31 protein-coding genes, 1 rRNA gene, 2 pseudogenes and 3 CRISPR repeat arrays are annotated in these 48,539 nt (G+C 38.6%); of the genes and pseudogenes, 8 read left to right on the forward strand and 26 right to left on the reverse strand.

All coding sequences use genetic code 11. The annotated features are described in order from the left end of the window. Positions 1 to 387: ribosomal RNA gene (locus PAEAM_RS19355) — 16S ribosomal RNA — on the reverse strand; the annotation flags it as partial. Positions 388 to 1,188: 801 nt separating this feature from the next. Here PAEAM_RS19355 and PAEAM_RS19360 point away from each other — a divergent pair. Next, on the forward strand, positions 1,189 to 2,925 hold the full coding sequence (locus PAEAM_RS19360) for an ATP-dependent nuclease (RefSeq protein WP_100528628.1): 1,737 nt from the start codon (positions 1,189 to 1,191) through the stop codon (positions 2,923 to 2,925). A gap of 33 nt (positions 2,926 to 2,958) precedes the next feature. Beyond that, positions 2,959 to 4,827 (forward strand): ATP-dependent helicase, encoded by a 1,869-nt coding sequence (locus PAEAM_RS19365; protein WP_223200062.1) that lies wholly within the window; start codon positions 2,959 to 2,961, stop codon positions 4,825 to 4,827. Positions 4,828 to 6,504: 1,677 nt separating this feature from the next. Further along, positions 6,505 to 7,825: a CRISPR direct-repeat array (repeat unit 33 nt; unit sequence ATTTCAATCCACGCACTCCATACAGAGTGCGAC). Positions 7,826 to 8,007: 182 nt separating this feature from the next. On the opposite strand, the pseudogene cas2 reads toward PAEAM_RS19365, so the two are convergent. The 5 genes and pseudogenes from cas2 to PAEAM_RS19380 form a co-directional block, all read right to left on the reverse strand. Next, a pseudogene (gene cas2 / locus PAEAM_RS19370) lies at positions 8,008 to 8,297 on the reverse strand (CRISPR-associated endonuclease Cas2). 731 nt (positions 8,298 to 9,028) lie between these two features. Continuing rightward, positions 9,029 to 9,850, reverse strand: a complete 822-nt coding sequence (locus PAEAM_RS19375; protein WP_100528630.1) for a hypothetical protein — start codon at positions 9,848 to 9,850, stop codon at positions 9,029 to 9,031. A gap of 1,065 nt (positions 9,851 to 10,915) precedes the next feature. Then, a complete protein-coding gene (locus PAEAM_RS31865; RefSeq protein ID WP_165789975.1) occupies positions 10,916 to 11,056 on the reverse strand; it encodes a hypothetical protein in 141 nt (46 codons plus the stop codon). 156 nt (positions 11,057 to 11,212) lie between these two features. Continuing rightward, entirely contained in the window at positions 11,213 to 11,344 is a 132-nt protein-coding gene (locus PAEAM_RS32545) for a hypothetical protein (RefSeq protein ID WP_279303097.1), read from the reverse strand. A 478-nt stretch (positions 11,345 to 11,822) separates the two neighbouring features. After that, entirely contained in the window at positions 11,823 to 12,251 is a 429-nt protein-coding gene (locus PAEAM_RS19380; protein ID WP_133120463.1) for a hypothetical protein, read from the reverse strand. Between the two features lie 1,391 nt (positions 12,252 to 13,642). On the opposite strand from PAEAM_RS19380, the gene PAEAM_RS19385 reads away from it, so the two are divergent. From PAEAM_RS19385 to PAEAM_RS31875, 4 genes are all read left to right on the forward strand, one after another. Next, positions 13,643 to 14,974 carry a PIN-like domain-containing protein gene (locus PAEAM_RS19385; RefSeq protein ID WP_100528632.1) on the forward strand — a complete coding sequence of 444 codons (1,332 nt, stop codon included), beginning with the start codon at positions 13,643 to 13,645 and terminating at the stop codon, positions 14,972 to 14,974. A gap of 1,764 nt (positions 14,975 to 16,738) precedes the next feature. Next, positions 16,739 to 17,008, forward strand: a complete 270-nt coding sequence (locus PAEAM_RS19390) for a ribonucleotide-diphosphate reductase subunit beta (protein ID WP_165789984.1) — start codon at positions 16,739 to 16,741, stop codon at positions 17,006 to 17,008. 538 nt (positions 17,009 to 17,546) lie between these two features. Further along, positions 17,547 to 17,708 (forward strand): hypothetical protein, encoded by a 162-nt coding sequence (locus tag PAEAM_RS31870; protein ID WP_165789976.1) that lies wholly within the window; start codon positions 17,547 to 17,549, stop codon positions 17,706 to 17,708. Positions 17,709 to 17,816: 108 nt separating this feature from the next. After that, positions 17,817 to 18,032 carry a hypothetical protein gene (locus PAEAM_RS31875; protein ID WP_165789977.1) on the forward strand — a complete coding sequence of 72 codons (216 nt, stop codon included), beginning with the start codon at positions 17,817 to 17,819 and terminating at the stop codon, positions 18,030 to 18,032. Between the two features lie 226 nt (positions 18,033 to 18,258). Further along, positions 18,259 to 19,311: a CRISPR direct-repeat array (repeat unit 33 nt; unit sequence ATTTCAATCCACGTACTCCATACGGAGTGCGAC). 546 nt (positions 19,312 to 19,857) lie between these two features. Here PAEAM_RS31875 and PAEAM_RS31880 read toward each other — a convergent pair. From PAEAM_RS31880 to PAEAM_RS19485, 19 genes and pseudogenes are all read right to left on the reverse strand, one after another. Further along, on the reverse strand, positions 19,858 to 20,007 hold the full coding sequence (locus PAEAM_RS31880) for a hypothetical protein (RefSeq protein WP_165789978.1): 150 nt from the start codon (positions 20,005 to 20,007) through the stop codon (positions 19,858 to 19,860). Positions 20,008 to 20,038: 31 nt separating this feature from the next. Further along, a complete protein-coding gene (locus PAEAM_RS19400; protein ID WP_243391408.1) occupies positions 20,039 to 20,839 on the reverse strand; it encodes a type II toxin-antitoxin system SpoIISA family toxin in 801 nt (266 codons plus the stop codon). 217 nt (positions 20,840 to 21,056) lie between these two features. Continuing rightward, positions 21,057 to 21,398, reverse strand: a complete 342-nt coding sequence (locus PAEAM_RS31885; protein ID WP_165789979.1) for a hypothetical protein — start codon at positions 21,396 to 21,398, stop codon at positions 21,057 to 21,059. Between the two features lie 1,427 nt (positions 21,399 to 22,825). Further along, the gene (locus PAEAM_RS19410; protein ID WP_243391409.1) at positions 22,826 to 23,311 is read right to left on the reverse strand and encodes a hypothetical protein; all 486 of its coding nucleotides are present in this window, start codon (positions 23,309 to 23,311) and stop codon (positions 22,826 to 22,828) included. A 44-nt stretch (positions 23,312 to 23,355) separates the two neighbouring features. Beyond that, the gene (locus PAEAM_RS19415) at positions 23,356 to 29,862 is read right to left on the reverse strand and encodes a polymorphic toxin-type HINT domain-containing protein (RefSeq protein WP_165789980.1); all 6,507 of its coding nucleotides are present in this window, start codon (positions 29,860 to 29,862) and stop codon (positions 23,356 to 23,358) included. 254 nt (positions 29,863 to 30,116) lie between these two features. After that, positions 30,117 to 31,625 carry an RCC1 domain-containing protein gene (locus PAEAM_RS19420; protein ID WP_165789981.1) on the reverse strand — a complete coding sequence of 503 codons (1,509 nt, stop codon included), beginning with the start codon at positions 31,623 to 31,625 and terminating at the stop codon, positions 30,117 to 30,119. A 454-nt stretch (positions 31,626 to 32,079) separates the two neighbouring features. Next, positions 32,080 to 33,591 (reverse strand): RCC1 domain-containing protein, encoded by a 1,512-nt coding sequence (locus PAEAM_RS19425; RefSeq protein WP_165789982.1) that lies wholly within the window; start codon positions 33,589 to 33,591, stop codon positions 32,080 to 32,082. A gap of 240 nt (positions 33,592 to 33,831) precedes the next feature. Further along, positions 33,832 to 34,290: pseudogene (locus PAEAM_RS19430) on the reverse strand (IS3 family transposase); the annotation flags it as partial. Positions 34,291 to 35,104: 814 nt separating this feature from the next. Further along, positions 35,105 to 35,679: a CRISPR direct-repeat array (repeat unit 33 nt; unit sequence ATTTCAATCCACGCACTCCATACGGAGTGCGAC). A 351-nt stretch (positions 35,680 to 36,030) separates the two neighbouring features. Continuing rightward, positions 36,031 to 36,852, reverse strand: coding sequence for a nuclease-related domain-containing protein (locus PAEAM_RS19435; protein WP_100528641.1), 822 nt, complete (start codon positions 36,850 to 36,852; stop codon positions 36,031 to 36,033). 344 nt (positions 36,853 to 37,196) lie between these two features. Then, positions 37,197 to 37,523, reverse strand: a complete 327-nt coding sequence (locus PAEAM_RS19440; RefSeq protein ID WP_100528642.1) for a hypothetical protein — start codon at positions 37,521 to 37,523, stop codon at positions 37,197 to 37,199. Between the two features lie 335 nt (positions 37,524 to 37,858). Further along, on the reverse strand, positions 37,859 to 38,242 hold the full coding sequence (locus tag PAEAM_RS19445) for a hypothetical protein (protein WP_100528643.1): 384 nt from the start codon (positions 38,240 to 38,242) through the stop codon (positions 37,859 to 37,861). Positions 38,243 to 38,313: 71 nt separating this feature from the next. Beyond that, on the reverse strand, positions 38,314 to 38,970 hold the full coding sequence (locus PAEAM_RS19450; protein ID WP_100528644.1) for a hypothetical protein: 657 nt from the start codon (positions 38,968 to 38,970) through the stop codon (positions 38,314 to 38,316). Between the two features lie 39 nt (positions 38,971 to 39,009). Then, positions 39,010 to 39,741, reverse strand: a complete 732-nt coding sequence (locus PAEAM_RS19455; protein ID WP_165789983.1) for a DNA polymerase beta superfamily protein — start codon at positions 39,739 to 39,741, stop codon at positions 39,010 to 39,012. A gap of 520 nt (positions 39,742 to 40,261) precedes the next feature. Further along, positions 40,262 to 40,558, reverse strand: coding sequence for a hypothetical protein (locus PAEAM_RS19465; RefSeq protein WP_100528647.1), 297 nt, complete (start codon positions 40,556 to 40,558; stop codon positions 40,262 to 40,264). Between the two features lie 560 nt (positions 40,559 to 41,118). Next, positions 41,119 to 41,280 carry an aspartyl-phosphate phosphatase Spo0E family protein gene (locus tag PAEAM_RS19470; protein WP_100528648.1) on the reverse strand — a complete coding sequence of 54 codons (162 nt, stop codon included), beginning with the start codon at positions 41,278 to 41,280 and terminating at the stop codon, positions 41,119 to 41,121. Between the two features lie 1,386 nt (positions 41,281 to 42,666). After that, positions 42,667 to 43,503, reverse strand: a complete 837-nt coding sequence (locus PAEAM_RS19475; protein ID WP_243391410.1) for a hypothetical protein — start codon at positions 43,501 to 43,503, stop codon at positions 42,667 to 42,669. Further along, positions 43,503 to 43,877, reverse strand: coding sequence for an S-layer homology domain-containing protein (locus PAEAM_RS32380; protein ID WP_243391411.1), 375 nt, complete (start codon positions 43,875 to 43,877; stop codon positions 43,503 to 43,505). The genes PAEAM_RS19475 and PAEAM_RS32380 overlap by 1 nt, the downstream gene beginning before the upstream one ends. Before the next feature lie 283 nt (positions 43,878 to 44,160). Next, a complete protein-coding gene (locus PAEAM_RS19480; RefSeq protein ID WP_100528649.1) occupies positions 44,161 to 44,466 on the reverse strand; it encodes a hypothetical protein in 306 nt (101 codons plus the stop codon). 172 nt (positions 44,467 to 44,638) lie between these two features. Then, the gene (locus PAEAM_RS19485; RefSeq protein ID WP_481856117.1) at positions 44,639 to 45,370 is read right to left on the reverse strand and encodes an AAA family ATPase; all 732 of its coding nucleotides are present in this window, start codon (positions 45,368 to 45,370) and stop codon (positions 44,639 to 44,641) included. Positions 45,371 to 45,846: 476 nt separating this feature from the next. Here PAEAM_RS19485 and PAEAM_RS19490 point away from each other — a divergent pair, with 476 nt between their 5' ends. Then, positions 45,847 to 47,034 (forward strand): M28 family metallopeptidase, encoded by a 1,188-nt coding sequence (locus PAEAM_RS19490; protein WP_100528651.1) that lies wholly within the window; start codon positions 45,847 to 45,849, stop codon positions 47,032 to 47,034. A gap of 190 nt (positions 47,035 to 47,224) precedes the next feature. Here the strand turns inward: PAEAM_RS19490 and PAEAM_RS19495 are convergent, their stop codons facing one another. Then, complete coding sequence (locus tag PAEAM_RS19495) at positions 47,225 to 47,707, reverse strand: hypothetical protein (protein WP_100528652.1); 483 nt, start codon at positions 47,705 to 47,707, stop codon at positions 47,225 to 47,227. A gap of 362 nt (positions 47,708 to 48,069) precedes the next feature. Here PAEAM_RS19495 and tnpA point away from each other — a divergent pair, with 362 nt between their 5' ends. Beyond that, positions 48,070 to 48,468 (forward strand): IS200/IS605 family transposase, encoded by a 399-nt coding sequence (gene tnpA / locus PAEAM_RS19500; RefSeq protein ID WP_100528653.1) that lies wholly within the window; start codon positions 48,070 to 48,072, stop codon positions 48,466 to 48,468. Positions 48,469 to 48,539 lie beyond the last annotated feature (71 nt).

Below are 48,539 nucleotides of genomic sequence, written 5' to 3' on the forward strand. Positions count from 1 at the left end.
CCATTGCGGAAGATTCCCTACTGCTGCCTCCCGTAGGAGTCTGGGCCGTGTCTCAGTCCCAGTGTGGCCGATCACCCTCTCAGGTCGGCTACGCATCGTCGCCTTGGTGAGCCGTTACCCCACCAACTAGCTAATGCGCCGCAGGCCCATCCTCAAGTGACAGATTACTCCGTCTTTCCAGTTTCCTTCAGGCGAAGAAAACAACTATTCGGTATTAGCTACCGTTTCCGGTAGTTGTCCCAAACTTGAGGGCAGGTTGCCTACGTGTTACTCACCCGTCCGCCGCTAACCATCCGAGAAGCAAGCTTCTCTTCAAGTCCGCTCGACTTGCATGTATTAGGCATGCCGCCAGCGTTCGTCCTGAGCCAGGATCAAACTCTCCAATAAAGTATTGAAAAGAGCGATAAGCTCATTTTGAATCTGACGAGATTAAAAATCTCATTTGTGCTCCAGTCGATCCAAGCCAAGGCTTGTCTCAAACTTTTGCGTTCATTCTGCAAGCAGAATGTTTACTCACTCGTTGTTCAGTTTTCAAAGATCAAACTTGTTTTGTCGACCATTTCTTGGCCGGATAAATAATATATCATGTTTAGGATTTGTTTGTAAAGTCTTTTTATTTTTTTATCAGCTCTTTACGGCAGAAGATTTAATGCACCAGGCTTAACCCTAATTTATATGATGTAAATTATCAGATTGCTTATTAACCATACTTCCGGCTCCAAGTATGTATATTCGTTTCTTTTAGCTCCCTTGTTGAGTTATAAAACTCATACGTACGAAATATCAAAATCCATTCCTCCAGGCAGCCCCTATGCGTGTAACGTGTATATCTATTTTTGTTAATGATAATCTACGAACATTGTTGAGATTACAATAAGTATTAGCTACTACTTAGTAAATCCTATTAAATCCTATTAAATCCCCTAGTTTCATTGTTGTATTTCTCTTGTTCCGTTCTTACCGATCCAGACATTAATTCCTTTCATCATCTCCAAGAGCTTCCATAACGATATAATCTATCTTAAACAAGAGTGAATGTTTAATACTAATACATAAATTAGTGCTGACTCTCTCAACAAGTAAAAATAGAATAATAGTAATATCACTTATCCATGCTTACAGGTGTATTTAAGAATGTGTCGAATATCATATGCTTATCTAGTTTAAACGATACTACTGGAGGGAACAATGAGTATAATCTTGCACGAAGTCAGAATAAAAGATTTTAGAGCGCTGAAAGATATAAAAGTTAAATTGTCCCCTCTCACGATACTAGTCGGGACGAATAATTCAGGTAAAACATCATTTTTAAAAGCATTAGAGCTTGTATTCGGGTTAGATCGCAAACTTATTCGTAAAGAAGACTTTCATGCCACTGTAGATAAACTGATAGCGACTGAACAGAGTTCTACTATAGATACTTTAATTACACCCACAGGGCAAGACTCAAAGAGAGTTCAATTTTTTGATGAAACATGGTCGAGTCACTGGGGAGCAAACGCGATACGAACGGATCAAAATGATTCAGAATACGTTGCTATTAGAACTACAATCAAATTTGATGAATTAAAAAGAGACTTCTCATTGGAACAACATTTTCTATCCGATTGGAACGAGAATCCTGACGAATGGTGGACATCAACTGTTTTAGATAAAATTCCTTTAAGTATCATGGAAAAACTACCTTTGTTGTATCTAGACGCACAGAGAGATATCCATAGAGAAATGCGAAATCCTCATTCCTTTTGGGGTAAACTAATTTCCGACATTAATCTAAATGAAGATCAATTGGAACGCATCGAAGCTGATCTTCTAAGATTAAACACAGAGATTGTTAGCAACAGTACCATTTTGGCACATTTACAGCAGAATCTAAAAGAGCTAAATCTGTTTTCATCGGGAGAACACAATGGCGTTGAAATAACACCTATAGTAAGAAAGATCAGAGATATATATCGAGGTATTGACGTTCTCTTTAGTGAGCCAGGTGATGATAGCTTTCCACTTGAATATCATGGCATGGGAACAAGGAGCTGGGCAACTTTACTCGCTTTTCGTAGTTATGCTTCATGGATTGAGGCAGTTAACCAAGAAAAGAACTTACCTTTTTGGAGTATCTTAGCACTGGAGGAGCCTGAATCACACTTACATCCTCAGGCACAGAGAAACATTTTAAAACAAATGGCATCATTTAATGGTCAGAAAATAATCAGTACTCATTCACCCTACATTGCTAGCTTTGCACCATTAGAATCAATTAGGCATTTTAGCAAGCATGATTCACAAACAGCGGTTTCTGAAATTAATATGACTTCTATGCGTAGGGATGATATTCGAAAAATAAATAGAGAAGTAATGAACAGTCGCGGTGAATTACTCTTCTCAAAATGTATTATTCTTTGTGAAGGAGAAACAGAAGAACAAGCATTACCTATTTTTTTTGAGGCTCATTTCGGTTGTAACCCATTTGAACTTGGAATTAATATTATTGGGGTGGGAGGAAAAGGAAGGAAGTACCTTCCTTTTCTCCATGTTGCACAAGGATTAAATATTGATTGGCTTATTTTCTCTGATGGTGAAAAAGACGTTTTAGATCAACTTAATGAGGCTCTCTTACTCGTTGATACTAACCTTCAAGATCCTAGAGTCATTTATTTTGCGAATCATCAAAACTATGAACAATATATATTAGCTCATTATCGTGAAGAAGCGATTAGTGCTATTATTGAGTACGACGCAGTAAATGAGCAGCATAAGGCAGTATTGCAAGAAAAGGAATACTCTGATGAAGATGTTTTGACAAAACTACAAAGTGGAAAAACTAAATATGCTTCTGTACTTGCTGAAACAATTGTCACGAGAGCAGACTCAGAGCTAAAAATTCCAGAGAAAATCAGACAATTATTTCTACAAATCAAAACATAATTATAAAATGGTAGGTGATTCATTTTGGATTATATGATCTCTGGGGATCATCAAAAGGTAATAGAACATATTCATGGTCCCATATTAGTTAATGCAGGACCTCAAACCGGAATACAAACAACCTCAATAAAGAGGCTCGAACATATACTTAAGAATGTTAAAGGAAATTACAAAATTCTTATTTTAACTTACAATCGTTTATTGGCTAAACAGTTCAAAGAGAGAATATTAAAAGAATTTCAAAGTGATGATAAAGATATTTTAGAAAGATTTTTTGTCGGAACTATACATCAATTTGCAAGAGATATTGTTGAAACTCGCGGGGATATTTTAGGTCTTAAAACTAAAGAAATCGTTTTGATAGATAGTTCAGAATCAGAGAATATTCTTAAAGAAATACTCGTCACCCGTTCAAATACAAATTCACCTTCTCAAAATTTAAGTCAAACAAATAGCGTAAATGTGGTAAGAGAGATCTTATATTATATCAGTCGTCAAAAAAGAGAGCTGAAACTTCCTCTCCCCTATGATGAACACATTGATGATGATACAAGATTTTACGACTCTATTTATTATGAATATGATCTGTATTTAAAGGCTCGGTCGTTAATGGACTTTGATGATCTCATTTTACTTGCATATAGAATCATTAATGAAAAGCCTTCTATAAATCAGATTTACCAAAGAATTTTTAAATTTGCTTATATATTTGAAGCACAGGACTTAACTTATGCATCTTACCAATTTTTGCAAACATTATATCCTAAACATAACAGTAATATTATGCTCGTTGGTGATAAAAACCAAGCCATATATTCTTTTACAGGTGCTAGTACCTCTTTTATGGAACAATTCGAAACCTATTATGACCCGACTGTTGTTATACTAAAAAATAATTTCCGTTCCTCATCCGAGATTGCATCTCTTGCAGATAAGTTAATTTCAAAATCAAGTTTTTCATCCAGCTCTTTAAAAAATGGCTCGGTGATTATTAAAGAACTAGAAAATGAGGAGAAAGAAGCAATATGGATTGCAGATAATATTTCAAAATTGGTGAGACAAGAACCTTCTGAAATAAATGAGAAGATACATTGGGACAAAATTGCTGTAATTGCAAGAAACCGTTCATCTCTTCGAAGAATCGAAAAGCAATTCTCAGAAGATAATATACCCTTTATCAACAAAACATTTGGTATATTAGAGAGCGAATCAACTATTATGCAAGTATTTGAATCTGGTTTTAGACTCTTGATTAATCACAATGATAGGTATTATCTTGACCTCTTTCAAAGTTTAATTGGGGTGGAAAATAAAAATACGATCAATTACAACAGCACTGAAAACGGAATTGCTTTACTTAAACATTTCGATTCATTAGTCGGCAAGGAATGGAAAAAGAACTATAAAGCATTATTAGATGCATGGTCATATTTATGGGGACCTGATATGAATTTTTCAGATGCAATACTCGTTTTAGAAAAGTACTTCATGTCTGAAAAACCTGTTGCAAGTGTAGAGGAAACAAACGTGTTTATGAGTGATCTAAAAATGTGGCGAGATAATTGGAATACGTATATTCGGGATACCAATGAATACAGTTTGATTTCGTTTAAGAACAAATTCACCTCCTTATCAAGAACAACCGGTTCCGGTGGTGTTAGGTTACTGACTGCGCACTCTTCACAAGGTCTAGAGTTTGATGTCGTGCATGTACTCGGAATAAATGAAGGAGTCTTCCCGATGAACGAACTTACAGTAGAAGAAGACAGACGAGTATTATATGTAGCCATAAGTCGTGCTAAAAAACTTTTGTATCTATCTTATATCAAGTCAAGTTCATTAAAAATGGGTGCTAGGTATAGACAACCTTCCCGTTTCCTTAAAGAGATGAAATTATTATAGATGGTAAATGTGCGTGTTTAAAAATTCAGGGATTTTGTTCTCAAAATGGTGCATTGAACACACCCTTTTGAACTAATATTATTTCCTTTAGGTTAAAACCAAGGTCCGTACCAACGCTAAAAGCGCCGGAGATTTTCCCCGACGCTTTTTTACGTTCGACATAGGAATCGTTAATGAGAAGCAGGTTCGAGTAAAATTCTGGAAAACCAATATCCATTCTTGATAACTAAGGGTGCCTACCAATCTTAAATGTTAGAAAGAATGGTTATGCCGGAATAAATTAAGGAACTACTATCTCAAAGACCATTACATAACTTAGGAAATCATATCGGAGTGTTGACTCCTTAAAGAAAGCAACTGAAATAAGCGAAAAAGGTAAGCCAATCCCTTGTGGTAGGCGTTGTTAAATATCATTTTTTATAATCGTGTAATTCGTATTAATTAAAATCGTAATTAAACCCTTAGTTTTCATGGCCACAGACAGCCATTCATTGGCTTGCCTTGTTTCACCTACACATTCAATTAACCAAACGGAGTACGACATAACCCGCTCATTAAATTCTTAGACATAACAGATATTTCAATTTAGGCACTCCATACGGAGTGCGTCCCAATTTCTATTGGATCTGAGGAACTACCTGAGATATTTCAATCCACGCACTCATACAGAGTGCGACATCAAAAAAGACGTGTCATCTCTATTACACAAATGATATTGACGTCTTTTCAGTATTTTAACTTTCCTTTACTCGATCAGCTTGACAATTATCGTTGTAAACTTTCTCGGACGGGAAGGTGTACCGGGTCGATTCAACCACAATACATTAAGTAAAAAGAACTATCAATAACTTAATGGATTAAAAAGAACAGTTGCCAAGATGGCAGACTGTTCCTGATTTCTTAACCGTTAGTTTAATTGGGTGGTACATATTATGGTCAGTATCAAATATAAATCACGTAATCTGACCTTACTTCCTCCACATGCCCTGATTCTAAACAAATTTCTTATCAATTTGAAGCCAAGTGAACAAAGATAAACCATTAAACGTCCCTTCTTTATGTGTACCTGGAACCGTGGTCCAATTACGTAGCATGTGCCACGCATTATCCGCAAGTGCTTGGTTTGTTCATCTAATTCAATTATTTCGGTCCATCTGGATTCATGCTTCATCCACTATCAATATATTAAACATACAACAGACATTCTCAACTCTAAGGTTTCTCTAGCTAAGTCATATTACGAATCATATGAAAGCCAGGACGTGGTAGGTGTGCTACTAGGGCTTATTGTTTCAAACGATGGACAGAGGAACTATTCAGATTTAACATGATGCATGTTACTCAAAATGTCTCCAGTGACCGGATTATTAGAATGGCATTTCCGGGTTATTAGCTCAATCATGAACGTATTCAAATCACTTTCTTTTTCTATAAGTCACCAAAAGAATGAATTTGTTAGACAACTTTTTTTCGAATTGGCCACTTATCTATAAAATACGGAGTGAGACTTGCCTTAGAGGATGCCACTGTTTATCCTGTACCAATTCAATCCACGCACTCCATACAGAGTGCGACAGTGTATACAGCGGTATGCCGGCACCCACAATAAAGATTTCAATCCACGCACTCATACAGAGTGCGACGTATGAGAATATTATAAAAGGAGTCCTGACAAATATTTCAATCCACGCACTCCATACAGAGTGCGACCATCATTTGCGAAGACATACAATCGTAGTACCAGATTTCAATCCACGCACTCCATACAGAGTGCGACAATGTGGTGGAGGCGGTCAATGATCTGCTGGAAGAATTTCAATCCACGCACTCCATACAGAGTGCGACGTGGCAGTGCAGCAGTCAACCGGATCTACCGAAGCTATTTCAATCCACGCACTCCATACAGAGTGCGACCCACCCTCACCATAGTCGGGATCACCGGACAGATCATTTCAATCCACGCACTCCATACAGAGTGCGACTTTGATGTGATATCGAAAATATACCTTATCGAAGATATTTCAATCCACGCACTCCATACAGAGTGCGACTTCAGAGCCTATATTGGAGACAGATTCTACAATCTATTTCAATCCACGCACTCCATACAGAGTGCGACGATTACAGGCAAGCGAGTGGACTTTGATACAGAGATTTCAATCCACGCACTCCATACAGAGTGCGACGATTACAGGCAAGCGAGTGGACTTTGATACAGAGATTTCAATCCACGCACTCCATACAGAGTGCGACCGACCCAACCGTTTCCGTTAGCACCACAAATGCTATTTCAATCCACGCACTCCATACAGAGTGCGACGTGAGTTGACCCTGCAACCAGTATTCCAACTGGTAATTTCAATCCACGCACTCCATACAGAGTGCGACCTTATTAAATTGTTTTCGGCTGACTTAGGTATTGGTATTTCAATCCACGCACTCCATACAGAGTGCGACCCTATCAGCCAATCGGATATCAATGTCAGTGATGATTTCAATCCACGCACTCCATACAGAGTGCGACTTCGTTAACGTACATATCCAGCCTGTACCGGGGATCATTTCAATCCACGCACTCCATACAGAGTGCGACCGGTGCAAATAAGAAAAGACTATCTCCAAAAATATTTCAATCCACGCACTCCATACAGAGTGCGACTACTTCCTGTCTTCCTGGTTGAGCTCCCCGATCCGATTTCAATCCACGCACTCCATACAGAGTGCGACCTGAGCAAAATAGATTAAAGCACCTGCAAATGTATATTTCAATCCACGCACTCCATACAGAGTGCGACATGAATATAACAGCGGTGATATTAAATTCGATTTGATTTCAATCCACGCACTCCATACAGAGTGCGACTTGAACGAAGAGTTACCAGAGGACTCCAATCCGATATTTCAATCCACGCACTCCATACAGAGTGCGACAATTACGTAAATCCTGCATCACCCTATTATCAGGATTTCAATCCACGCACTCCATACAGAGTGCGACAGCGAAAAGTGACGTAAAAACTAGTTTTCAAGGATAGCTATTAACGTATTTTCGATATTTCTACTACTTTAAAACTCTTATGACATAAAATCATTGCCAAAAGGTCACAAAAAAGACCTTTTCGACATATTTCGTGGTGCGAATCCCCCAGGGAAACTATGTGAGCTTGGCATTCGCACCTGCTAGAGTATTAATAGATCATCGATATCATAAGAATCTTTGGCTCCAACCTGTTGGACTTTACTTTTGTACTTATCACCTAAGTTATAGAATCGAAGACTATCTGAATCCTTATCAATCAATTCTTCCAGTTCAAATCTTAATCGTCTAAACTGGGTAACGTCCATATACATTCAAATACGGAATTCTGTACACGTTGTCCGTGATCTACACACTTCTTTGCCACTTTAGATAGCCGTCTTCTGCCCTCACTATCTATCGTGTTTACATCGTACTTAATCAAAATAAGCAATCATTGCACCTACTTCCACATACTCATCGATGTCCCCCGCGTATATATCTGGCAAATAATAATGGCTGAATAGGAGCAGCTAATTACGGAAGTTGTTTTTAGCCACTTGAAATCCCGGGAAGCCCCAATAGATAAAGGAAGGCCTACCCCAATTACCGTTTATTTCCTTATTCCACACATATCGATTGATTATCATTTTGTATTCTTTAAAGGACATAAATGCAGCAGTATTTTTATCAAAAGTGTTCATTAATCTATTCGCTGTTTACGGAACCATCTAATGACTTCAAGTTATGTCTGCAAGCGATTAAATAATTTGTTTATCCTTGGTTTATAAAATAAGCCACTTAGAGTGAGGATATGTTCATTGTGGAATTTCTTTGGTATTGCATGTCCTTCCATTTTAACATATCACTAGTAGAGGTGGCATACGAGTACTGAAGTATCCATACATACAGCCCACATATAAAATAAAAAAGCGCCGAAGGCGCATAATAAATGAGTGAAGTCACGAGTTTTATAGTCATTTAGAGAGATTACGTAGAGAAAGTTACTTCCTTGCCTTTGAAAGACCTACTACTAAGCTAATGATAATTGCGCTGAATAAGTTTAACATATGATCGATTTCATCCCACGATTTATGTCGTATTAACATATTGAATCCAATAAATACTAAGCTGCAGAGTATGAAGAATCCTAAGAAGTTTTGAAGGAAAATTTTTAAATTCATTTTAATCCGCCACATACCCGTTCAAAAATTTTGTTGCGGTTGTACGATTTAATTCATTCGTACGGGATGAATCACTATAAAAAATAGTATCCCATTTAGATCCGACAATGACAGTTGTAGCGACCAAGGATTTTTTTTCTGCATACCGCCGTTTATAATATACAAGTGGATATTGATCTTGAACAATGGTAAGAGCCATAGTACCTATAACTGATGTCGCCACTGCAGCGGAAGGATTTGCAGCGGTTGCTAGCCCAATAAGTAATGCTGTCACGGCAGTGACAGTATATCTTTCTATTTTGCTGCTACCATTCGTCCAGGAACCATAGTACCAGGCAGATACTGCACCTCCCATATAGCTATCAAAAGGGGTTATCAAATCGCCTCTATCAGGACGCACAGGAATATTTGGGATAGTTGAGAGATCGGTTGTATCGACACCAAAATTTTGTGTTTCTGTTTCAATTACTCCATTCTCATTAGTAGTAACTTGGAAAAGAGAATTTTGGGTATCGATAATAGCAGTTTGAATTGCATGCTCAACAAATTCCCCTTCAGCGTTCTTCACATATATTGTACTATTAACCTCAGTAAAATCCTTATTAGCTCTTTCTTCAACTTTATACGTATCTCCATTACTTTCGTACGTATATACAAGATATGCGTCTCCCGGCTTTCCTTCTAAGAAAATAAAGTCTTGTTTTTCTTGTGAAAGTTGACTTACGCTAGCTTCTAATGCATTTGGAGCTGCAAGGATCACCGTAGGAACAACAACTTCAAGGCACAGTGCGATGGATAATGCAGCTGTAATTAATTTTTTCACAGATAGAATCTCCCTTCGACTTTCAAGTGTTTAGTTGAGAAACACTCCCTAAATGACTATATTTTCTATTTTATAACATTAAATATGCATAATTGTATTCATTGTGTAATCTTAATGTTAATTATAGATTTTAATTCCAATCGATAATTACGATAAAAAACGGCCAGATAATTGCCTATCATTTTTCGTGTAATTTGAGAGCTTAGGACTCTATTCCAACTCTTCCGCTGCCTCATACTCGATTTTTTGTCCTTGTTCATCCAAAATCATTCTCAGTGATTTGCCAGTATGGATATGTTCCCATTGGATCGGTGATGGATCCTGGTCCCTAGACAAGCGATTAGCTGGTGTAGCTTAATGAATTAGCGCAAATAACGATTAGATATTCGCCTATTCTTAATAGGAGTATGTTGTTATCCAATACGGTTCAGTGGTTATTGACGAGATTGTTTTATCCATTTCAAATGGGATTACTGTTCCAGTGGAATTACTTCCGAGCGTTGGATCTGCTCTCTTGTCCATAATCCAGGCTTTATCCTGTTGGTCGCTCAATAGAGACTCACTACCCACACTTAGATATTTATCTAATCGGAAATGCGTACATGTTATTTTCTATTTCGGAAACGGGTACAAGTTTTTGTTCTCAACCGCAAGTTACAGTACAATATTACGCTGCTTTAATACCTATCCGCTGGTATTAAACCTCTCACCGTTTCATTTGTTCTATAACCAAGTGAACAATTTATTATGCAATTTATGCGCTTTTAAGTGTATTCCTTAAATATGTTTAGATATATATCTAATCGGAAATTAGACTATGTTCTTGTCCATTCCGGTAATCGGTACAAGTTCTTTTACCTCGACATCTTTTTTCTTCCACTTTTTTTGTTTGAACCTTCCACACAGCATGAATTAGAGCAATTGAACAACACCTGTGCTTAGAAGAATTAACCTCGTAAGGCATACTATATGCGCTTAACTAGGTTCCTATATATGAGGAGTATTGAGAGAAAGACAATGAATCACCACCTTAGCAATCATCATTCAGAGGGCATCTAAACTAATCTAAAATATTTTATTACTTTGATCAAATTGCTTTAACATTTTTTCTCTTCTTGCTCGGTTCTCTCTAAAGATTTGCTCTTGATCATTATGAGGCACCTTCTGAGGTTTCTTCAGAAACGGTAAAATTTTATTTGTTTTCATTATGTACTCGCCTCCACATATCGAGTTTCAAGTAACATCATTTCTTTTCTATCCTGCTTTTAAACCTAAAAAATTGAACTCAAAAAAACTCGGTATAATCACCGAGTATCTTTGAAGTTACCTTATCTAAAATGTGTACTCACTAACGTAGAGTCATCAATCAGCTTGTTCGTTCTTCTTATATGTTGAAATATTTTGACCATATTTTCTCTTTTTTTCTCGATTTGAGGTAAGTATCTCATGCTGTGAATGTAATTCAACCTTCTGTGGTTTTATGGATTCTGTCATGAAGAGTTACCTCCTCTTTTAGAAGTTCTTTTTGAAGAATTAAACCGAAAACATGAAATATAGACTTCTCTTACTCCGATAATATCACTTCCAAGCGTCAGTATCAACGCTCTATCATTTGATTTATCAATGTGAAAGTTCCATATCTACTGAACCTCATTCAACATTTTCATGTTGTATTCTTTTACTATAACAATGTTTAAATCACCTAATTTATTCCCTAAGTTTACATTATATAATTTCTATAATAAAAAGAATAAGGGCCTCCAAAAGGAGGCCCTTCAAGCACAATTACCATAAGGTAACGGCGGTTTCGTATAAACATCAGATAATCGCCACAACCAACACCGTTGGCGGGGAATATAGACAACACTTCTTGCAAGAAAAGTTATATCAAAGTATTCTGTTCCTGTCAAGGGAGTGTTGAATAAAATTAGTTATTCTTCGGTTAACCCTGCCGCCGCTTGACTCATTGTTACTACGATTCTTTTCTTGGACTGGAGTATCGATGCATCTCATTCAGATATAAATCCGGAAGACGTAGGCTAATCTCATTTGCCAATTCACATACCTTCATCGCTACATATGTGTTTATATTTCCTCCGTAACGCTTCATCAACAACTGAATTCTTTTCGTAATGCCCCGAATGATCGCGGAAAAATCAATCGTCTGTACCAGCGCCCCACCTCGACGTATCCGAACAGGAGTCACCATATGCACGGCGCACCATGTAGCATGTTCTTGCAGCGCATGGACAGAAATATTTTCGGGTGTAGCTGCGTTCATGTCGAATTGTCCCTGTTTCCAGATGGATCTGTACTGATCTGCATGAAAAATGTCTGTTAATTGGAATGCCTTTCGTTCGGTTCCGATTCCAAATGTCCGTACCTGAGTCAACCACGTCACGATATCCTTGGCTTAACGAACCGCATCTCCGATCAAAATGAGTTTGAAGCATAGCGCATCACCTTTTATCATAAACTGCCTTTGGCCGGGGTGGTTCAATGATATAAGGGTTGACGATATCCTGTGCATCCCCACCCTATCGTCGATTCCCAAAGACATACGCATACGATTCTGAATTTCGAGTTAGCGTCCAACCTGTCACACCATGAAGTGAAGAACCCAGAAATGTGGGCAAACGTGTCATTCCCTTACATTTCAAGTCGAATAAGTAACGGAAGGTATTCCAGCGAAAAAACAGGTGCTTGTCTATTCATACGATGCTCCAATTCTGATGTAGATCAAAAATTATAAAACTAACGGCAAACCGTTTGTAATTAACCTGATGCACTTCATATGGAGGGCGTCAAAATTTCACTAAAGATACTTTCCTAAATACGGATTTTAATCCACACACTCCATTTGGAGTGTGACAGGTCTTCAAAAGTCCTATTGTTCGTACTTTTATTATTTCTATCCACGCCACTCCATACAGAGTGCGCCTAGTCGTGGACGCGACAATTTAGCACCATCAGATTTCAATCCACGCACTCCATACGGAGTGCGACATCAACCTATTCGATATCGGCAAAAACATCATTATTTCAACCCACGCACTCCATACGGAGTGCGACAGCGAGAAAAGACGTATCAGTTTATATTTATTACATCTAAACACGTATTTCCGATACTTATTCTCCATTTTATCCACAACAACATATAAACTCAACCTATATGTTACCAAAAGGTCTCAAAATGGGCGTTCTCGTCAAATTTCGGGGTGCGAATCCCCATAGGAAATCATTTGAGCTTGAGGTTCGCACCTCATTCTTGAACCTAAAACTACTCTTTATCTCCTGTAGACTTCAAAACTCAATCTGTCGGATATCCACCTCCACTTTGCTTCTCGCCTAAATTTGTTCTTCATTCTTATTACTCCAGTTGACATTGTTTTTATCAGAAGCTTCAAACTCTCTTTCCAATTAATACTTCGAACATATCTCTTGATATCAACTCGTTTCAAGTTAGAACCACTTAGAGCCGGTAGGATGAGTACTTACAAATTGATGCTGGATCATTCGGATATTTAACTGTAATCTCAGTAACCATGCCTAATACTTCTTTAACACCTGGCTGGAGCGCATCCCCCCAGCAGGCGGATCTCTTCACTTGATTTGATGAGTACAATCATCACTGCCTTCTCTTTTATAAATATAAATTATCAATCGTTTCAATTATTGAGAGGTATTGATTGAATCCCTTATTTTAGAAGCCAATAATTATAGTGATAAAGGTTATAGAATAATTATGTCGAAACAAGAGAAGTAAATATACATAAGGAGAGGACAATAACGGTGAGAAAACAATTTCCTGGATATTACAAGCTAACTGAAGATGAACAAACAAATCTATGGGGGAACTGCGCTTTTGTACTTGATGCTAATACCCTTCTTAACCTTTTTAGATATCCAAAAGAATCAAGGGACGCAATGTTAGAAATACTTGAAAGTATAAAAGAAAGGATTTGGATTCCACACCAAGTAGCATTAGAGTACCATAGAAATTTAGAGAATGTGTTATATGAACAAAAAAACGAATACGAGACACTGGAAAAAGAATATATAAATGAACTTCAAAAACTTATTTCAAAGTTAAAAAAATTGAAACATTCAAATATTAGCACTCACAAGATGGTTGAGTCATTGGAACAAAGTAGAGATTTAATAAAAAAAGAGTTATCTAGCCAAAGGGAAGAACAACCTGATCTACTTACTATAAAAGAAAGAATTAATGATTTAATAGGTGATAATGTTGGACAAGAATTTACACAAGATGACCTAAATAAAATTTTTTCCGAAGGTAATGAGCGGTACGAAAATAAAGTCCCACCTGGATTTATGGACAGTAAGAAAAACCACTCTTATTTTCATAATGGTTTAAAGTACCAAGCAGCCTATGGCGATCTGATTTTTTGGAAACAGATTTTAAAATATGCTACAAATCAAGATGTGAAATCAATTGTTTTGATCAGTGATGATCGAAAAGAAGATTGGATATTAGAAGTGAATGGTCAGAAAAAAGGAATTCATCCCTACCTGATAAATGAATTTAATAATTTGAGTGGAGGAAAGTTATTCAATTCGTTTAATTCAGTACAGTTTATAGTTCAGTCAGGGAAGTTTTTAGAGTTTAAGAGCAGTGCTACTGTAAGTGAGATTATTGAGGAAATTGAAACAGTTTATAGAAAGGAGGATTCGATTAAGCAGATTAATACACTGCGGTTGAATGATCAACTTATTCAAGATGCTCTGAACAAAAATAAAAAACAAGATAGACTGCTGGAAATAATTGAAGGGAGGCCAACAAGAAATAACAGTACTGAGAAGGGCCAGCATATCTTCTACAAACTCTTTTTTAACGTGAGTGATGAATTTATTAAATCGGAAAAGAAGGAAGCCATATTCCCCATTTTGATCCGAAAGATTCTCAAAGATTTATCTCGCGAATCAGAAGTAGTTGAACTTGAGTATACTGGAGAAATGCTTATCGTGGTGTTCAGTCTTCCTTATAAATTAAATAAATCGAAAGAAATAAAAGAAATACATAATAATATTAGTGATGACCTGGGATTGTACTATGCTGAGCATGCTATTAAACTATTAGAAACAGCAATTCTAGCATTGTAACAAAGGAGCTCTCAAATATATTTTGAGCTTTCAGCCATTCATCATTGTGAATAGCTTTTTTGTTAGGAATTTCGGGCCGTTGATTACCTTCATTCAATAGGAGCTACGAAAAAGTAATTTCCTTTTACATTTGCCGATCTGGTTATCGGATCGGCATTCATTTTTCGATTTATTTGAAGATTTTTTAAGATGAAGGAGTGCCTGCAGCAGCTGCGTTAAGTCGATCATAAAGAAATTCAAATAACGAATGTACCGAATTGTTCATGTTCATTGGATTTGATGGCAGCCAGCTATGCAGTTGTTAAAACCATTCAGCCCCAACTTCCCTCTTCTCAGTGAGTTTAACGCCATCAAGCATTAACGTTCCCCCATGAACAACCTATTCCAGACCTATTTCAGCAACAACTATTAATGCTGCTTCGTGATCCACAGCTTCGAACTTTCAGAGTATCCCCCGGTTGATAAGCTTCATATATGATTAAAGTTTCCATTAATTCACTTACACATTACTTTTAAATTTATACTATACACTAGGTACTTGAAATCAACATCGTTTTGGTATTAAGTAACCCCCGAAATCCGTTAGAAATTCACCCAATATAGTGCTTCTCCCACCGGTATGGAGGTATTACCTCAGTATTTATTTCAGTTCATCTTTAATATTCCTATCAGATATCGCTTCTCCTCTCACTGGATGTAAATTTCAATCGGGAGTTAAAACACCAATATGATTACCCAGACGATCATAAACTTCAATTTTTCCATGTAAGCTGTCTTTATGATAGTATTACCCTATTTTGCTTCGACCCCGATATATTCTCTCTTTCCCCGGTCTGTAGTTGGCCCGCACTTTATCTTTCAAGAAAAGATACCTGCTTGCCGGAATTCCCCTCGAATCAGTATTACTCATTTATTAATTTTTCGCTTGAACACAAAAGAGCACTGGAGAGTTTCTCCTGATACTGTTCCGTTCTATTTTTGGGGATACAAAAAAAGCTCAAAGATTTACTGCTACTTGCAGAATCTTTAGGCTTTTGACTTACCAAACTTAAAGGTCATAGATGGCCAATTATTTACTCCCTTCAATATGTGATAATAGGTTGTTCGTTCAACATTTCAATTCTACATAGGCCAGTCATGACTGCTCTATTACAACAATTTAATGCAAGAATAAGTAGTTTTGATGAAGTTCATACTAGCCCAGATGATCTGGGACGCATTCCTACTTAATACACCTATCTAATTATTCTTTGCTTCTATGAGCTAGGGCTTGCCTCATTTATAGGGCAAGCTGATCTTCACTTTTATAAGTACCACGTTCAATTGTGAACAAGACAACTAAGACCTATGTAGGTTGCAAAGAGCACCTACATGGGCCATTACCTCAGTTACGAATATCTAATACTGATTTTGATACCGAAAATGATATGACCTCACGTCGGAGGTCCACAAAAAAAGAGTTGCTTCATTACATAGGAGAGGTTTGGGAGTGAAGGTAATCGATAGTACACGTAAATCAAGGCCTAATAAAACATTATGTACTTCTGAAAAACGCTTCTTTCATTTTTTTAAGATGTTAGCTGTGATTGCATTATTGTCTGGGTAAACTCATTCTTACCCACGTAAAATGTCATGAACAATGGGGTAACGTAGCCTCCTTGGGTTATGCAATTCTTTGGGCAAGCAGCTCGTCTATTCTCCGGTCACCCTAGACTAAACCAAGACCGACTCTAGTGAAAAGTATATGGAAAAAGTTCATTCGGTATTTCGGAGTTATTTAGTTTTTACTCTGGCTTCCACTGTCCTTTGTATCTTGCTGGTATTAAACGAATGCAAATCAGCGCCAATATTATCACAGCAATCTTGAAAGTTGAAGCAAATCGTGGAGCGTTTATTGGATTCAAAGCGAAAGAAGAATATGAGTTGATGAATCAAGCAGATCAAGATTACGTTGACGTGGAAATGTATCGTGTGTTAGACAAGATATTCGAACTGGAAGTGAAGTTCACTCAAATGCTTTACGAGGAAGTCTGAAGACGATGTTATTGAGTTTCTGAAATATAATGTCAATAAGGCTTTGTTTAACTTAGTAAGAGAAGCTTACTTCGAAGAAGTAAATGTGAATCCAATTGTAATGAATGGTATTGATACAGCAACTAAGACTCAAGATTTCTTTAACAGAACAGGTTCATATGTAGTGTCTGTTGAACAACTGACACAGACTTTAATGATTTAGAGAGCTTGCTAGGGTTGAAGGCGTTTGCTCTTGCCAATGATCTGGGTGTTCGAAGTACGCCGACTTTGATTTTACTTGACGATGTGAGCAAAGAGGTTGAAAGTGTGACGGGTATAAATCTAGAAGCAATTAGAAATTTCTTTGAAAAAGGTAAATAAATAATGATAATCGGGGTAATCATAATATAAAATAATTATACGATTACCCTGATTTTTATTTGAGATAATCGTTTGCTTGATGCATCATTGACAAGTTGATCCATTTAAATATGATGCTATAATATTTAGTAAATAGCAGTATCTTCTGAGAGAATATACGAAGTAAGGAGTGTGCGTTATGACGAAAAATCGCTCCATTATCGCCGCAGATAACGAAAAAGATTTCGGAACTACAGATCAAGGAACTGAGGATATGGGAGTATTACTTGGTTCTGCTTATGACTTTCTATTCGAAGGGGAAAATAACGAATATGATAAGGAGTTCAGGGACTACATTTGAAAAAGTTATGAGCCTGAAAACCTGATCAAACAGTGAAGTTTGTAGGTTGCATCGATCTGGAGTCACAGGAGGATAAAAATGTCCCAAGACCAATATTGATTGTTGGTAATGATCATTACCTTTGTAACAAGGACGGACGCGAGAAATGAGTTTGATGTTGAGATTAAATATTGGCAACAAGCCGGACTAAAAAGTCCTTCTCAGGTCAGAACGTCCAAACCAACAACGATTCTTAAGTCAGAAGTTAAACAAGATCCCGTAAGAAAAAATAGAATTATTGTTCCAAGAGGTTTTATCGGGAAACTACATAAGGAAGATTTATAAAATGTTTTAACGCTATGCAGAGATTATCCTATAGGAGAGAGCAAAAATGCTCTCTCTTTTTTTGTTTAACTATAAGAAAAGAGTTACTAAAAACTAAAGAAAGTATTCTACCCCTTTGGTAATTAATAAATACCAAAGGGGTTAGATATGTCATATTTCAGATTGGTACAATACAATTTCAGAGACTATTATGAGAACAGCGCTTTGTCAGAAGCATACTTGGAGAATTTCAATCCATACATTCCATACGGAGTTTGACCGGATCAATCTATTTATGTTGAATTGACTCCAGATATTTCAATCCACGCACTCCATACGGAGTGCAGCACCGCGTCACTAAAGACCAGTTCCGTAAATGCCTTATTTCAACCCACGTACTCCATATGGAGTACGACTTGAATCAACGTTGTACCCTGACTTTAGAGATGCAATTTCAATCCACGTACTCCATACGGAGTACGACTAGGTTCCACATATGGTATCTCTGGTACGTTCAGTATTTCAATCCACGTACTCCATACGGAGTGCGACTCAAATAAGATTGTTTTCCCTATCAAATTTCTCTTATTTCAATCCACGTACTCCATACGGAGTGCGACCACGTAGTCCCTTTAATGTTGTATCCGGTGTAAGTTATTTCAATCCACGTACTCCATACGGAGTGCGACTAAGTGAGAAAGATTACATAAATAGAGAGGAACCAATTTCAATCCACGTACTCCATACGGAGTGCGACTGGATCGCTTGGGACATAAAGATGATACGACAACAATTTCAATCCACGTACTCCATACGGAGTGCGACTCACGTTTACTTTCCACGTCCAGCAATTCAGATCATTTCAATCCACGTACTCCATACGGAGTGCGACCCATTGATGCCTTTGGAGACGTTTATAAGTTCAATATTTCAATCCACGTACTCCATACGGAGTGCGACTTATCTTATAACGCGACTCTCAACAATATGTATGTATTTCAATCCACGTACTCCATACGGAGTGCGACATATATCACAAGGCTGACGGCACTACCAGCAGGCAATTTCAATCCACGTACTCCATACGGAGTGCGACGGGTTCCGATCGTTCCATACGATCAATCCGAAACTATTTCAATCCACGTACTCCATACGGAGTGCGACATGAAAAACGCATTCCTGTGGATGCGATTCAATTTATTTCAATCCACGTACTCCATACGGAGTGCGACAACGAGAGAAACATTTGTTCAAACAAGACTATTCTATTTCAATCCACGTACTCCATACGGAGTGCGACAGCGGAAATACACGTATTAAGTTATGTTTAGAATCCCTTAATACGTATTTCCGATACTTATTCCACATATTAGCTCCACTATATCCCACAACAGCACATAAACTCAATATCCTTGTTGCCAAAAGGTCATAAAACTGAAGGTTTCGACAAATTTCGAGGTGCGAATCTCCCTGGGAATTCATGTGAGCTTCGGGTTCGCACCTCCTTCAGCTGACTTCATGGCCTTTCGCAATTCATTACTACCAATGGATCAAGGATGAACTATCCCCCCGTCCTACAAGTTTCTCATTTTCGTTTCTTGAGAAGATCCAATACTTTTTTATTTTGGTCTAATATTTTTTTAATTCCCCAGTTGGGCACTGTGGTGTTAGGTTTATGATTACCTGCAGGTTTTATAAGTATTTTTTTTCTCACAATAAGCCAGCTCCCCTATCGTTTTGTTAACAAGGGTTGGCATTATTGTAGACTTTTAAACTATTCAGAAGAAGAAATAAAAAAAATGCTCTATGAAATTTCATAGAGCATCTTGGAGCACATAAATAGTAATTATCTATTTTTAAGGATATTCAGCACGTTATCGTTTGCTTTCAAGATTTTTTCTAGGCCCATATTCTTCTCAATCGTGGTCTTAGGCCGACGAACAACAACCTTATCCGGGGTTACATCAACTTTTTTAGACTGTTTAAAAAGTGTCATAAATATCACCTCATATACTTAATATACCACACTACCCATCTATGAACCAATCAAATATCTGGACTAGATTAACAATATTATTAGCATCAATCCCATTCAATATGGCTCCAGATTCCTCTGCTTGAATAGTGATAATGAAACTATTGGTAGATCCGAAGAAAGGTACACAAATCGTATTTCCTTCCTCTACTACGTAAACTGCTGCTTCTGCTAATTCTTTACTCATCTCATCTTTGTTCTCTTCAGGGATCAGGATACTGTTGCTTCTTTCAATCTGAGAGAGAGAACTCCTTATTTTAGTCATGCGTATTTCTATGTCGCTGTCGAATTGAATCGATGTAGTAGAGATCTGTAAGCCGAAGGTATCCGTGTAATATCGAAGATACTCTTTTAACATAGACGAGTACACATCCCACTCTGGCAACTGATCCTTCTGCTCATCTGTGAGCTCGGTTAGATGATGTTGTGAGTATTGAACAACTGCAGTAAACTGAGCTGTTTTCTGAAAACTAGAGAGAATGATCCGTTCATTATCCCGTATTGTGTTTTCGATAATTTGATCATTTTTTTTGAATTCAGTATTTCCGATCTTTTGAATACTTGGCGTTTCTAAAATAGCCAGGTCAATAAAGATAGCTATACTGGCGAATTGTACGGCTTGCACCCAATCATTTAATAGAATGTGACCGGCTAAAATCATCCCAAAATAAATAAGTGCCATAATGGCATAGGACGTTTTACGGATGTTCAACAAATTGCTTTCATACCAACCACGATTGTACCAGTGTATTGCCGTTGCGAGTCCTGCTATGGCCATAAAGCCAATAGCCATCCATCCGAAATAAAACATGAGGTTCCTCCAAACACTGTAGACTTCAGAATGGTATACAACATATAAACTCTATTGAATTCATGGATCATATTTAAATACAACATCCCATTCTCCTGTTACTTCATTAAATCCCTCTATTAACACTTCATCTTTAATTTGGTCGGACGCTATAGTTTGCTGAAACGTTTCATCACGAACAATTTCATGACCAGACCAATTAATAAGCTTTTATTTTATCTAACAGTTTTGGATGAGGTATAAGGAACTGTCGTTTAACTTCTGTTACATATCTTTTAAATCCTTCTTCCATATCACTGTGAGGAACTATAAGCTGGATCACTTGGTTCCCTGTGCAAAGAATTAATAAAGCATAGGGCATATCAGTAGGCGCATCTGGAAGTCTAAACAATATGTCTATTTGGGAGTAAGGAAACACATGTAGCCCAGGTACGGTTTTAGTTAAGACGCATAGACTTGTGAACCACGTATTTATTGTGTGATCACTTTGTTTTATCCAATCTACTGTTTTAGAAAAATGTTTAAAATCTTCTTTATCCATTAGAGTTAAGGCCATTTTGACATACGCTTTCTAAACTGCAATAGGTATGTAGGATAGTCTTGTGACAGTTACTGTTATTTCCCCATTTTCTTTATCGCGTTCAACCTGGGCAGACTCATAATCAGTTCTTTTCTTTAAAGTGTTTTCTGAGGCACTTATGGAGGTGCCATCTTTCTTATTGTTATACTCCATACGGAGTGCGACGATGGTAATTCCCCCATATAACGGGGTTGTCTATATTTCAATCCACGCACTCCATACAGAGTACGACATTTCATGAAGCTAGACCCTTGTACGGGGGAGTTTATTTCAATCCACGCACTCCATACAGAGTACGACAGCGAAAAAAGACGTATCAAGACTTCATTTCTAGACCATTACTACGTATTTCCGCTTTCTTTCTCAATAAGATCAACATTCAATTAAGAAAATCAGCATCCATTCTAAATTATCGTTGCCAAAAGGTCACGAAAAAGATACTTTCGACAAACTCGAGGTGCGAATCTCCCAGGGAAATCATGTGAGCTTGAGGTTCGCACCCGCCACATAACACTTTATCCTATTCAACAATCTGAACCAATTCTATAGGCCAGATCCAAAAGCCTTTCTACATACTCGGTGTTATTAAGTTTACCAGCCTTTATATGTTGTAACAAATAGATAATGCAAACCTACTTTTCTCTTATAAGCAAAAGCATTTGTCATGAAAATCAGAAGAATCTTCCATGGCTAAACAGCACAATTTGATAAAGAGTTCCAAACACTACTCGTATCTCTTCATCTAAGTATAAAACATCTGATAAGAATCATCTCCATCTAATTCAGGAGGTTTTCATCATCTTCTGTAGTTATGAAAAAAATAAGAAGATAATTGTTGTATTCGTTGACCATTAATTATCCTGGTACATCTAAGCCACCAACGGCTTAACATCTGCTCTTTTGGTTTATACTACGTACAACTCTTTTATCTTCAGTCAAGAATCATACCAAAATATTTTCGGTTTATATGGTTAGCACTCTCAATCTAATCATCATTTTTTGTAATATAAAATGCTGTGTTTGGAATTTCGAAATTATCTCCAAAACCAAAAACAATATCCTGGTTATCTCTTCTATCTGGCCACTCCATATTATTATCCCAAGCATTATATAGTTTGTCTTTAAATGCCCATTTACAAAAAAGTCAGTCGTATTCCCATCCTCAAGAGAAGTAATTATCTCATAAAAAAGAACGTTAGAATTGTTTAGACATTTAGTAATTTTACATTCACATTCACAGCATATTCTTTTCTTACGATTTGCGAGAAGGACACTAGTATTTCAGATAACCGGACTTTAGACAATAAATCCTCCTTTGTGTTCATTTATACAATGAACACAATACTAAAGACCTTGAAGACATAATATCTCCAAGGCCTTTAAATTTGTTATTCTATTAATGATGCCTTAAATACCTTCTTAATCTTATCCAGAGTATCCTCAAAAAATAAATCCTTATTTGTGAAACCTAAATAATAATCGTAGTCTTCTTCTTCATCAATGGACGAATAATATTCCTGATGAAATAGTACGTTTGAATATTCTCCGAAACTTTCGCTTCGCTTAATAACAACACATCTAAATAAATTATCAATTTCAATCGCTTTAATCATATCCTCTTTTGTTGATGCGGAGAACCATATGATTGCCGGTGGTGTCTGATTTGGTCCATCCCAATGAGGTATAGATTCCCCCCAGGGTAATACCCATTCCGAATTCACAAAAATACTTCTCTCTAAAATAAACTTCTGTGTGCTCAAATCAAATAGATTTATATTCCTTTCGTAAAAGGAAAATAATATCATCGAATCTCCTATAACAAAAAAACTCAGTAAGTCTGCAATTTCCTCTGACGACAATTTATGCTTAATCATACCATACGTCTGTTTAAGATTTATTTCCAAGTTCATCATCCTATTCATTCGAAATAAAAATGATCCGATTTAGTTTTTCCAGTCTTAGGGTCAATAAATTGAAAATGTGTTGGAACATATTTGTCTGGATTAATAACATCCCTTTGGAAGTAATGAATCTCTCCAATTTTTTTACCGTTGCTTGTCACATCAGTCTTCATTATATCGGTTGTATATTGAGTACCTTCTTTGAAATTATTCCCTTTTAACCATTTCTTTTGATTCCCTACACTTGTCCATTTCTTGTATTTACTAACATCCACAAACTCACAACCTGTATTATGCACCCATATACCCAAATCCGTTACATAATATGTGTGATAATCAGCAACAGTAAAGTTGTAAACCGTAACTGGTTCATCAAGTTTAGTATACTCAACCCTATCAATTTTTAGATTGCTTCCATCAGCCTTTTGAAGTTTATCACCCGATAACAGTTCGTCAGCGAACAGCCACCCTTTACCTTCAACCCAGAACGGATGATTGTCTGTCGTTTCAATAACCTGTTCACCAACATACAGTTTAATAATATCATCACGCTGGTTACGGAATAAGCCTGTTACTTCCTTGTATGCTGTATTTCCAGTAGGATTATTCTCATTTTTAGAAAGAACCTTATCTCCGACCTCAATGTCTTCAATATTTTTCTCACCTTTGTCAGTCTGTACCTTAGTACCAGCTGTGAAACAATTACACCCTTTCGACGTAATAGATGAGCCTTTCCCTTTAGTTATTGCCGCTCCTGTTAGGCCAACGGCGCTATCAAGTATAGCTTCAACAGACTTCGCCGTAGTCCAAGTACGATCAGTAAAAGCATCCAGATCTGCCAATAGGGCTTTTCGTGCCCAATCTGCTCCTCCTTTTGTATTAAATTGAGAGTAAGGACTGGTTTGAGTTAAAACTCCATATCGAAATTTGAACGTCATATTATCACGATCGCCATAAACCTTTTGGAAGATTACCCCAAGTTGACTACGATTACTCCAGTAAGCATCTGACTTACTTTTAAACGACATAGAGTCTCTTAACATAAGATCAATCTCGTAGTACGTTGAATTTTTTATATGCCCACTCGGATCAACATATTTTAAGGGATTGTTGCTCACGTAAGCATATAAGTTTTGACTCAGCGGGTCACTTAATTCACCCTCGAAAGAATCTTCGTTAATGAATCGTCCCATTGCCGGATCGTACCAGCGTGCTCGCAAATATTGAAGTTCTGTTGTATCATCCCACAACTCACCAGCATATCGGAATGGATTGTGAACCGTTTCTTCCTTGGTCAGGATGTTACCCCAAATATCATACTCATATTGGTTCAAAATTTCCCCTTGCTCATCTCGTAGTCCGGTGGTATCCCCATGTGCATTAGACTGTACATAGGCTTTGCTACCATCTGGATACTGGATAGCTTCCAACTGAGCTCCCCTGATATAGTTCGCTTTTAGCGTTGACGTACCGTCTTGAACTTCAGCTTCGGCAATGATCTGTGCGTTATCATCATAATAATAACGAGTGATGATACCATTCTCCGTACGTTCCACCAGCAAGTTGTCACCATTGTACTTGTAGTTTACCTGAGTACCCTTCTTATTCACGGAAATCAGGCGGTCTCTCATATCATACGTATAGGTACTGTCTTTAACATCGATTTCCGCATCACTAGATAATGTTAAACGATTCCCCTGTTGATCATAGGTATACTCTTCTTGATTTACATTAGATGTCAAAATTCTGTCGAGCTTGTCATATGAGAATGTATCGATTGAATCACCATGTATCCGATTCACAATATTTTTATTGTTATCGTATTCATAGGAATAGCTGTTCAGTAGAACTTGATCCTTTACCTGATTCGAGCCAATCAGATCCAAGCCCTGATACGTTTTAAGATCCTGAACCCCGTTCTTTGCGCTAGCTTCGCGGCTTAAACCGTTCATGTAGTAACTGTACTGCTTATCCGGAGTATCCTGTGACGTACCTACTGAAACAAGACGGTTCATCGTATCATATCCATAGTACACTTTCGTTCCAAACGGACCGGTCATGGATGTGCGGTTACCAAAGCTATCATATTCAAACGTCGTTTGCTTACCATCTGGATAGGTCATTTGCTTTAACTGTTCTGTTGCAGTGTCATATTCATATGACGTAGTTCCCGTTTGATCGATCATGCTGGTACGATTACCCACTCGATCGAAAGTGAATTGGATCGTTTCTTCAGGGCTACTCTTAGCAAGCAAATTGCCCCGTACATCATAATTGAAAAGAAAAGCATTGCCGTTTCGATCAATGAATTTGCTTAAGGAACCGTCTGGATTATAATAACTTTTTGTGGTATTCCCCTGCTTGTCGGTTGTTTGAATTCGACGCCCCAGCTCATCATAACGACTTTGTTTTACATTCCCAGCTGCATCAGTCGTTTGCACGAGATTGCCCAGCATGTCATAAGCGTAGCGTGTTTGTTCACCGTTCGCACTTTTAACCACAGTTAACTGTCCCTGGACGTCATAACTGTACTCCGTAACCTGGCCTTTGCCATCCGTTTCTTCCAGCAAATTACCGTTTATCGGATCATGCGTCATCTTTTTAAGCACTCGAAGTTCATTTTCTTGTTGTGCCTTCTCTGCGACTTGAATTATTTGTCTCCACCGATCGGAGGTTTGAACTTGTGTATATCCTTCAGCGTCAGTCGTTGTCGCTGTTCGGGCTGAATCATTGAATTTCACTGTTGTTATTGAACCATCCGCGCCTGTTGTTGATACAACTCGATTCCATGCATCATATTCCAAATGTGTCCGATTGCCCAGACCATTTTCACTCCAAATAGCACGTCCGTACGGATCATATCCCGTACGTGAAACGACCACATAGATTCCACCCTGGTAATAACCGGATTCAATTTCCTGGCCGAGCGAATTCCACTTTGTTATCCGTTTCTGTCCGTTTTCATCGGTTACTGTAATTCGGTTTCCCACATCATCATAAGAAGCACTCAGGACACTGCCATCCGTCTGAGTAACCCGAATAGTTCGTCCAAGCGCATCATATCCGTATGATGTCGTCCGCTGGGATGCATCCGTTGAACTCATTAAGGTCCCATTAGAAGGTTGGTAGGTTCTAGAAGTCACCACGGTGCTTTTTTTTCCGTCAACATCTGTTACTGATGTACTCGTTTTCATCGGAAAAGCTTGTTGATAGAGTGCGTTAAACTCCAATGTCGTTACTTGTTCCTGAGCGCCGTTCTTCAATCGCTGTGTAAGCAGGTTGCTAAATGTGTCATACGTGTAATCAGCCTGACTGATAAGGTCACCACTGGCACTATTTTTACGGATGACAATTTGAGTGATATCTCCATTTGTGTTGCGTGTGAGAACAGCAACCTGTTTATTGGCGGCATCTACTGCTTCGGTTATGCTGGTTAGCCAGTGCCGAGTTTCATCATATGTGCTGGTAACGGTTTTTCCACTAGCATCTGTTTGAGAAGTTACGTTGCCATAATCGTCATACTGTATGGTTGTAGTCAAGGTGTCCTTTGTCTGATTATCCGTTACAGCCACTGTAGTCGGTTCGGTTGCTGGAATGCTCCGGCCTTTCAATACTTTTCCATACGTATAAGCTGTTGTAAGGTTCTGCCCTTCGGCGCTAACGACCATCTGGTCGAGATAGAAAGAAGTTGGCGTATCTGCGTTAATGACCTCTTTACGGAAATTATATTTCGTCTCTCTCAGTCCATCACGGATGGTAGCCCCAAATGTAGCCTTCTGCCCATAACTTGCTCCCAGGTCTGAAGTATAGCTTACTGTTTGGCGGTTGTAATCTTCAGTTGTGCCATTTTCATAGGTTAACTGATCCTTACGTGTTAGTACGCGGTATGCTTCGTTCAGTGAGTCAGCTCCGATATAGCGTTTCACTGCAGAGTTCTCGTATTCATAGAAGGTCTTTGCTCCAGTTTGATGCTGAACGGAGGTCAGCAAAGCGTATGGATTGGATACCGCGCGTTCTGGGCTAAAGCCAAGCAAGTTAAACTTCGCATCTGCTAGTTTATAGGAATAGGTCGTTTTTCGACCTAGCGGGTCGATGACTGAATCCAGTAATTCAATCCCATTCTGGGTTTTCTTTTGATACGTAACGGTACGATCTCCTTGCCGAATCGTCACGGCCGAAGGTGAGTAATCAATCCGGATCGTATTTCCAATGGCATCCTTGACCTGAGTTAGTAATTTACTCTGATAGGTTGCATTTTGTTCATAAATGAATTGAATGTCGTTCTGCCGGGAATCGGAAAGTTGAAGTAAGCGTCCGTCGGCGGTGAAGTATTGTTTTGAGAGTCCATCGGCCGAAATGATAACTTGTTGCGATGTTTCTCCATTGACAGTTACCGACGTGTCCTGGGTTACGCTGGTACCTTCCCAATCCGCACCCTTAAGCTTGCTGCCAACAATTTCATATCGGCCACCATCGGCCATTACCACAAATGATTTCTCGTTATCCTTTTCAATATATGGTAGTTTCCAAGACCAACCTTTTCCTAGCGGCGTACGCTTGTCCGCTGCTGCAGGCACCGTTTTGTTAAAGTAGGTTACATCCATGTTGCTTCCTACTTGATATGCGCGAGTTTCCCCAGCAGGTTGTGCAGCGATATAGTAGTTATAACCATCGTCAAACGGATAGGGTATAGGATATCCGGGATTTGCATTAAATGTTTCTTTCCAAGTATTAGCTTCAGACCATAATTCAGTGGCATCTGTAGCTAGCGTGGTTGCGACTGCGCTTCCCTCCGTGATTTCAGTTTCCACCCAAGGTTTTTCACTCACGTTGTATACTTTACGTTGTTTCGCACCGTTCCCCAGACTTACCCAGGAATCATATTTCCGTGAGGAGTAGGATCCAGGTTTTTCTACTGTGCCTGCATAAGATTGCGAATAACTACGTGTATCCGAAGCCGGAATTGTCACAGATCCATTGTAATAGGCTGTCCAAGACTTGGTACACGGATAATTAGCCCCCGCTTTATTGGGTGAAAGACAGGCCTTTGTATTTGTCACGGAAGTACGGGTCAATGTTATGGTTTTACCCTGTACCGTCGCTGTTTTGGTATCTGGACATGGACTCCCAGCTCCAGTTTGTACCCAATTTCCTTTAGAGTCATATTTTCCCGAAATTTCATTGATACATGTCTGTTGCGGTGCTGTGATTGTCTGAGCTGGTGTGTATTGTCCAGAGATAACTTTTGCGCTTCCAGATTTGTTTAATGTTCCAATGAATCCACCCTCGTTATAGGCCATAGTGGTAGGAAAGTTATCTTGATTGTTGTATTGAGTCTTCTGTACAAAAAGTGGTTCAGGCTCGGTAAAGTACACGATTCGATGACTAGCCACTTCTTTGGCTTCGGATTCAGTTGTGTAGGTTCCCTTCTTCATCGTTTTCGTTTCAATGATTGCCGTTTCGGAATCGACTACTCCATCCCCATTGTTATCCCACTGAATCGACATATTTTCCGTATACTTAACGTGATATTTAGGAATTTTCTTTTTCTTCACTGCATTATACGTTACAAAGTATTGATATATTGGATATTCGTACGTATTATAGCCTACGTCCATATCATAGAATTGTGCTGAGGTTGAGTTATACTGCCGTTCGAGGGTAAACGACATGCCTCCTCGTCCAGGTAAAGTGGCATCGGCATGTTCGAGAATAAGTCCCCCACTGAGTGTAGAGATGGTTTCGCCATTTTCACCCACACTATATGGCGCTTCATTAAACGATTTTCGATCAAATACGGGTGCTTTCTCTGACACATGCTTCCCTGGGTCAGGGACACTTGTTGAGGCAGCAAGCGGCTGAATGGATTTCAATTCTTTTGAATCGCTTTCTTCCGTTGTTGCCTCCTCTTTGTTTTCCGTAGAAACCGAATCAGGAGTTGTTTCTAACTCTTGGTTGTCTTTGTCATTTGCATCAACTTGTTCGTCTTCAAGTTCTTTCTCTTCCTGGACAGGCACGGACTCATCAGGTGTTTGTTCCGAGGGCTCTTCCTTTTTCACGTTCGACTCTTCCTCGTCATCGGTCTCCGTGATTGGATCTGTCGGTAAATTAGAGTAGACCTCCTCAGTCACCGCATAAGTTTCATAACGCTTCATAATTCCAGATTGTTCAGCTTCGACACTGATAATTGAAGCCTCATTTTCAATAGTAGGGTCAGCATATACATCACTGGTTACGGTAGCTGATTCGTTGACCTCCTCAGGGTGAATTGCCCGAAGCGCCTCATCGAAGGACATTGCGCTTTCTCTGGCTTTGTAAAATGCAGCTATTATTTCATTCAAATTGTATCCTTGATCCAAATAACGCTGGATGAATGAATCCGTGGTACCGAATTCATCAATGAGGATTTGGATCGTTTCGGGTGAAGGAGCTTCATCTTGAGCATATGATTTCGTAGGTAAGGCGTTTCCCATCAATCCTGACAGCACGGCTACGATTAAAATGATGGATATTGTTTTCTTCATAAAATAATTCAAAAGTTGTTTCTCTCCGTTTCAAATTAAATAATAGCTATATGTTGGTTGAACGTGTAAACATAAAAGTAGCAAGCTTGGAATGAATAGTTAGGCGTACTCATGCATCCTTCTGTCCATTTGAGAGTTAATAGCTACTCTCTGAGATGACTAATTGTCAAACGTCATTATGGAATTTGTAAGAGTATCTTCAACAGTTACTAGTGAGAAGAACAGACTCTGTCAATCAGTTGAACGTTAATCTGTTAGGGAGTGAGTGGATTAATGATATTTAATTTTTTTAAATTTCCATTTTTGTCGTACTCATAAACTATCTTCTTCCCGGAATCATATATAATGCTTATCAATTGACCTGCCGAATTGTAAGTAAAACTGTATTTTTGTTTCTTCTTCTTAACTACAACGCTACTTTGTTCAGACTCATTACCTAACAATCCTCTAGTCGTAATATAAAAACGATGCTCTTGATCTGGATTGAGGTTATTTATGACATATTCTCTCTCATGCGTGTTCCCAATTAAGACACCATTGTGATAAATATTAAAACCATCTAGGCTATCATCATCTGCAGTGAGGGATGCCCATTTTAAATGCACAGAAGAGGGATTGGTGAGTTTTAATTTCAATCCCTTGGGGACTTCCAATGAATAATCATCGACCAATATGCGTCTGGGCATAGATGTCGTTGTTCCATTGCTCGTTACATCCATTCCCCACAAGTAAATTTTAGAGGAATTACTGATGGCTGCGCTGGTATTTGCGCCAGCAGAGATGGAGACAATGTTCGTTAAACCCTTCACATTAACCGGCACCAGGCTATTAGTCGTTGTCCCATCACCTAATTTACCTCTGGTATTAGCCCCCCACGAGATTACAGTGCCATCTTCCTTCAAAGCAAGTACATGACTGGTACCTAAAGCTAGTTCCTTTATTCCCTGTAATCCTTCAATCTTGGACGGTGTTATTTTTTTTGTTTGTGTTCCATCTCCCAGTTGCCCAAAAGAATTAGTACCCCATGACCACACATCGCCATTTATATCAATTGCTGCCCCATACCCTGCCTTTTGATAGATATGCTTTACTTTGGTAGCAAATTTAATCTCTATCGGATTGAGGGAATAATCCATTGTCTCATTTCCAAGTTGATCAGTGGCATTTGTGCCCCAACCCCATACCGAGCCGTCACTCTTCAAAGCGTACGTTGTCGAATAGCTTGCGGCTATTTCAACAACACTTTTAAAATTTGGTATCTGAGTTGGTACGGTACGTGATTGAGTATCACCCAACCCCAGTTCGCCTGAAGAATTTGAGCCCCATGTCCAAACCCCACCATCGTTAGTGAGTAATACACTAAAGTTTGAACCTGTTGCTATTGCCTTTATGTTTTTCACTGAGGTAATCAGATCTGGGATCTCAACATCTGTAGTTCCTGGCCAAGAAAGTAACGTTCCATCAGAGGTCAAAGCTAAACTTCGAAAACCTCCGGCAGAAATATCAACAACGTTCGAGGCAGATGAGATCACTCCGATGCCATCAAATGCATTTCCCGAACGCCCCAGCAAACCAGGAAGGTTCATACCGGCTGACCATATTGAACCATCTCTACCTAGTAAAAAGAGATGTTGGGTCCCAACTGAGACTTTATTTATTTCGTTTAGCTTCTTTTTCTCAGCTGCATCCACTTTTTCATTTGTGAAAATCCCAATACTAAGTATTAGAATTAGCACAATAATCGATATTCCCCGTAACTTCATATGCATGTTTCCCCTTCGTGTACATTTTTGCCTGTGCGATAATTGGAAATCCATCTTGTATATCAACTAAATCTTGATCATTCTGTACTTTCCACCCTCTCTTTAACATTTAGTTTTGTCGGTTTTCAAAAACAGCTTTCCTATTATCGTTTATTTGGCAATTTTAAGAAATAGGCTTTTTTTGTCGAATTATAGATATTTTTGTCGATTTATTACCAGTGTACTTTTGTTAAAGTTTATATATGTATAATAAGCAATCTTTTGCGCTACCAAAAACTAGCTTCACTTATCTCGCTGTTACCTATACAAAGAACTATGAATAGAAGACTCACGAAATTTGAATTAGCAGATTAATAAAAAGCACCCTTACGAATAACACTTTATTCGCAAGGGTGCAGGTAAAATAATAGTCTTAATTTATGAAGTAATAAGTTATTTAAGAAGTCTAATAGGGTTAAGGATTCACAACCGTTGTTTTCTTAAGATTTCCGTTTTTATCATATTCATAGTTTACTATCTTCCCTGATTCATACATGATACTTTTTAATTGGCCGGAAGAATTATAAACATAACTAGACTTTTCTTTTTTTACAGGCTTCTTAGTCACAGTTTCACTATTTTTCGAAAATTTCTTCTTGTTACTGTTAGTAGCTTTAACTATAAATTTATATTCTTCATTAGGATTTAACCCTTTAATAATAAAGGTCTCATCGTTAGTCTCAGCTATTTTCAACCCGTTCTGATAAACAATGAATCCACCTAAACCAGTACTAGGTGTTTTAGGTTTATTCCACATAAGTCTTACAGAGGAGCTGGATAAAGCTTTTAAATTCAATCCAGTAGGTGCTTCTATTGATTCCTCTTTCCCTTTAAGTACAGTAACCTCTATAAGTTTCGGTTTTTCCAGAGCTTTAGGAAACCGTTCCAGTAGGTTATTACCCCAAATATAAGCTTGATTTGAGTTACTAACTGCCATGCTAGTACTATTTCCTGCTTCAATATATTTAATATTGGACAGCCCTGAAAGTATTGTGGGCTTTAACTGATCAGTAGTCGTACCATCGCCTAAAGTGCCATACGTATTATCTCCCCAAGATAATACAGTACCACTATCTTCTAAAGCGAGAACGTAAGTATCTCCGAGTGCAAGTTGTGTTATCGAATTTAGACTTTTTACTTTTTGAGGAATGTACTGGTCAATGAGCGTACCATCGCCCAGTTGCCCGAAATCATTCCTTCCCCATGCCCATACATTTTGATCGATATCTATAGCCATAGCGTAGCCCTTACCTGCAAAGACTTTAGTAATTCCTTTCGGGATACTAATTTTACGAGGGATATTACTTGTATAAGGATCTATATCTCTTGAACCCAGTTGATAAGAACTGTTATCATCGCCCCATGCCCACAAAGTTCCATCTTTCCTTACAGCATAAGCAGCATCTGTGTTTACTGCTATGTCAACCACGTCAGCAAGTTTTACAGATGCCAGTTGGCCAAGAGGTTCTATATTACTAAAGGTCCCCCAACTCCAAAGATCTCCATTTTCAGCCAATGCTAAATTCATCTCATATCCTGCTGCTATATCCACTACTTTCTTCAAATTGGATATTATTTGAGTTGGTCTAGAATCGTAACCCCACTCTAAAATTGATCCTTCTGATGTTAACGCTAGACTATGGACTTCTCCTGCAGAAATCGCCATTATATTTGTTGCTAATGGATTATTCTCTACTACTTTATTCATCATTGGAGAGAACTCGCCAAACATGCCACTACCAGCTGACCAAATCGAACCTTCCTCATCTAGCATAAGAAGATGATTGTTCCCTATAGATATTTTCTTTATTATTTGGTCATTTTTAGATTCTGCAGCAAACAGAGAAGTATCCTCAGACAACACGCAACTCAAAAAAACTATCAAAATAACATTGATTTTATTCCAAAAAAGAAATTGTTTACTCAAATTGCATAACCCCATTCTCTAACTTTAGTATTATTTAATCTGCGTATATAATAATTTTCTCTAAGATAACCTCTTTTCACTTGAATTTTTGAAATGCTTATCTATTATCATGTATTTTGGACCTATGTCAAAAAAGTAGACACTATGCTGCGGATTTGTCCGTAAAATTCATCGCAAAGCGAATTGGGAAAGTTACTCTAGCAAACCATGCATTCGCTTGCGATTGTAGTAGAACTCATTTTACTGGTAGATGACGGTATAGGCCTCTTCCGGCGTCTTAAAACGAGGGTTGCAGTAAATGAGTTCCTTCTTTACAATACTGTGCCACGACTCAATACAGGCGTTATCATAACAATTTCCTCGGCGGCTCATACTTGATTCCATTCCGTATGATTTCAGTTGCTCCACGTATTCTTTTGACGTGTATTGAGAACCGTGATCCGAGTGATGGAGTAATTCCGGAGCGGGACGTTTGGCCTTGTAAGCATCCTTCAATGCACCCATCTCCAAACTGGTTTTCATATGATTATACAGACGCCAGCCTACAATTTCACGTGTGCACAAATCCAGAACGCTGGCGAGGCATAGACGACCTCCTCGGCAAGGAATGTAGGTGATGTCGGTAACCCATACCGTATTCGGTTTGGACGTTTTAAATTGCTGATTCAGTGTTTTCGGCGCAAGGGGATGATCGTATTTGGAATCCGTAGTCTAAACACGATATTCGGGCATGACCACAGAACTTAGATTCATTTGACGCATGTATATACTGACGGTAAGTGAAGAGATTCGCAACTCTTTTAAATGGAGCAGATACGTAATATAGGGCTGCCGACCGCATCTGATGGTCGTAAAAATGACACCGAATACGCTTCATGACCTCGTCTTTGCGGTTCTGCCGCTTGCTAGTTCGGGCCATTCGCCATTTGTAATATCCGCTCCGTGATACTTGAAAGGTTCTGCACATCTAAAGGAAACTCGGAGCGATGGTCTTCCACAAACTGAAATCTTAGCTCTTTGGTTTGCTAAAGATGTGCACTGCTTTTTTTTACAATCGCCAGTTCTTCTTGTGTATCCGCAAGCGTATGCTCTTTCTCTTGAAACAACCGGTGCATCATCTCTTGGAGCTCTGCTTCCAGTTCCTTCAGTCGATCTACGCTAGCAACCGGCTCATGTTTATGGTTGTCCCTTATAATTGTAAGATTTCAAGGTGACTTTACTATTGACTGCTGAAGCTGTACTAAATGGTAAAAAGTAACGAAAACAACACTACCTATTAATAGTGACTACCTTCCCATTTCTATTCTCCTTGGTTAATTCCCACCGGCTGGGTGAAGGTAACTCTATCCGAAGAGCGACATGATTACTGGGTTCAGCTTCCTAGATCCTCATCAAATCAATCCACAGTCTCAATACAGAGTTAATTCCAAATAATTCCTTAATCCCTCCTGATTTCAATATATGCAAGAGGGGTGCGAAAAACGCCCAAGATAACTTTTCTGAGATTCAAACTAATTCAATCCACGCACTCCATACGGAGTGCGACTCCAATCTCAGCATTACCTTGACGCGCGTATCGTGATTTCAATCCACGCACTCCATACGGAGTGCGACGATACGCTGCCGCCGAAACCCTCAGCTGTGTCGTCATTTCAATCCACGCACTCCATACGGAGTGCGACGATCAAGGCCTCACCACTATCCCTCAAATTCAGAAATTTCAATCCACGCACTCCATACGGAGTGCGACGAGAATTTATCGTCAAGGCTCTGGTACAGTCAGAGATTTCAATCCACGCACTCCATACGGAGTGCGACCAACGCACGCCAACCGGTTCTATCTCGCGAACAAATTTCAATCCACGCACTCCATACGGAGTGCGACGGAAGCTCAATCGAAACAGCTCGCGATAATTTCGATTTCAATCCACGCACTCCATACGGAGTGCGACCGCGCCCGTAATAGCGAGATTAAAGCGTCCTTGCTATTTCAATCCACGCACTCCATACGGAGTGCGACAATCCAGTCTGTGGTACAAGTCAGAGATTAAGGGTATTTCAATCCACGCACTCCATACGGAGTGCGACAGCGAAGATACACGTATCAAGTTATGTTTAAAATACCTTCATACGTAATTCCGATACTTTTTCCACATATTAGCTCCACTATATCCCACAACAACATATAAACTCAATATCCTTGTTACCAAAAGGTCACAAAACTGAAGTGTTCGACAAATTTCGAGGTGCGAATCTCCCGGGGAAATCATGTGAGCTTGGCATTCGCACCTCTACCTGGCCAGTGTCCAAATAGCTAATAACATAGCTTCGCTCGAGCCAAACAATAGAAAGCATACTTCCTCACCGCATAATATTTCATATCTTCGAACCGATCATGTGAATCCTTCGCAACTGGATTCAAGTTGATTCAACTTTACACTACGCATCTTTACGATGTTGGACGAATTCCAAGTGCTTCCTTTTTATGTCCTCTGACACCTCTGTTTGTGGCAGCAGAGATTCATAAACGACTGTCGTACTTTCCTCATTTAAAACATCAGGAAGGATGTGAAATAAACCCTGTAATTGGCTTGTTAGATTCATATGTTTCGTAATAACAATGCCTTTTGATTTTACTTTGATCAAATCGATATTTGAGTCGTTATTAAATACGATAATGGAATGGAACGGTATGCCTTTATAGCGTTCACCCAAAAAAAGCTTAATAGCTCGAATATGCCCCGCATTTTGCATAATTGGATTGTAAAATTCATTTCGATCCTCAATAAACGCCTGATTCCATATGCGTTCATCTTCATTCCCAACAATTACTCCCCGATAGTTCTTGGATTCAATTACATAGATTCCAGTACTATGGATGGCAACCAAGTCCACTTCAGTGTATTGTCCACCGCTCGTTGGTACATAAAGAGATGAAAGACATTTGATATGGGGATGACTTTTTAAGACAGCATCAAGTACAATCGCTTCTCCCTGCTGCCCCTTATCTAAAAGGACTGCTGGCGTATCTACAAATGAGCTACTTTGCTCGCCTTCCCATGCCTCTTTCTTTCCTAAACTCCGGTCTATGCTTCTTTCCTGTTCTTCATGGGTAAGCGAGCGATTCATGGGGGTTCGGCTTGAGAAAATCCCACTAAGTAAGCCTATTAAAGCTACGATTCCAAACAAAATCCCGACAACAAGTCCAAGGTGATCAAAAATCCACGTCACAATGGTTGCAGTTCTTGTTAGTAAATACACCTATCTATCACCCTCATTTAGAAACTTAGTTTGACCTATTCATAGAATGGTTCTGTACATCTAATTAAACTTACTTCCAACATGAGTCGAGTTATAGGGACCACATCTCGCTATATGAATTTGTTAGCTCTACGATCAGGAAGTATTCGCTTCATCGTTTTGTATGTACAGTACACATCACATACACAATAGGGATATTTATTAAATAAATCGTGAATTCAATCATTCATTATGTTCCTAGGCCCGATTTAAATATTGATTAGTTGTTATAATCAATCATCTCCTTCTTTTCATGCTCTACTCTATTATGCAAATCACTTCACGATAACATTTAATTAAGAAAATTAATTTTTATTCATTAATATTGGTTTAAGATATTTGTCCGATAATTCCGCTAGCATGTCTAATGCTTTCTCTTGTGAAACGAACCCGAGTCCTGCAGAAGGGAAGGGTATCAAGAAAATGTATAAAACCCTATTGTTTAATGAAATTTCTGCTTTAAAGGATTTTTGTAATTGCCCCTTACTGTTCCTCATATCACAAGAGAATGGGATGGATGAGAATAGATTTTTTCCAAACATTAATTCAAGAGCATCTTTCTTAAAGCCAGCAGCTCCGCCAATTCCGAGGAGAATTTGTGCACTAGATTTTGTTAGAGCATTTCTGATCATTCTAGCTCTGAAATTCGTATCTTCTTTGAAGTCACTAAAACTCGATGTGGAGTATTTTTGGGGCTTGAATCTACCTTTTGGTTTATTGAATGCTGCTAAATAAGGGTTGTCTTGATTTGGTTTATCTTCAGGAGATGGAGCTACTGCTCCATATTCATTTGGATACCATTTTCTCTCTGTTGATCTGGGGAGCGGTCTCCAATCAATTAAAGCAGTTTGAATTCCCTCCGTTTTTGGCTTGTAGAGCTTGCAGCCAATGTATTCCTTGATTACACAAAATTCGTCGGTATTTAGAGAACCTTCAAACCAGTTGGATTGTCTGTTTCGTTCATGAGCTAGACAAAGCCTTGCAATAGCTGCATTAAAAACGCCTTTAGTAAAATCCTTAGAGTGTTTTTTTCAAACAATCCCTCTAGATTTGGATAATAAAATCCCTCTCGCCAGTTGTTTGCCTCAATACAATAATTCCTTACATCCGAAGATTCATCCGTTGTAATCAACCGCGTCCTGGCTTTAACATTTTCTGTTACTGTATAACCACCCGTGCCCTCTTCATTTCCGAAAACTAAAATATCTGCATTAAGAATATCACCACAGCCTATGTAGGAAAGTAATATATCGTATTCTGCCTTACTTAACCTCCAGTCCTCCACCCTGATTCCACCCTTTTGAAAGATATAATCTAAACTTGAGTCCGATAAACTTGTCTCATCCAGCACGCTAGAACTTCCAATTTTAATTACTAGTCTCTGATGCTGATATTCTACGTGTCGTTAGATTTCAAGTTTATTCATCTTCTAATTCTTCTTGGCTTATTTTTCAATTTTTCTTGTTCTCTTTTGTCCTGCATTCCATAGAGACGAACAGCTTTTCTGATATGTTTCTCCATTAAATCTAACTGGACATAGATATCCTTTAGTCCTCTCTCTTTAATCATGAAATTCCCTTTATACATGTTCATATCTAGTACATATGATCTTGAATAATTATTTGAATCTATATCTTGATAATCAATTTGAATATCAAAAATAGGGAAGTTTTTATTTTCATCCATGATTTCTATAAAACTACCTGCCAAAGCGTTAACGGTTTGACCTGGAGCTAAAAATGCAACGCCTTCATTAAGCATATATGCATTTATTAAATCTTTAGGAACTTCTTCCCCATTTCTTGGTTTCAAATGTATCTTAATATTCTTGGCCGCATTGTCACTCTTATTGGTCAACAAAAATGAAACCAGCTGAAGATCGTTTGAGTGAAAATAACCGATAACATTGGGCGTGTTATTTTCTTGACGAATTCTTTCGTTTTGCTTTAATGATTCAGCACTGTACCGTTGAGAGTTTCTAGCAAACCATACGTTGAGAGCGGTCAATAGGATAGTGAGTGTAATATTAAATACGCCAATGATGTTGATATTCTCTGAAGCCCATTGGTTAAAATTCATTCCTTGGCACTCCTTATTGTTTGTAAATGTAGACTTTCTTCACATTGTTTTAATGTGATTCTTGACAAGAGTTTGTAAGAGAGTCTTCAGATAATAATTCGCTTCCTTATCAAGCGGAACTTCATAATAACTTTGCTCCAATTTCAGAGCTTTTTCTTCGTTTAAACGTGTGATCTTTTTAAACTCATCCAATGAAAGCTCACCATGCTTCAATCCAAGCATATATGCTCTATCCGTTCCTTCATATGTAATCGCACCTTTAAAATCCTTAAACTCAGACTTATGAAAACGGATTAAGAAGAGTAGAAAGTGTAAGGACATCATCGCCTTTTTCGTGTTATATCCATATTGAGCGATCATGCTTTTCTGTGTTTCAGAGTTTGGTTTGGTAAGATCCCTCATCTGTCCTCTATACATGCCAAAACAACTATTGAACAGACTCTTTAAGTTAATTGTTGAAATCCTATCTCTGTAATTAAGAAGTTGCTCGATCTCAGCATATCCAAAGGTATCTACTTCTACGGAATATAGAAGTTCGAGGAAGGTGAGATTTGAATTGGTCAGTAGTTTTTCTAACTTTCTAACATCATGAATTTCGATATCTTCTGTCGTTGAAGTTTGAAAGTTCTTATATAGAGATCCTGTATACAAATCATTGAAGTTCGGTAACACAAAGTATTTGACATCCCTATCTGATGCTTCATCATTTAAGTTGCGGTTAATGCTTCCCGAAACGGTTCTCAATACGGCTTCCCGATGATGTATCTTCACTATTCCTCCCCCTTCCTAAAGAAAGCCTTGTTTGATGTATCTTTCTTTCTCTTCTCGAATGCGATCCACGAATAATACGATACCCAGAATAGTAACGGAAATATAGCTACTGCCATATAGCGTTTATCATAAGGGAGCGTAAAAATAGCAACAATGGAGATCGGTAAAATAATGGTTAGTAGAATTACATATTTGCCCCAATGTGTTTTTAATATATCCACCCGCTCCTTAGTCGATTGAAATCAAATTCATATGTACTTCGTTTTGCCCGCCTTCGCTCAACATTCCTTCGTCCCAATCAAAACGGGTTGTAACGGGCTGTTGCGATACTCCCCAATATCTGTGACTAATCTGCAAGAGAATCCTGATTCAATAGCTTTTAGTGCTGGATATAGATACTTGGAATATCATTGTTTTACTACAGTTCACGTTCACATACTCATTTTCTCCATCGTTCTCAACACCCATCTTAACTCACGTTCATTCAATACGAACTCATCGGACACTCCTTATCACAAGATCACACTTCATCATTAGCGGATAAAGCTGGAATATGTGCTAAAGTTCTTCCATCTGTCAGTTTCTCAATTCTATCTTTTTGTACATTACGAAATATATCTGAAGGGAGAAAACGCTCCGTTGAGCCAATGACACTTTTACCATCCAAGTACATTTGGTACTCTTTACTTGAATGAAAATAGATAAGTACTTCATCGTTTTCATCTGCAAGTTTATCAATATCGTATCTAGGGTTTAGCTTTAATCCTTCTTCTCTTTCTTTTTCCAATCTCTTAAAAAGTTCTGTTATAGTTTCCATTCATCCAAACCTCCTATTGAATAGATTCGATTCAATCAACCACACCGAATCCTATACCCCCAACGGGTTCTTATATAGTCTACCATTTCTCAACATGCTATGGGTATACATGGGAATCACTTGTTTTTCCTTTCAACGTACATTGTACGTGCATACTCCGTTATATGGCACTTCATCAAAATAGTTATACAAAGAAAATACAGAGATCGTACTATTTACTCGTAAAGGCGTCTTGAAATAGTATGCCTAATTTAAGTACTGCAACTTCTTTTACCTGTCCTGCTGCTTATATGACTACCTTCTCTTCATCTTTAAACCTGCGTAACTAACCGCCCTCATCAGTCTTATCCATAGGCTATAGATAATCGCTAGGCATTCCACTCTTCAAAGTATCGCCGTCCCCATTGCTCCCCATTTCATTAGAGAGACGATAAACCATACGGTTATCGTTAATTCATTAATTCCCCCTCGTATTAAGCTCTCCTGTATGTGGTATAATCAAGGTGCGAAGGGGTCCAAATCTTCGCCCTGGCTCGTTTGTTTTCCTAAACAAACGGGCTTTATTTTTTTCGTTGATGTTGTCTAGTATATTCATTCAGTACGTTGTCCAACTTCTGCGATTTCTCCACTACCTCCACTGCTGTTAAACCCATCTGCTGGGCTAAATCAATAAGCTCTTTTCGCAACACTTCAATTTGAATACGTAACGCCTCCGTACCCATGTTGAGTTTTCCTCCTTTATACATCCTTTAATTAGAACAGACTTTTTTTACCCTAAACCTCATTCGGCACCGTTTGCCTGTCTAGCCCTAGCGGCGATGAGCGGAATCTTTTAAGGTTGATGAGCAGTTATCTTACTAGCTGACATGCCTTACCTTATGAAGTTTTCAAAGAAACAAATTATTCGTATACCGTAGCCGTCGCAGATTTAAGATCATATAGGTTCTCGCAGGGCAAGGCTGCCCGAAGGGACGACAAAATTAGGTGGAATGATTTTCTCAACATAATTTTGTCGCCTTGCCCGGAGAGGTTCTATATGATCCCATGCGGTTAGATGGCTACGGAATACGAATGATCTCTTTGAAAAACGGAATAGGGTAAGTCTCCACGCAAGGTATGCGAACGTGACTTTTTTTCTTCTTCGAATATGCAACCAAAGGTTTTGAATCAAAGGTCTACTCAGGTAGTTTTGGAACGATGAAGGAATGAAGCGAGCGTAATGGAGTCATGGTTCCTTATTTGCTTCGTAGTACATGGTGGGTATTGTGAAGTGAAGTGAAACGGAGCGAAGCCATGCCCATGATATATGAGCATTGCCCCAAGTCTTTAACTTCCTTGCTAGTCCCGTTAAGAATTCCAATGGAACCCAGACGACTTATCTGGGGTCGCTTGGGATTTAGGGACGGTGAACTGCGGGAATACTCCCGCTATATCTACATCTCTTAGCTTTATGTGTAATAAGCTCGCCCTGGTATTTGTTGATTGATTGAAATGAAATGTACTCTTAAACGACTAATCTAATCTGCCCTGACCTTGAATCTGAAGAGGTGATATGTATACAGAGCTATAACATCAATATTGGCTATACAAATACTAGAAGGCAGTGTGAAGGAATGATTGCCTCTTCACTAAAGCCATTTTATCTTTTATGATGTGTCTTCATGCGGTAATGATACGAATTAGTAGGAACCGAGAAATATATAACAAATAAGTTCTCGTAAAGGCAATACTTATGTATTTATCTTTCAACTCTATCCAAGCACAAAATTTCCAGTATAAGACGATATCCAATTTAATGTTCAGCGTGTACTCTTTAGTATCAATTCCAATCCATATATGGCTCATATCAGCACGAACGAGATCGAGACGTAACGCCACACATTAAATTGTGATGAAACAACAAAAATTTGCTGAACCTATGGCACAACCAGCTAAATACATTCACTTAATTAATCACGTATACATTACGTATATGTTTACGTGTATACGTAAATGTATTTAAGAGACCCTCTGCAATTTGCAGGGGACCTTTGTTTGTGATACATAACTAAACCAAAAAAAACACCCATCATTCGCTCATTAGGAGCAGTATGTTGAGTGCTTTTTCTTTATTGGATACCTTTGAGACGGAGCGGAATGCTTTCACTGAAGTTCGATCCAGCTGCTGGTGTTTGAAGTCTGATTACAAGATCGGTTAGTTGAATAGTTCCTGTTTTAGGGATAATCACAGCAGTGGTGTCTGTCCGGCTATTGCGATAAACGCGTGCAACTGTATTCAGCACACCTTTTTGGAAAAAGGCCTCCCGATCGGGACTATTAAATCCATCGACTTGAAATTGAATTTTTGTGTTAGGGTTATATTTTTTTGTATCTTTGTTAAATACCGGCCCACCTTTGAAATAAAGGACGTAACTCTTTTTCTGGTCTTTAACCATCAAATTAGTGATTGAAGGGCGGTTATTATACCACTTAAGCGTATTGATAGGCGCAATCAGTCCAAGGTTCGGGTCGTTAGGATCAGCCAAGTCGATAGCGATAAGAGCGTCCAGTTTAGCTTGGTACAGTCCATCTTTCGATGTGATGGTCATAAGCTTTTCGTTCCACATTTCTTCGACCGAAGACTTACCGGCTTGTTTCCAATCGGATTCCGGAGTAACCCACATTTCTGGCATCACGGTGAAGATGTTGGTACCATGCCATGCGATTTCTGCACTACCGACCGCATACCTGTCGACGTCAAGGGAAGCGCCGGTATTCTTGGTAAGAATACGTTCGATTACAACGATTGCCTGCGCACGCGTGGTCAGTCCATTCGGAGCGATCTGCCCTATACCTACCCCTTTAATGAGACCGGCTTTCGTAGCGAGATACATCCATTTGTCATCTTCCTTTGTTGTTTCCCCGATCGCACGAGCTGCAACACGGGCCATCTCTTCGCGTGTCATCACTTTCGCCCAAGCCGCTTCGTTATCGTTAAAATCGTCAGTTGCGAAAAGACCTGCTTTGCTTGCGGTATCAACGTATTCCGTGTACCATTTACCGCTGATGGGGTGGTTTCAAGCTCCATGGCCGAGACGACCATCTTCATGAATTCAGCGCGCGTGACGCTGGCGTCTGGTTTAAAGGTACCATTCGTATATCCATCGACATAACCTTTGGAAACGCCATTAGTAATAGCACCGGCGCCCCAGTGGGTCGATTGAACGTCGGAAAATGGAGTTTTAGCGGCTTGCGCGTTAGGTATTGTGATACTCATCGTACCTAACATAAGCGCTGCTGTCAGTGTGATTCCTGCGATTTTGATAAACTGTTTTTTCATGAACTCTCTCCTTTTGATTCGGCGCTCTTGATTTAGGAGAAAACTCCTCAATATTCATTATCGTCACCATAGGCTTAGCGATTAAATACCTGCAAAAACCAAGTTGGATTTTATGTATCTAAAACTTCGATTAAACGATTCCTAAAGGTACACAAAAAAAAGATCTTGAGCATTTCCGCAACGATCCCTATTGTCAGTCCGCTAGTTGAAAACAGTAGTTGATCTCGGTGTTGCCTTCTTAAGTTTTATTAAGTTAACGTTTCGATAAATAGGAATTAAGCATTCATACAGTTAGTCCAAGCTTACTAATAAGTAAATCACCTTGTTCTATTTTCAATGAGTTCTTTTCTTGTTTAAACGCCCAACCAATTTCATTCGCGTGCCTTATTAAAAGTTCGCAATTCCTAGGTTTGTGTGGGTTAAAGTGCCAACTACCTTCCCATGTAAATAACACTTCAAAATATGAGGTTTTAGATGAATAAACCTTAAAATTAACAAACGTATTACTAGGAATCTCATTAATGACACAGTGAAACTGATAACCATTTACCATTATCTTTTTAGCTCTCTTGCGGAATGTCTTTCCCATACAAATGACCCTCCTGAAACACAATAGTCTTTCAAGCATGACGAGTCATACCTTAGTTCGAAATATACCACATAACTAGAACTATACTGCCTGTTGCTTAATCTTCACAATAGATCTTTTCCTTTAAAGCGACCTCTCTTAGGCTGTAGGTTTCCATGGTATAGCAGTGGATTTAATCTTGACCTTCTTCAAATAATTCTCTGAGCATCCTATCCTTGTTATTCACAAACTCTTTCATCATCATAAAATGGTCGGTTTCTTCCAATACTTGAACCTCGATACCATCTGGCTTTAGATTGTAAATAATCGAATCTGGGTATGCCATGAGGATTGGGGAATGGGTCGCAATAACAAATTGAGAGTTTTGCAAAACAAGTTCATGGATTCGTGTCAGCATCGCCATTTGGCGAAGGGGAGACAATGCAGCCTCAGGCTCATCCAGTATATATAATCCATTCTCCCCGAATCGATGAATGAACGTGGAAAAGAACGACTCTCCGTGCGATTGCTCATGCAAGGACTTGCCACCGTACGAATCTTTAATAGGGCGACCGAATGAAGGCTGGCTGTCCAATTCATCGATCGTCGTGGCTAAATTATAATAACTTTCTGCCCGGAATAAGAAGCCATCCCTCGGGCGTCGCGGACCTTTGATCAATTGTATATATTCATATAAGCTCGAGTGGGTAGCCTGGGTTGAGAAGGAAAAGTTGATGGTCCCACCCTCCGGGTTAAATCCCCATGCAACAGCGATGGACTCCATCAGTGTTGATTTGCCCATCCCATTTTCACCTACGATATAGGTTACCTTGGGGTGGAAATCAAGAGTATTTAGGCTTCGAATGACTGCCAAGTTAAAGGGGTAACGATTATAAGTGGGGACTTCGTGCCTTTTGAGCTGAATTTGTCGTAAATAGGCATGCTGTACATTCAATATAGTTCACTCCCTTAATCGTTATCCTCACCTTTGTTGGCCGATGCTGACTCATGTAGCACCTTTCGTTTACTCCATCAATCAAATCATACCACATACCGAAACGACCCTGCCCGTTAGCTTAACAAGTATCGCCTATCTAATATAGTTCTCCACCGTCCTCCCCATTTCTTAGTTATTCAGTGATTCTTAAGAACTATGATATGTGATACAATATTCCTAATCCTACCAGTGTTAGATGGATATCTTTAATGAAAAGATGAATTACATTTTCTAAATTGTGAGGTGAATTATCAGAGTAACAAGCTAGGTACTAAACATTGCTAGTACATAGAGTATGTTTTTGGGAGGCCGCTCTCAAAAATTAACGGTAATTAAGTATGAATAGAACGTACGGTGTAAGGCTTTTGTAGAACTTGAAGAACGAATTGATTTGAGGAGGAAATATGAAAAATATTTTAAAGGTTCAGGGTATTCTATTGGCTATTCTGCTGGTTATTGCGGTTCCTGGAAATGCATTGGCTTCAGGCTCTTCTTCCATCGCAACAAATGCACAAACATATCTGGAGTATATGGGTGAACACCTTAAAGATAGTTCAGCCTCTCCTACAGATAATTCCATGGGAAATGGTAAAGTTCATGGACAGACAAAACGATGGATTAGGAGCACGCTAAGAGAAATTGGCGTAGACTCTCGATATATTTATGAGCAAAATTTCAACACACAAAAAGACACTACTGGCGTAATTTCTGCGCCGTGGGGACATCATGTATTTTTTAAAGGCTCGAATATTGAAGTCACACTGAAAGGGAAAGATCCTAGCAAACAAATCATTGTTAGTGCCCATTATGACGGATCAGGCTATTCGAATAACGCTTCGGGGGTAGCATTAATGCTCGCTCAAATCAAGGAGCTAGTAGACAAGAAATCTCCTCACGCAGTTAAATTGCCGTATACCGTAAAATTTGTTTTTTTTGATATTGAACAATTTAATAAGGGATCAGAGTACTATGCAAAGAAAATGACTGCAGCAGATAAGAAGAATACTCTTTTCATACTCAGTATCGACAATATCGCACGTGGTGATTACCCCAATGTTTATGGAGGCATAACCGATCCAAATAATAACTCTGTTGTACATACGGAAGCATATAAATTAGCGGTTTCCAAAGCTTTAGAATTAGGAATTAATGTATTTGATACAGAGGCGCTAGATGGATATTACAACACACATGGCAAAGGTCCCGAAATTAGCGAAAATACGATATATACCAACCCATGGACAAGCTCAAACCCTTCTCCGGGCGTAAAGTATTCTGTACTTTCTCCTTCATATCCAATAAGCAGAAGTCATATGCTCTTTGTAGAAGCAGGGATACCTTATGCAAGTTTCCAAGCCTCGAACTGGTTTGCAAAAAGCATGGATGGTACTATATATGAAGCTGAAAATGATGGATTAATATCTCAGGTTAGGCGAGATTTCTACATTTCAGGAGGGAAAGAGCACGATACGATGAAAATTCTAGAAGCTTATTTTCCAGGACGTTCATTGGCACATTACAATGTGTACGGCCCATTGTTGAACAAAATGCTGATGGAGCCAGACATCGAAATACTCCAACCAAGTCAATAAAAGTACTCTACATCAAAAACAGTTACAGGGAGCTATGATTCCGAATTATTCGGAGCTTAGTTCGCCCGTAACTGTTTTTGTTTGATTTTCTCGACTCTGAGGTGTAATTTTAGCCGCCAAAAATTGAACGTTTAGTCACGATATCTACTTTTAAACCTGTATGTAGCCATGCTGTCTTGTCATAAGGCTACTAGAGAAAACTCATAGTCTCATTTCTTATAAGAAACTGAAACCATTCTTCTTTTTCAACATACGGAACTATTAACTCATAGTTCTTGCCGAAAACAAAACTCAAAAGAAACGTATCTAAACTTTCGAATTCTTGGAATCTCCCCTCATCTTTTATTAGAATCAACGAACCAGAAAACTTGTCTATAAAAAGCGGTTTATACACTACTTGTCCTATCTCAAGCCACCTATTTATAAACTCAGGGAATTCGCTTACCCTATATTGATTATCAGGTAATTCTTCATAGGTCCAAAAATCAATCGCCCCACAGCGTGCACCATTTGTTTTTTCTAGAAATGAAATGTACTGAGTGAGGTGAACAGAATTAAACTCAAACTCAATACCAGAGATCCCCTCATTTAACTCACCAACTATTATCCCATTTGGATCTTCTTTCAAGCTTATCTTTAACCTGCAAATTATATCTTTGAGATTCTTATTCATCTTTGGCTGCACTCCATATGTATATCTCAGTAATAGCGTTGAATTTTCTTAATTATATCACGATGGCTTTGATTCATCGTATCATTAGCATTTGTAAATTGGGATAGAACAGGCTTAGCCGATACACTAATCATAATAACCACAAAATTACTATTATGACTCCTTTAGAATACATCTTCACAAGTGTTCACTTCGTATACTTACAGAAACCCCGAACGAGAAAGCCCAATTCTTTAGATGTGGGATAAAAGTGAGGTCGGATACGGAGTATCACTATTGTGATGCTTCAAGTATCCGAAATGTCTGCGTTCTTAATTTTTTAGCTCGTTTCAATTCATCTATTAAACTGATACAATATAGATATGAATGAATATAGAAGAACAAACACAACCGTAACTTTGTTGAACTATCATTTTGTGTTCTGCCCACGATACAGAAGAAAGATATTTCTCAAATTAGAGGTAGAACAGCGCTTCAAGGAACTGGTGCATGAGGTATGTGCAGAGCTTAACATTGTGATTGTTGCCATGGAGTGCGACAAAGACCATACACATATGTTTCTCAATGCACTTCCAACATTAATCCCTGCTGATATCATGGCAAAAATAAAAGGAGTCACATCAAAAAAACTACGAGAAGAGTTTCCACACCTTCTGCATTTGCCCAGTTTGTGGACACGTTCCTATTTTGTTTCTACCGCTGGAAATGTATCAAGTGAGACCATCAAGCGTTATGTTGAACAACAAAAGACAAGGGGGTGAAATAACTGTCTCAGACCCTAACGGTTAAGGTAAAGCTGCTGCCTACTAAAGAGCAGATCCAACTATTGCAA

The sequence above is a fragment of the Paenibacillus sp. GM1FR genome, from assembly GCF_002803315.1.
GTDB lineage: Bacteria > Bacillota > Bacilli > Paenibacillales > Paenibacillaceae > Paenibacillus > Paenibacillus amylolyticus.

What these genes read in the sequence shown, in the direction of transcription:
- PAEAM_RS19360 (WP_100528628.1), top strand. Translation starts at nt 1,189, where the DNA reads ATGAGTATAATCTTGCACGAAGTCAGAATAAAAGATTTTAGAGCGCTG.
- PAEAM_RS19365 (WP_223200062.1), top strand. Translation starts at nt 2,959, where the DNA reads ATGATCTCTGGGGATCATCAAAAGGTAATAGAACATATTCATGGTCCC.
- PAEAM_RS31865 (WP_165789975.1), bottom strand. Translation starts at nt 11,056, where the DNA reads ATGAAAACAAATAAAATTTTACCGTTTCTGAAGAAACCTCAGAAGGTG.
- PAEAM_RS32545 (WP_279303097.1), bottom strand. Translation starts at nt 11,344, where the DNA reads ATGACAGAATCCATAAAACCACAGAAGGTTGAATTACATTCACAGCAT.
- PAEAM_RS31870 (WP_165789976.1), top strand. Translation starts at nt 17,547, where the DNA reads ATGACGAAAAATCGCTCCATTATCGCCGCAGATAACGAAAAAGATTTC.
- PAEAM_RS31875 (WP_165789977.1), top strand. Translation starts at nt 17,817, where the DNA reads ATGATCATTACCTTTGTAACAAGGACGGACGCGAGAAATGAGTTTGAT.
- PAEAM_RS31880 (WP_165789978.1), bottom strand. Translation starts at nt 20,007, where the DNA reads ATGACACTTTTTAAACAGTCTAAAAAAGTTGATGTAACCCCGGATAAG.
- PAEAM_RS19400 (WP_243391408.1), bottom strand. Translation starts at nt 20,839, where the DNA reads ATGGCTATTGGCTTTATGGCCATAGCAGGACTCGCAACGGCAATACAC.
- PAEAM_RS31885 (WP_165789979.1), bottom strand. Translation starts at nt 21,398, where the DNA reads ATGGATAAAGAAGATTTTAAACATTTTTCTAAAACAGTAGATTGGATA.
- PAEAM_RS19410 (WP_243391409.1), bottom strand. Translation starts at nt 23,311, where the DNA reads ATGATTAAGCATAAATTGTCGTCAGAGGAAATTGCAGACTTACTGAGT.
- PAEAM_RS19415 (WP_165789980.1), bottom strand. Translation starts at nt 29,862, where the DNA reads ATGAAGAAAACAATATCCATCATTTTAATCGTAGCCGTGCTGTCAGGA.
- PAEAM_RS19420 (WP_165789981.1), bottom strand. Translation starts at nt 31,625, where the DNA reads ATGAAGTTACGGGGAATATCGATTATTGTGCTAATTCTAATACTTAGT.
- PAEAM_RS19440 (WP_100528642.1), bottom strand. Translation starts at nt 37,523, where the DNA reads ATGATCAGAAATGCTCTAACAAAATCTAGTGCACAAATTCTCCTCGGA.
- PAEAM_RS19450 (WP_100528644.1), bottom strand. Translation starts at nt 38,970, where the DNA reads ATGAATTTTAACCAATGGGCTTCAGAGAATATCAACATCATTGGCGTA.
- PAEAM_RS19465 (WP_100528647.1), bottom strand. Translation starts at nt 40,558, where the DNA reads ATGGAAACTATAACAGAACTTTTTAAGAGATTGGAAAAAGAAAGAGAA.
- PAEAM_RS19470 (WP_100528648.1), bottom strand. Translation starts at nt 41,280, where the DNA reads ATGGGTACGGAGGCGTTACGTATTCAAATTGAAGTGTTGCGAAAAGAG.
- PAEAM_RS19475 (WP_243391410.1), bottom strand. Translation starts at nt 43,503, where the DNA reads ATGACACGCGAAGAGATGGCCCGTGTTGCAGCTCGTGCGATCGGGGAA.
- PAEAM_RS32380 (WP_243391411.1), bottom strand. Translation starts at nt 43,877, where the DNA reads ATGAAAAAACAGTTTATCAAAATCGCAGGAATCACACTGACAGCAGCG.
- PAEAM_RS19480 (WP_100528649.1), bottom strand. Translation starts at nt 44,466, where the DNA reads ATGGGAAAGACATTCCGCAAGAGAGCTAAAAAGATAATGGTAAATGGT.
- PAEAM_RS19490 (WP_100528651.1), top strand. Translation starts at nt 45,847, where the DNA reads ATGAAAAATATTTTAAAGGTTCAGGGTATTCTATTGGCTATTCTGCTG.
- PAEAM_RS19495 (WP_100528652.1), bottom strand. Translation starts at nt 47,707, where the DNA reads ATGAATAAGAATCTCAAAGATATAATTTGCAGGTTAAAGATAAGCTTG.
- tnpA (WP_100528653.1), top strand. Translation starts at nt 48,070, where the DNA reads ATGAATGAATATAGAAGAACAAACACAACCGTAACTTTGTTGAACTAT.